Here is a 57671-nt window from a genome sequence, read left to right as displayed (position 1 = left end):
GTCAACCGATTCTACGACCCGAGGGGCAATGCCGATCATTTTCTGGATGCGGGGAGTCTCTATCTGAACGGGCAGGGCATTTACGACATTCAGCCAGTCGCCGGGCAGGTGGTGATCTTTCCGTCTTATCTAAAGCATTCAGCTCTGCCGTATTTCGGAAACAAAGACCGGGTTGTGGTGGCGTTCAATGCGAGAGTCGATTTCGCCTAGTGTCATGAGTGAGAAATTCGTGCTGATTAAACCACTGATGAGCTAAGGACTGTCGGGTGCGTCTACTGGGGGCCGTTAGACCGCAGGGACGCGGTCTCCGAGCTTACAGGGAGGTATTTACAGCGAGCCTCCAGTAGGCGTACCCGACAGTCCGATTGGCACCGCATTAAGAGTAGCCACCAAGTTGTATTTACCTGCGAATTTCTCACTCATGACACCAGGCAGCCACCTTACTTCGGATTCCGCCGTGTCAGGCTGAACAGGTCTTTGCGCCGGTCTTTTAAATTGGTGACCGAGCCTTCGCTGCGCACCAGCTTCAGTTTGTTGAAATCGAGATCCGAGAAGAAAATCATCTCGGTGTTGGGCGTGGTTTCGTTCAGCACCGCATCGTGCGGGAAGGCGAAATCCGACGGGCTGAAGACTGCGCTCTGGGCGTACTGAATATCGAGGTTTTCGATGGAGGGCAGGTTTCCTACGCTGCCACACAACACCACATAGCACTCGTTTTCAATCGCCCGGGCCTGGGAGCAGTGGCGCACGCGCAGGTAGCCGTTTTTAGTATCGGTCCAGAACGGCACGAACAGGATATCCATATCGTCATCAGCCAGTAGCCGGCTTAACTCCGGGAACTCAACGTCGTAACAGACCTGCATGCCAATGCGTCCGGCATCGGTGTCGAACACCGCCAGTTCGTTGCCACCCTCAATGATCCAGTCGCGCCGCTCCTGAGGCGTAATGTGCAGTTTGGCCTGGCGTTCCTGAGTGCCATCGCGGCGGAACAGGTAGGCAATGTTATACAGGTAGCCATCTTCATCGGCCTCAATCATTGAGCCACCGATGATGTTGATGTTGTAGCTGACCGCCATTCGGCTCATTTCGGTCTTAAAGCGTTCGGTAAAGGTACCCAGAAAGCGAATCGCCTCCACCTGATCGGTCTGATCGGTCAGGCCCATCAGCGGGGCATTGAACAGCTCCGGGAAGACGGCAAAATCACTCTGGTAGCCTGACAGCGCGTCCACGAAGTATTCAACTTGCTGCAATACGTCTTCAACCGACGCGAACTCCCGCATTTGCCATTGAACTGCGCCAACACGGGCATGGTTCCTGGTGTTATCGAGCACCCGGTCAGCCGGCTCATAGAGAATGTTGTTCCACTCAAGCAGCGTGGCGAACCCCAGGGATTTCTCGTCTTCCGGCAAATAACGCCGCATCAGGCGTTTCACCTGAAAATCGTTGGCCAGCTGGAACGACAGAATCGGGTCGTGTATTTCCTTGCGGGCGACCTGTTCAATGTATTCAGTCGGCTTCAAGTCGTCGGCGTGTTCGTGGTAATTGGGAATGCGACCACCGGCCAGAATGGCACGCAGGTTCAATTGCCGGCACAGTTCCTTACGCGAGTCGTAAAGCCGACGCCCCAGGCGGTGGCCACGGTAGTCGGGGTCGATCAGCACATCGAGACCGTACATGGCATCGCCACTGGTGTTGTTCAGAATGATCTCGCGCTGACCAATCAGGTCGTCGTATTTGTGCGGGTTGGAGAAGGTGGTGTAGTCCACCAGCACGCTCAGCGCCACGCCGACCAGTTCACCATCGTCGTCAATGGCGATCTGGCCGTCCGGAAAATCCTTGATCAGCCGGTTAATGGTGTCTTCCGGCCAGGCACCGCCAATATCGTCGTATACACGGTCCATCAGTTTCTTGAGTTGGGGGTAGTCACCCACCACCAGATTACGCAGGTGAAGGTGGAGATCGTCAGATTGCATCATCGGCTATGTCCTGAGGGTGTCGCTCGCATTCCGGTGCCAGGGTTGGCCTTTTGCCTTTGGTTCGTGTCGGCAACCGGATTGGCCTATCCGGGGTCGGCATGGACCCATCCATGGGGCCTAGGCTTCGGCATCCATGCCTCAGACTTCCCCGGATAGGTCAATCCGGTCACCGCCACTTGGTATGGTGCCAACGTAGAATGCGAGCCAAAAAAAGAATTGGATGTTCAGTTTATCAGTTTGTCTGGGGGTCTGCAGAGAAGCTGAGGCTTGTAGAATGCAAGTTCAGAATTGGGGACCAGTTGAGTGTCAGGTGCTGGGTTCACTTATCTGGGGTAGTCTGAAGCATGGATGCTTCAGTCTAGGCCCCATGGAAGGGTTTACGCCGACCCCAGATAAGTGAACCCAGTGCCTGACACGGACTCCTCGCACCAGAGCCAACTCGAACTCCGCAGCTGGCACAGTAGAAAAGTTAGCCGAAGGGCGGAACGCCGATTAGCCACTGGTGAGCCCAGAAGGCGAACACGACATAGGCGATGAGGCCGCCGGCCACGGCGAATACATCGCATTTGGCGCTTTTGACCGGGTATTGGGTATTGTTTGCCCGATCTTTACGGCGGGCATGAATGAAATACATCACGCCCCAGGCCAGGAAGCTGCCGAACAGGAGAATATCAGCCAGGGTGCCGTTGGCAATTAGATGGGCAATGGCCCAGGTTTTTACCGACAGTACCATGGGGTGACCGAACCGGGCTTTGATGCGGTTGCCCGGCACATAAGCGGCGGCAAGAAAAACGAAGGCTGGTATCATCAGCAGCGCCGAGAGGTGGCGGGTCCAGCCGGGGGCGAACCAGAGCCAGACCGGCTCGAGCCGGGCCATGCCGTAGCCCCAGATGATCAGGCCAAAGCCTAGCAACGAGAGCAAACTGTACAGACCTTTCCAGGGCATCAGACCCATTTGGCGAATCATCGATTCGCGCCATTGCGGAGCCAGAATGTGGGTGGAATGCATGCCGAGAAAAATAACCAGGCCGATGACCAGTGCGATCATGTTAAATCCTTTTTGACACGGTTTGGGTAGGGAACCGCTACAGATTAGCGGAGCGCAAGCGGGCTGTACACCGGCTGATAGTCACCAAGTTGAACTTCTTCCGGTAGCTGCGGCGGTTTATGGCCTGACCGGAGGGTAGGGCGGTGTTTAGCCCTCGGGGTGGTCCAGCTCGATGATGCGTTCAAGCATGCCCAGCAACCACTCCTTTTCACCCTTGTTCATCACCTGCTCAAAATGCGCTTCATGCGCCAGTACTTTCTTGTGCAGGTTCTCGGTAAACCGCACACCGTCATCCGTTAGAAACAGGGCGTAGGAACGCCGGTCTGAATCCGACTGACGGCGCTCGATCAGCCCCTGCTTTTCAAGTTTATCGACCGCCGACACCATGGCCGAGCGGTCGGTATCAATGGCGTTGGCCACGGCGGTTTGCGTCAGCCCCGGGTTATCCCGCACCACACACAGAATACCAAACAGACCCGGTGTAACGCCCTGTTCGGTGCAGGTGGCCGTGAAATTCTCGAAATAGGCAAGCTGCGCCCGGCGTAACCGGTAACCCACCAGACTGTTCAACAGGGTGGCATCTATTTTTTGGGTGTCCTGGGTCATCGGGGCTCCTGTTGATGTGCCAGTGTTGGGGTAAATTTCGTTCCCGCCGGGGAACAAAGCATCCATATTACCATTTCAAGTTTCACAGTTCATAACGCGGGCTTCACCGAGACTGAATACTGAGTGCTGGTTGCCGGGTATCCCGATCCGGGGAAGTCCACAACATGGATGTTGTGGTCTAGGCCCCATGGATGGGTTAATGCCGACCCCGGATCGGGATACCCGGTGGCCAGCACGGGCGATTGGCACCGTAGCAGACCGAGAAAGAGTAAAACCAGCGTCCGGCAAGAACTCCTGGCACAAGGTTCAACTACCCGTCAGTACCAGCACGATCGCCGGGAAGAAAATGACCAGTGCTACCACCACCAGGTCGGCCACCAAAAAGGTACTGACGCCCTTGAAAATATCGACCAGACTTGCGTATTGGCTGGCGACGCCGCGTATCACAAAGATGTTCATGCCCACGGGCGGAGTGATCATCCCGATCTCCAACAGTTTTACCAGCAGCACGCCAAACCAGATCAGGCTGATGTCGTATTGCTCGAAAATCGGCATCAGAATCGGCAAAGTGACCAGCATAGCGCCGAAGGGTTCCATAAAGAGCCCGAGGAACAGATAGATCAGCACCACCACCAGCATCAGTTGAAGATAGGTCGGGTCCCAGCCCGAGACCGCCTGGGAAATGAACCCCGCTAAACCACTCAGACTGAGGAAAACCGTAAACATACTGGCGCCCACCCCGATGATCAGTAACGACGCTGTAGTCGACAGGGTTTCCAGCAATGACGTCCGAATCAGCCCCCAGCTCAGCTTGCCCAGCACGGCTGAAATGATGATGGCACCGGCCGCACCGATGGCACCGGCTTCAGTCGCTGTGAAAAAGCCACTGAACAGACCGCCGAAGACCATCAACCCCAGCAACAACACCGGCCAGATTTCGCGAATGGCCTGGGCCGGGCTGTAATCGTAAGCGCCTTCGAGCTTGCGCGGCACAATGTCGGGCCGGCGCCAGCTGACCAGCAAAATAACAATGGTGTAACTGAGTGCGGTCAGCAGACCAATGGTGATGCCACCGAGAAAGACCTGAGTAATGGATACTTGCGCAAACACGCCGTAAACGATCATCAGAATGCTCGGCGGAATCAGCGCACCAATAGTGCCACCGGCGGCGATGGTGCCGCAGGCAAAGCTCGGCTTGTAGCCGCTGTTGACCATCTCCGGAATCGCAATACGGCCCATGGCCGCTGCGCAGGCCAGGCTTGAACCCGATACCGCTGCAAACCCCGAGCTGGCAAAAATACTGGAAATCGCCAGGCCACCCGGCAGCCAGCGAAACACCACCTTGGCCGCGTTGAACAGCCCGGCAGTGAGGCCCGCGTGGTAACTGACAAAGCCCATCAGCAAAAACATGGGCACGGCGCTCAACGTCCACTTGGCCACAAAATCATAGGGCGTACCGGCGAGCATGCCGATGGCCACATCCCAGTTAATCATCCAGGTCACACCGCCAAGCGAGACCGCCATTAACGCCAATGCCACTGGCACCCGCAAAGCCAGCAACACCAGCAAAGCAACCAGACCGTAAAAACCGATTTCAACCGACATGGTGAATCCTTACTCCGGAGCGTTGGATGAGGTGGTGGCCGAGAGCGTCGTCACCAGTCGAATCAGGCAGACGAGGCACGCGAGGGCAAACGAGATGGGAATAACGAAATAGGTTGGCCAGACCGGCATCGGGAAATCGAGCGACATAATATAGGCACCGCGTTCAAATTGTTCGACGGCCTTGGTCCAGGTCGCCACCATAAAAATACAATAAATGAGCAATGAAATAACCGCGACCAACACATCCGTCCAGGCTTTGAAGCGGTCACCCAGCATATCGCTGACGGCTTCAACCGCGATCATATTGCGCTGATGTTCCACCCAGGCCAGCGGCAGCAGGGCGAGCGTGATCATGTAGTAGCGGGTGACAATTTCCAGCGTGGCAGGAATGGAATACGACAGGGTGCTGCGCAATATCACATCCGCCGTAACATGGATCAGCATGGCGGCAATGCCCAGGGTGCCCAGCAATGCCAGGGCCCGAGACAACTGATCGGCCAGGCGATTTAATCCGGTGATCGACATCGTGTAAGTCACTCATGTCCTGATAGAAATTGATAAAAAAAGGCGACGACCTGTGGGTGCGCCGCCAACTGCTTAAGTCAACAATAGATCAGGGAATGGTTACTGAACACCATAGGTAGAAAAGTCGACCTTGGCCCAGACTTCTTCATTAACCCGTTCCGCAATGGCTTCCGGGTCGTTGTCGAGTTCGTTGGCAATGGCCGTCCATTTATCAACCAGGGTGGTGAATTGCTCCAGCTTGGCTTCGACGTTATTCAGGTTATAGCGGGATTCGGCATCGGCGATCACCTGAGCCATGTCGTCTACAACAAAGGTGGCCGTCGCATCCAGCAATGCCTGGCTGGGTTCAACAAACTCGATGCCTTCACTGCGGGCCAGTGCTTCGGCTTCGGCAGGCATTTCGTGGGCCCAGCGCTGCGTTGCCAGAGCGCTCGACAGACTGGACGACTCGGCCAGCATCTTGCGATCCGCTTCGCTCAGGCGCGCCCAGCTGTTGCGACCGAAGGCATGGGAAATGGTGGAGTGGTAGGTGCCCAGGCGAATGGTGGTGATGTGGGTGATCACATCGTCGAGCCGGAACGAGATCAGATCGGCCGAGGACGCGATGGTGCCATCGAGAATACCCTGGGAAATGGCTTCGAACGTTTCACCAACCGAGGTGTTGGAAGGTGATGCACCCATGGCGCTGGCCCAGCGAGCATACTGTGGGTTACCCGCACGCAGGCGCAGGCCCTGCATGTCGTCGAGGTCACTGACCGGTTCTGTGGTCAGCAACTGGTAGAGGTCGGAAGCGTGGCTGCTGGTGTACACAATGCCCAGGCTTTTCAGGTTTTCCTGGCAGTCGGCGCAGTTGACGATGTAGTCGGTCATGGCCGCGCCCATCGCCTGGGAGTTGGTGCCCTGGAAAGAGAGGTCACCGACCAGATTGATTTCGGGCAGATCCGACGGGAAATAAGCGGGCAGGAACATGCCGGCATCGGCCAGGCCACTGGTTACGGCATTGCGCATGTTGCCCAGGTTGGCCACTTCGGTGCCCAGAATGTTGCCGGTCATCCGGTTGCCGGTCTTTTCGGCCAGTTGGTCCTGGAAGCTGGTAAACAAGGGGGTGTGGCCCGGGTGAGCCGGTGGCGTGCCCGGAGCCAGGCGCAGGTTTTCGGCGTGAGCGGCCTGAGTGGCAAATGCTAGCGCAGCGGCGCTGAGGGTCAGGGTGGCAAGAAATCCGGTAGTACGCATCTTGGTAACCTCTTTTGTGTCTTGTTGTATTTGTGGGTCGTGCCGGTGTTTCATCGGCGCCGTCAGGCACCGAGCAAAGTCTGTGTTGTTTATGTCATACATTGTTGTGCTTATCAACATAAATAGCGTAAATCTTGGATGGCCTTATGCCCTCTGAGGAGGAGTGTGGACCCGAGTAAATCTAAATTAGAGCCCTCTATAGAGCGATTTTTTCCATAGCCGTTGTTGCTTATCGCGAAATATGATTAAAAATAAATTGTTTACAAGTACAACAATTAATCGGTAGTCTTTGCCTCAATGAATTCATCGGCGGCCTCCGGGTATCAACCTTTACGAACCGGTAGCCACCAACCCGATCAGGATGGGAACCGCAATGACCGACACTGCCCTGGTAACGATGGAGATCAACGATGGCATTGCCCACGTTCGTCTGAATCGCCCTGCCAAACACAATGCCATTAACGACGCCCTGCTGCTTGAACTGGAAGCACTGTTCAACCCGCTGGACGATGCCATTCGCGTGGTCGTGCTGACGGGCTCTGGCGACAACTTCTGCGCCGGGCTCGACCTGGCCGAACATCAGGCCCGGGAGCCGTTTGAAGTGGTACGCCACTCCCAGATGTGGCACCGGGTGTTCGGCAGGATGACCAATGCCGGCATTCCCATTGTGGCGGTGTTAAAAGGCGCCGTGATTGGCGGCGGGCTTGAACTGGCCGCGACCGCCCACGTACGCATTGCTGAAGACTCCACCTTTTTCCGCTTGCCGGAAGGCCGCCACGGCATCTTCGTAGGTGGCGGCGCCTCGGTGCGGGTCGCCGGCGTGATTGGGGCGGGCCGAATGACGGAGATGATGCTGACTGGCCGCACCCTGAGCGCCGATGAAGGCGAACGGGTGGGCCTGGCGCACTACCGTGTGGCTGCAGGCGAAGGCGAGGCCAAAGCCCGTGAACTGGCGGTCAGTATTGCGCAGAATTCGGCGTTATCGAACTGGGCTATGGTCAGTGCCATGAGCCGGATCGACAGCATGTCGATGGACGACGGCTTGTTTACCGAATCGCTGGTCGCCGGCATGACCCAGACCAGCCCCGAGGTTCAGGCCCGCATAGGCCAATTTCTGAACAGGAAGAAATGATCATGAGTAACACATACCAGGCGTCCGAGCGCGATGCGCTCTTATCTGAATACGATGATGTTTATTTGGTCGACGGTCGGCGCACGCCCTTTGCCGACTACTGCGGCGTGATGCGTGAAGTCTCACCGATCGACCTGGGCATCTATGCCGCCCGCGCCACCTTCGAGCACAGCGGTATTCCGGCCAGCGATGTCGATGCCGTCATTGCCGGCAGCGTCGCTCAGGCGAGTTTCGATGCTTTTATGTTGCCGCGTCACATTGGCTTGTACTCCGGCGTGAAACAAACCGCACCGGCACTGTTGGTGCACCGGCTGTGTGCGACTGGCTTTGAAGCCATTCTGACCGCGGCCGACCAGATCAAGCTCGGCAAAGCCAAGCTGGTGCTGTGCACCGGTGCCGAATCGATGTCGCGCAACCCGGTAGCGTCTTACACCCAGCGGGCCGGTTTCAAACTTGGCCAGGTTGAATTTGGTGACTTTCTCTGGGAAGCAATGATCGACACCGCCCCGGATATGGCCATGGGCCACACCGCCGAAGAGCTGGCGAAGCGCTACGACATCAGCCGCGCTGAAGTCGACGACTACGCCGCCCGCAGTTTTGCCACAGCGATCGATGCCTGGGACAGAGGCTTTTACAACGACGAAGTCGTATCCGTCAGCAGCACTGAATTCCCACTGGAAGGCTATAAAACCCGGGGTCTCAAGCTCTCCGACCGGGCTGCCAGCTTTGATCGCGATGGCCACGTTCGCCCTAGCCCGCTGGAGATTTTGAGCAAGCTGCGCCCGGCTTTTGGCGGCGTGCAGACCGGCGGTAATTCCTCGGCCATTGTCGACGGCGCAGCTGCAGTGCTGGTTGCCTCGGGCGACTACGTTCGGGCGCACGGCCTGAAACCGCTGGCCAGAATTGTTGGTGGCTCAGTGGTTGGTGTGCCACCTGAAATCATGGGCATTGGCCCTGCGCCGGCGATCAGTAGCGTGCTCGCCAGCCAGAAGATGAAGCTGGGCGATATCGGTCGCATCGAAATCAACGAAGCCTTTGGCGCCCAATATATAGCTGTTGAGCGCGAGCTTGGCCTCGACCGCGACAAGGTTAACGTCAACGGCGGCGCTATCGCCATCGGCCACCCCCTGGGTGTAACCGGCGTGCGTCTCACCCACACCGTGGCCCGTCAGTTGAAAGAAAGCGGTGAGCAATTCGGCATTTCCTCGGCCTGTGCCGGGGGCGGACAGGGCATCAGTGTGCTGTTGGAAAACGCGGGTTAAGGGGGCGTTATGAAACTGTCTGAACTCAACGTCCTGGTCACCGGTGCCAGTTCCGGCCTCGGCGAAGCCGTGGCGCGCCATCTGGTTGCCGCTGGTGCCCGGGTTACCCTGGCTGATGTAAACGACGAAGCTGGACGCCGGCTTGCCGAAGAGCTCGGCAACAATGCCGTATTTGCCCACACCGACATCACCGATGAAACCAACGTCAGCACCACTCTGGCAGCGCTGCAGGAACGCTGGGGCTCGCTAAATGCCCTGATCAATTGTGCCGGTATTCCCGGTGCTGAACGGGTGCTCGGTCGCAAAGGCGTGCACCGCCTGGAAACCTTTTCCCGTGCCATTCAGGTCAACCTGATCGGTACCTTTAACGTGATTCGACTCGCGGCCGAGGCAATGCAGCACACCCCGCCAAACGATGGGCTGGAGCAGGGCGTTATCATCAATACGGCGTCTGTTGCCGCCTACGATGGCCAGATCGGCCAGGCGGCTTACGCGGCCTCCAAAGGTGGAATCGTCAGCATGACACTGCCACTGGCGCGGGAACTCTCGGCTTTTGGCATTCGGGTGATGACCATCGCCCCCGGGTTGTTTAAAACGCCGATGATGTCGGTTCTGCCCGAAGAGGTGCAGCAATCGCTTGGTGATTCGGTGCCTTTCCCGGCCCGCCTGGGTGAGCCTGATGAATTTGCCGCCCTCGCTGCCCACATTCTGGAAAACCCGATGCTCAACGGCGAAGTCATTCGCCTCGATGGCGCCCTGCGCATGGCGGCGAGGTAATGACATGACGGCCTATCGAGTTCCGGTTGAAGACATCCGTTTCGGGCTGCAGCATCTTATCGGCCGCGAGCGGCTGAAGCAGTTAGCCGCCTGCGAAGCACTCGACGACGAACTGATGAATGCCGTCATCGACGAAGCTGCCCGCTTTGCCGAACAAGTACTGGCACCGTTGAATGCGACTGGCGATCAGCAAGGCTGTCGCCTCGATCAGGGCCGGGTATCAACACCGGATGGCTGGGCCGATGCTTACGCGCAATTTCGCGACGCCGGCTGGACCGGTCTGTGTCTGCCAGAAGCGCTCGGCGGCCAGTCACTGCCCAAGGTGCTGGCGATGGCGGTGACCGAAGGCTGGCAGGGCGCCAACCTGGCATTCAGCCTGATTCAACCGCTGACCGAAGGTGCGGTCGAAGCGCTGCTGGCCAGTGGCGACAGCCAATTGATTGAACAATACGGCGAACGTCTGGTCAGCGGTGACTGGACCGCGACCATGGCGCTGACTGAACCGGCGGCCGGTTCGGACCTGGGGCTGATGAAAACCCGGGCGATCCCCGACGGTCATGGCGGCTATAGGCTGACGGGCGACAAGCTGTACATCACCTACGGCGAGCACGATTTCACCGACCGTAAACTCCATCTGGTGCTGGCTCGCCTTCAGGATGCGCCCGCCGGTAGCAAAGGCATTTCCTTATTTGCCGTGCCGAGCCACATCGAAGATCAGAACGGTCAGCTACAGCCAAACGAAGTAGTCTGCACCGGCATCGAACATAAGCTTGGCCTGCACGGCAGCCCGACCTGTTCACTGAAATTGGGTGGCAACCAGGGCGCCTGGGGTCAGTTAGTTGGCGAACCCAACCGTGGACTGGCGGTCATGTTCGTCATGATGAACGAGGCCCGCTTAAGCGTTGGCTTGCAAGGCGTAGCCGTCGGCGAACGCGCCTACCAGGCCGCACTGGCCTGGGCGCAGGAGCGAAAACAAGGCCGCCATGTCGAAACCGGCAAAGGCCCGGTGGCTCTGGTCGAGCACCCCGACATTCAACGCCTGCTGCTCGGCATGCGCAGCCGACTCTTTGCGGCCCGTATGCTCGGTTTGCACCTGGGCCACCAGGTCGATTGCGCCCGTGAAAAAACGCACCCCGAGTTACAGCAAGCGCAACAGGAACTCGATTTACTGACGCCCATTTTCAAAGCACACGTCACTGAAATGGCCAACCACCTGACTGGCGATGCCATTCAAATTTTCGGCGGCATGGGTTTCATTGAAGAAACCGGCGCTGCCCAGTTCTACCGGGACCTGCGCATCAGCACCATTTATGAAGGCACCACCGGCATTCAGGCTCAGGATTTTCTGTTCAGAAAAATACAACGCGACCATGGCGAAGTTTTTTACGACTGGCTGAACCGGATGAAAATCAGTCTGCAGCCGCTCAGCGAACACCCGGAGTGCTCATCAGACTGGGCACTGCTTACAAGAAAAATCGATGCTCTGCGCAACACGGTTCGAGACCTGTTGGAACACCAGGCCAACAACGCCACCCAGCTCCATGCAGCCTCAGTAGCACTATTGGAAGCCACCGGTATTCTGGCCCTCGGCTGGCAACTGGGCTTATCGGTGCTGGCCGCCGAAGACGACGGCGTAACACCCAAAGAACGAAACAACGTTCAGGCGTTACTGGCGTTCTACTGCGCGCACCATTTACCGGAAATTCGAGTACACCTGGACCGGGTTCAAAGTGCGGATCGGGGGCTTCTTAAGTACCAGTTCGGTTGACTTCGTTGCCAGGCGTTAGTGTTGCCAGCCGGGTTGACCTCTCCAGGGTTGGCCTTGTTGCCTTGAGTTCGCGCCAGCCACCGGGTGTACCTATCCGGGGTCGGCGTAAACCCGTCCATGGGGCCTAGACCGCAGCCGAGGCGTCGGACCGATCCATGCTGCGGACTTCCCCGGATAGGTACACCCGGCAGCTTGCTCTTAGTTTGGTGGCGACGTTTAACCTTCAAATGAAAAATAATTTTTAGATTTTGAAAAATTAGAAGTGGCAATTGATTCAGGGTTGCAGGGGCGCTTCACGCAGTAGCGGGCAGGACGCCCGCGTGCCGCTTGGTGGCACAGGGATGTGCCTGCAAGCGGTACGGAGTGAAGCGGACCTGCAACCCGAACGACAGCCACCCCATAATATTCAACGTTAACCACAGTAACCACGATGGCTCAATACCAAAAAGAGCCGGGTGACTTAAAACAAGAAGGTGAGGACATGGCAACAGGTTACCGCGATATTGAGATTGGTCGGGCGACAGCCCGGTTGACGAAGCGTTCCGATGGCACTCAGTTGCTGGAAACCGAAGAACAGCTGCCAGCCTATCCCGATACGCTGATAGAGCGGTTGGATCACTGGGCCAGTGTGGCGCCCGACCGGGTGTTTGTGGCCGAACGAAATAGTGAGGGTGAATGGGAGCCGGTCAGTTATGGAGAAACGCTGCAGCGGGTTCGGTCGCTGGCGCAGGCGTTGTTGAACAAGGGGCTGACGACTGAGCGGCCGCTTGCGATTTTGAGTGGCAATAGCACCGAGCATCTATTGCTGGCACTGGCGGCCATGTATGTGGGTATTCCCTATGCGCCCCTGTCACCGGCTTACTGTCTGATCAGTAAAGATTTTGGCAAGGCAAAATACATTTGTGACCTGCTGACGCCGGGTGCTTACCTGGTCGACAAAGCCGCTGATTATGGCGATGCACTGAATGCGATTGCCGCCGATGATGCTGAGGTCATTGCCATTGATTCAACGGGCTATTCCGGTGAGGCGCTTACGTTTGACCGTTTGTTGGCGACGCCGGTTACTGATGCTGTCGACAAGGCGCACGCAGCGCTCACGCCCGATACCATTGCCAAGTTCCTGTTTACGTCGGGTTCTACCGGCATGCCCAAGGGGGTGATCAACACCAACCGAATGCTCGCCTCGAATCAGGAAATGCTGGCGGGTGTTATGCCCTTCCTGAAAAAAGAGCCGCCGGTATTGCTCGACTGGTTGCCCTGGAATCACACCTTTGGTGGTAACCACAACGTGGGTATCGTCTTGTACAACGGCGGCACGCTGTACATCGATGATGGCAAGCCGACGCCAGCGTTGTTTGAGCGCACCATTCGTAACCTTCAGGACATTTCGCCAACGGTTTATTTCAATGTGCCCAAGGGGTTTGAGCTGCTGGCCGATCGCCTTGAACAGGACGATGCCTTGCGCGATCGCTTCTTCGGGGACTTGAACCTGATGTTTTTTGCCGGTGCCGGCCTTGCCCAGCATGTGTGGGACAAGCTGGATGACCTGGCGGTGAAATCCATTGGCGCAAAAGTTGGCATGCTGACCGGCCTGGGGGCGACAGAGACGGCGCCTTCGGCGATGTTTGCCTCGCTGGAGGAATCGCAGTCTGGCGTGATCGGTTTGCCGGCGCTGGGCGTGTCGGTGAAGCTGGTGCCGAATGGCGGCAAGCTGGAATGCCGGGTTAAAGGCCCGAATGTGATGCCGGGTTACTGGCGCCAGCCAGAGGTAACCGCCAAGGTTTTCGATGACGAAGGTTTCTATTGCCTGGGCGATGCCGCCAAATTCATCGACCCGGAGAACCCGCAACGCGGCATGAAATTCGATGGCCGTATTTCCGAAGATTTCAAACTCGATACCGGTACCTGGGTCAGTGTCGGGCCGTTACGCGCCCGAATCATCGACGCCGGTGCGCCTGTGGTACAGGACGTCGTGATCGCCGGGCTCGACCGGGCCTTTGTGTCCGCGCTGGTGTTTCCCGAGCGGGAGCAGTGTCGTTTGCTGGCGGGTTTGAGTGCAGACGCCGACATCAACGAAGTGGTGAGACACCCGGCCGTTATTGAGCGCTTTCAACAGTTGCTGCGTGATTTGAAAGCGAGCAGCACGGGCAGTTCAAACCGCGTCGAACGGCTGGTGCTGCTCACAGAATTGCCGCGTCTCGATGCTCATGAAATTACCGACAAAGGCTCGATCAACCAGCGCGCCGTGTTGGAGAACCGCGCTGCCGTGGTTGACGATATGTATCAGTCAACGCCATCCGCCGCTGTCATCAAACTCACCGATTAAGGAACACTCCATGCTCATTAACCGACACACACAAACCATCGAATGGGGTGATTGCGACCCGGCTGGCATCGTGTTTTACCCGCGTTATTTTGCCTACTTCGATGCCTGCACCGGCAAGCTTTTTGCCAAGGCGGGCTTCCCGAAATTCGACATGTTGAAGCAATTTAATATGGTCGGTATTCCCATGGTTGATACGCGTTCGAAATTCTACATTCCGTCGCACTTCGGCGAAGACGTGGTCATTGAATCGACCATTACCGAATTCCGGCGCAGCAGTTTCGATGTGCATCACCGCATTCTGAAAGGCGATACCCTGGCCGTCGAAGGGTTCGAAACCCGCGTCTGGGTTGGTAAAGACCCGGAAGACCCTGACAAGATCAAATCCCAACCCATTCCCCAGGAAGTGATACAGGCGTTCAACCGCTGAGTAATGATCGAATAACACGACTCGACAAAACACGACAACAACAAGAAGGAGATGTTTGTGAAACCTAAAATAACCCTGCTCGCCAGCCTGCTAGCAGCTGGCACCGCACCCGCTTTCGCCGCAGGCCTGGCCTGCACGAATGACAGTATTGCTGCTCTGGAAAGCGCCGATCTGTCCATCAGCCAAATCGAAACCGTTGGCGCTGGTGAAGGCTTTGCCGTCGACCACTGCCGCATTCTGGGGGCTGCCCACGCTCGTACCGGGGCCGATGGCAAAGACTACCAGATCAGCTTTGAACTGCGCTTGCCCAACGACTGGAACCAGCGCTTTGTTCACCAGTTCAATGGTGGCAACGACGGCTCGGTCGTCCCGGCGGTGGGCGAACTCAAAGGCGGCGATGAATCTGATACCGCCCTGAACCGCGGCTATGCCGTGGTGTCCAGTGACGCTGGCCACGCCGGTGATGCTAACCCCGACGCTGGCCTCGCCGGTGGCGCCCGCTTTGGTTTCGACCCGGAAGCCCGTCGCGATTACGGCTACTCCGCCGTCAGCAAACTGCACCCGCTGGCCACCACCCTGGTAGAAACCTATTACGACGACCGCATCGACTACACCTATGGTGTGGGCGGGTCCAACGGCGGACGTCATGCCATGGTCGCGGCCTCGCGCATGCCCGAAGCCTTCGATGGCTTGCTGGTCGGCTACCCCGGCTTCAACCTGCCCCGGGCCGCGGTGCAACACGCCTGGGATATTCAGGCTTTCAAAGCCATTAATGGCGACGTAAGAACCGCCTTTAGCCGTGAGCAATTAAAAGCCGTGGCCGACGGCATAGCTCAGGCCTGTGATTCACTGGACGGGCTCGAAGACGGCTACATCGCCGACACCGATGCCTGCCAGACAACCTTCAACATTGAATCCCTGCAATGCGATGCCGCCATGACCGGCCACTGCCTGAGTAAAGCCCAGGTCGCGGCCCTGACAGCGATTCACAACGGCCCGGTCAACTCCCAGGGTGTGCCGCTGTACAGTGACTGGCCCTGGGACATCGGCATCGGTTCCGGCGACTGGCGTTTCTGGAAACTGGAAACCCCGATTCCGCCCTGGAACAATCAGCCCCTGATCGGCGTAATGGGTTCCGCCTCACTGGCGCAGCTGTTTACCACGCCGCCGATCGAAGTGGCTGGCACCCCCCAGGCGCTTGAGCAGTACCTGCTCGACTTCGACTTCGACAGCGACGCCCCGAAAATCTACGCCACTACCGACCGCTACACAGAATCGGCCATGGACTACATGACCCCACCCGATTCAGAAAACCCCACCCTGGCCGACTTCAACAACCAGGGCGGCAAGATGCTGATCTTCCACGGCGTCAGCGACCCGGTGTTCTCCGTCAACGACACCACAAACTGGTACCGGAAACTCGACGCCAACAACAACGACCAGGCCGAAGCCTTTGCCCGCTACTACCGCGTACCCGGCATGCCACACGGAGCGGGCGGCCCCACGGTGGATGATTTCGACTTCTTCACCGCCCTGGTTGACTGGGTCGAACAGGGTAAGGTGCCTGACGCCGTGGTTGCAGGCGTAATGCCCGGCAATGACGATGCCATGGCGCAACTGGGCCAGGTAGAGCGTAAGCTCTGCCCCTACCCACAAGTAGCGAGATACACAGGTGGTAATGAAGCTTCGGCTGCTAGCTTTGCGTGCGAGAAGTAGTCGACGTATTACTGTTAAGATCCAAGAAGCGGGTTAGGTTTCAATTTGTAACCTCGGGCTCAACCGCCATGGGTTAGAAATACGAGATAACTTAACCTGAGATGATCTAGGACCACCGGGTGCACCTATTGGGGGTCGTTAGACCGCATGGATGCGGTCTCCGAGCCTACATGGATGTAGGCACGGCGTACCTCCAATAGGTGTACCCGGTGGTCCGCCAGCCACCGAAGAAACAGTGACCACTAAGCCAAGTTACCCAGCGAATTTCTAATTCTTGGCGCCACCAGACCAGTCTATTACCTACCCAAACATGGCGTTCTGCAGCCCCTTCCTGTAAGCTGCACCGCCGCTCAAAAACGGGCGCCGCGACCTGCCTGTTAAAAGGATGGGTCACCCATCTTTGTCTTTTAAATAGAGAACCTCCGAACTATGAGCTTTGCCTCTCTCGGCCTGTCATTGCCACTGCAGAAAGCCGTGGCCGACCAAGGCTATGATACACCGTCACCCATTCAGGCCCAGGCGATCCCCGCCGTACTGTCCGGCCGTGATGTGATGGCCGCTGCCCAAACCGGCACCGGCAAAACCGCAGGCTTTACCCTGCCCCTGTTGCAACGCCTTGCTGACGGCGAACGTGCCCGCAGCAACAGCACCCGCGCTCTGATTCTGACCCCAACCCGCGAACTGGCTGCCCAGATTCAGGAAAGCGTCGTCACCTACGGCCGCCACCTGAACCTGAGCTCCACCGTTGTTTTCGGCGGCGTTAAAATTAACCCGCAAATGATGGCCCTGCGCAAAGGCGCAGACATCCTGGTGGCGACACCCGGTCGTCTGCTCGACTTGTTCAACCAGCGTGCGGTGAATTTCAAGCAACTGGAAGTCCTGGTGCTCGACGAAGCCGACCGCATGCTCGACATGGGTTTCATCAACGACATCAAGAAAATTCTGGCCGTGTTGCCCAAAGAACGCCAGAACCTCTTGTTCTCGGCCACCTTCTCTCCGGAAATTCGCACCCTGGCCAAAGGCCTGGTGAACGATCCGGTTGAAATCTCCGTGACACCGCGCAACACCACAGCGGCTACGGTGACACAGGAAGTGCATCCGGTTGATAAAAAGCGTAAGCCTGCCCTGCTGGCCAAGCTGATCCATGATGGCGGTTGGAAACAGGCTCTGGTGTTCACCCGCACCAAGCATGGTGCCAACAAACTGACCGAATTTCTGGAAAAGAACGACATTCGGGCTGCGGCTATTCACGGCAACAAGAGTCAGGGTGCACGTACCAAGGCGCTGGCCAACTTTAAAGCCGGTAAAGTCAGCATTCTGGTCGCCACCGACATTGCTGCCCGGGGTTTGGACATCGACCAGCTGCCGCAGGTCGTGAATTTCGACTTGCCCAACATCGCCGAAGACTACGTACACCGCATCGGCCGTACCGGCCGTGCCGGTGCCTCAGGCAAAGCCATTTCACTGGTCAGTGCTGATGAAGCGGATTTTCTGGCCGGCATCGAAAAGCTGACCAGTCAGCGCATCGAACGCACTGAAGTTGAAGGTTTTGAACCCGATCAACGGGTACCGGAAGGTCGCGCCAGCAGCAAGCGCCCGGCGAGCAGTTCACGCCCAAGCCGGCCGCAATCGCCGCGCAATGGCAACAGCCAGGGCCGTTCGTCCGGTGATCGCAACGACCGCCGTTCAGATTCATCGGCCAACAAGCCAACCGTACGTCGCAAGCCAAGACCTGCACGCCCGCGCAGTTCTGCCTCGGCCTGATGTACTGTCGGGTTACCGGTGCGAGTTACTCGCCCGGTAGCCCGTTTTTTTTTGGTCTTTCCTGATCTACCCGCCAACATCCAGAAGAAACAGTAAATGCCTCCTAGTGTTACATCCCTCGAACCTATTTCAGTTTAGTTTTTGCTCAATGCCAAACGCTGGTCTATACCTACCAACATCGCGCATCCCGATAATCAGGTTGGTTGTCACCCTCTACCCTGATGATCTATTACTCTGCCGACTAAATTAAAAAACAGAACTAAAGGGGCTAATAACCAGGCCGATAGTATGCGTTACAGTGGCAGTTGTAATCAGTGTGCCCGAAGCGTTCCGCCCGGATGCTGTGCCGAATAATCGCGATCTTTACCGCCTTCAGTCTCTGAAACGAGATGGCGATACCGGGATAGGACAGAAGTGTTCGCCTGTTAGCAGGCATTGGAGGAAGTAGTGAGAAATAATCAACCGGTCACCGATAAGGAAATTTCGTTCTCAACAGACGAAAAACTGATTTCGTCCACTGATCTGAAAGGTCGAATAAAACACTGCAACGATGCCTTTGAGCGCGTCAGCGGCTTTACCCGGGAAGAGCTTATCGGCCAGCCCCATAACATCATCCGTCATCCGGACATGCCGTCAGAAGCCTATGAAGTCATGTGGTCGCATCTGAAGGCCAACCAGCCCTGGATGGGCCTGGTTAAGAACCGCTGTAAAAACGGTGATTACTATTGGGTGAATGCTTATGTTACCCCGGTTACCGATAACGGCACCGTCATCGGTTATGAATCGGTTCGTCGTGTCCCCGAGCGTAGCGATGTAGAGCGCGCTGAAAAACTCTATCGCAAAATAAAAAACTCTGGTTTTAAACCTGGCCCGGCGTTGCCGCCCCGGCAAACCATGGCAACTGCCATTATGGTTTTGGTGTCGCTGGCACTCTTTGCGTCAAATCAGCCTGCACTGGCTTATGGCGTCGTATTGTTCTCGCTCATGGCCTTGTCATGCTGGTGGCTGCTGTCCCGTCGTTCGCTGATGGCCGGGCTCAATAAAATGTTGGGCAAATCGTTTAAACACGATCTGGCAGTAAAGAGTTACACCGATGATGCCCGTGATCTGGGCCGGTTGAAAGTTGCCATTATGAGCGAGCAAGCGCATCTGGATACCGTGCTGACCCGCATTCAGGATGCGTCGATACGGGCCAGCCGCGATGCTTCCGATGCACTGAGCATGGCCACGGAAGCCCAGTCTGAAATGCGCAAGCAACAGGACGAATCCGATCAGGTGGCTGCCGCGATGAATCAGATGACAGCCACCATCAACGAAGTATCCAATCACGTTCAGCAAACCGCCCATAAAGCCGAGGAAGCCAGCGGGCTAGCCTCAGAGGGTGCTTCGGTTTCTCGCAAAACCCATCAAGTTATTGAACAATTGAAAACCAAGGTGGATGGCATCAGCAAAGCGGTTGGCGATTTGTCGAAACAAACGGAAACCATCATGGGTGCGGCCCAGATCATTGAACAAATCGCAGAGCAGACTAACCTGTTGGCATTGAACGCCGCCATCGAAGCAGCACGGGCTGGCGAATCGGGCCGTGGCTTTGCGGTTGTAGCCGATGAGGTGCGTCAACTGGCACAACGCACCCAGGGGTCGACACAGGAAATTCATTCAATCATTGCCGAACTGAAAAACCGCGCCAAGCAGGCGATTACCGTGGCGAGTGAAGGACAGAAAGATGCCGAAGAGGGGTTGAAACAGGTCGCGATTTCATCCGATAAACTCGATGGCATTGCCGCCTCAGTCGACGGCATTGCCAGTATGTCTCAGGAAATGGCGGCAGCGGTTGAGGAGCAGGCGCAGGTGTCGGAACAAATCAATCAGCAAATTGTAACCATTTCAAACCTGGCATCGAGCAATACCGATTTATCAACGCACGCGGCTGAGCGAATCGGTCAGGTTCATAGAGTCGCCCAGGACCTGGATGAGCTGGTCAACCGGTTTAAACGATAGCCACTGACACATGAAATTTGAGTATGCATGATACGAATCGACCAGGACACCTTGTTCGAGTCGATAATGGCGGTTTCACCTGACGCCGTTATTATTTCAGACACTCAGGGCAACATCATTCGTGCCAGTCAGTCCGCCGAGCGGTTGTTTCTCTACTCGCCGGGTTATTTAAACGGCACTAACGTCAGGCAGCTGATGCCTCACGCGATGGCCGATCTGCACGATGGGTTCCTGAACCGGTACCAGACGACGGGCCAGCCCGGCATCATCGGGCAGAGCCGAATTGTGACAGCGGTAGACTCCGAAGCACAGGAATTCCCGATCCACTTGACCGTCGCTGAAGCGGCTTTGACCGACGGAACCTGGTATCTCGCCTTTTGCCGTGACCTGAGAGCACAGCAGAAGATCGAACAGGACTTGCACCGGCTCCAACTGGTGCAAAACGCATTGTTCGATGCCGCAGCTGATGGCATTGTGACAATTGATGAAGGCGGGTTGATTCAGGCATTTAATGCCGCGGCCCAATCCTTGTTTGGCTGGTCTTCTGCCGAGGTGGTTGGGCGCAATGTCTCTGTGTTGATGCCGGCCGAATACGGGCACAGGCACGACCAGTACATCAGACATTATCTGGAAGGTGGCCCTGCACGGATCATCGGCATAGGTCGTGAGGTCTCGGGTCTTAGGAAAGACGGAACCACCTTTCCGATGCATCTATCGGTAGGTGAGGCCATGGTCGAAGGAGCCCGTACATTTATTGGCATCTGTCATGACCTCAGTGCCCGGCATAAGCTGATGGATGAGGTTCACGAAGCCCGCCAGGAAGCCGAGTACCTGGAGACACATGATGCACTCACGGGCTTCCTGACCAAAGAAGCCCTGATTAAGCAGTTCCCTGCCTGGATCAATACCCATTCGACCTGTGCGGTCGCGGCTATTTCCTATTCTCGTTTTGGCATTGTTAATCAGCGTTACGGTTATGAAGAAGGTGACCGGATACTGACCTGGTTAGCGCGCCGTCTCGAGTCGGCACTGCCTGTGGACAGTCTCTGCGCGCGAATGAGTGGTAGCCATCTGATTGCTGTTGTACCGGGGTCAGATCATGAGGAAGTGACACGGATCGTGCGCAGTATTGTGGCGTTGATGGAGGAACCGTACGCCATGCACTCCGAAATTGTGCGCCTTTCAGGCCGGGCAGGCATCTGCCTTTGTCCGCAGGACACCGACAAAATATCCGAACTGATTCAGTGGTCCGAAGCAGCAATGATGGAGGCTGGTATCGACATCAACATCGGTTTCTACAACCCGGATAATCACGCCCGCCTGACCAGAAGCATGGACATCGAACAGGCATTGCGGTCAGCCTTGCAAAACGACCAGTTGGAGGTCTACCTGCAACCCAAGGTGGCGCTGAAAACAGGCCAGCGGGTTGGCTTTGAAGCCCTGGTTCGATGGCCTCGGTCGGACAGCAGCTTCGTTTCACCCGCCGAATTTATTCCCATCGCCGAGGCTATCGGGCTGGGTAAAGAACTTGACCGCTTCATGATCAATCAGGTCGTGCATCACCTCGCGCAGCGGAATCAGGAGGGCAAACCGGTGTTGCCAATCGCGGTCAACATCACTGCCGATCATTTCTCTGATGTGTCACTGCTATCGCTGGTTAACCAGAGCCTCGACCTGTGGCAACTGTCACCGGCCGATCTGGTGCTTGAAATCACGGAAGGCAGTCTGGTCAAGCCGGGTGGCGACGTTCTCAATCATTTGCGTCAGTTCAAAGAGCGAGGCGTCAAAATCGACATCGATGATTTTGGGACTGGCTATTCATCGCTCGGCTATCTGAAAAATCTGCCGGTGACCGGTATCAAGATCGATAAAGTATTTGTCGACGAGATACTGACCGACTCCGGCTATCAGATGATTGAGGGAATCATGTCGATTGCCCGTTCATTGTCCCTGTCAGTGATCGCTGAAGGCATTGAACAACCTGAGCAAGTTGAGGCTCTTTTGCGATTGGGATGCGACTATGGTCAGGGCTTTTGGTTTGATCGACCGTTTCCTATGGCCGACCTAATGGGAGGGTTTTCCTAAGCAGACATCACACTGCCGGACTCCTTCACCCACCATGGTAAAGTGGTTTATGTTTCTTCGATTCAAATTATTTGAATGAGAATGATGGCATCAACCCTATCATAAGCTATGCCATCTGCTACGTTTTACTGTCATAAGACTTTTTGTCAGACAAATAGACCGAAGGATGATGGCTATGTTCGATCGCATTACTCAACCTTTTTACAACCTGTCTACCCGAATTAAATTGTTTGGTGGTTTCGGTCTGGTTCTATTTTTGACCGCCGGCATTGCTTTAACCGGCTATCAGAATCTCAATCTCGTGACTGAAGAGTATCAGCGTCTCAGATTGTTTGATGCTATGGGCGAACGTATAGCCAATACCCGCATTGCGGAAAAATCCTATGAGTTGACCCGTGAAGCACAGTATCTTGACGAAGTCGAAGCTCAGCTCGCGGTGTTGCGTACCGACGCGAATGCTTTGATAGAAACAGCAGTGGATCCGCGTACCGCTCCGGTGATGCAAAACGTGCTGGAAGAGCTGGACCAGTACGCAAACAACTTTACCTTGCTGGTCAGTGGTTTTGAGGCTGGCGTAAGTGAAGCACAGATGGAGGAGTATAACGATTCGCTGGTTAGCAGCGCCCTGGCCATGCAGGCGATCATCGATGACTATATCATGAGCAAAGACAGCGAAGTTGATGGAACGGTCGCCCAATCCATTCAAACCATTGTGCTTGTCACTGCTCTGGCGCTGGCGCTGGGTATACTCATCGCGGTCGTCATTACCGCTATGATCAGTCAGCCGTTGTCGCGGCTGGTTGACGTAATGACGAACCTGGCCGAGGGCGATCTCGACCAGGAACTGGTGACTCGGCGCACCGATGAAATGGGCGTGTTGATGAAGGCCACCAACACCATGATTCACAGCTTGCAAGAGTTGATCGGCCGGCTGGGTAACGGCATTACACAACTGGCGTCAGCCAGCGAGCAAATGTCGTCTGTTGCTCAGGAGAGTACCCGGGTTATTACGGAACAAAAGAATGAAACCGACCAGGTTGCGACAGCCATGAATGAGATGACGGCAACGGTGCGGGAAGTTGCGCAAAATGCTGAAGAAGCGTCGAGTTCAGCGCAGGAGTGCGAACGGCTCACCCGTGAAGGGGGTGGTCTGGTGCGCAATAACATCAAACAGACTGAAGAGCTGGCCGACGAAGTGGAAGAAGCAACTCAGACTATTGTGGAACTGAAAGAAGACAGCGATAAGATTGGCACCGTGCTCGATGTCATTGCCGGTATCGCCGAGCAAACCAACCTGCTGGCCTTGAACGCAGCCATTGAAGCAGCACGAGCGGGTGACGCAGGGCGCGGCTTCGCTGTGGTGGCGGATGAAGTGCGCGGCCTGTCGAAGCGCACTCAGGAATCGACCGAAAAAATCGAAGCGCTGATCACCAAGTTGCAGAAGAAAGCCCAGAGCACGGCCGAAAAAATGAAACTCAGCTCCGAGCGGGCCGATGCGACCAAAGGGCCGGCTACTCAGGCCCGGGAAGCGTTCAAGTCGATCACCGAAGCCGTTACCCAAATTCAGGACATGAATCAGCAAATTGCAGCCGCAGTAACCCAGCAGAGTGCCGTCGCGGAAGACATCAGCCGTAATATTCTCAGCATCTCAGAGTCGGCCGATCAGACAGCAACCGCCAGTGAGGAAACGCTGCAATCGAACCAGGAGCTCAGTCGCCTGAGTGTGGAGCTTCAGGAATTGGCTGGCCAGTTCAAGTTGAAGTCGGCGTGATCAGCCGTCAGTCGGTATAAACCACCTGATTGCGTCCGCCGGTTTTGGCCTCGAACAGCGCCCGGTCGGCCCGGGCGAAAACCTTGTCGAACAGAACCTGCGTTGTCTCTGGGTGCGGGCAAGGGCGCATTTGCGCCACTCCGAAGCTGGCACGAATGGCCATGTCTGAGCTCTGCCAGTGAATGTCGAGGTGCTCGAGTTTCTCGCGCATGTTTTCAGCCAGCGCACAGGCGGCATTGCCGTCTGCTGGTAGCCATAGCGCAAACTCTTCACCCCCAAAGCGGGAAAGCGTTGCTCCTTTGGGCAATGCTGAGCTCAGCAAGTTGGCCACGGCCTTCAAAGCGGCATCCCCGGCCTGGTGACCGAGGGTGTCATTGATATGTTTGAAGTCGTCGAGATCAATAATAATCAGTGAACCGAGGTCGGGCGAGGTTAGCAGTGAACGCTCAATGCGTTGAATCAGTGCCCGGCGGTTGTGCAGACCGGTCAGGTGGTCGTGGTTAACTTCCCATTCCAGACGGTCACGTAAGATGCCATTGGTAATCAGTGTTGCAGCAATTTCCAGGGCGGCCACCATACTGTCGGAATAGTCACGGGGTGCGTCGCAATCGTCGAAACCGAGAATGCCCCACCAGGTGCCATCGACCATGATCGGGATGGTGAGCATCGACTGTATGTTCTGGAGTTCAAACTCGAGGCGTAAAAAGGCGCCCACTGAGTTGCGGTGATGCCTGAGGACTTCACCGTTCAGGCGTGATTCATAAAAGGCGCGCCGGTCATCGGTGTTGATGTTCACCCGGTGATGATCGTATCGCGGTTTGTTGATTTCAGAGTATTCGGGCGATGACGCCCACTCATAAACGAACTTGGTGGTGTAGTGGTCAGGCCCCTGATCCACCACCTCGAACATCCAGGCCCGGTTTGATGATGTTGCCCTTCCCAGCGCGGCCAGAAAACTCTCAATCCCGTGTCGCCAACCCCGATCATGGTTCAAATACCCGGCAGCGCGTGAGACGGCCAGAAACAAGCCTGAAGAGTCGGGGTTGGGCTTCAAAGGCCCATTGCAGGGGGTAGACCAGTGTTCAGACATGGGAATAGACACAACACTACAGCAGACAGTGTGTTGGCTAATGTAGCACCGATCGAACCGGGCTGCAGCCGCCCGGTTATGACCTTCTACGCGCGTTACGAGACTCGATAGCTGTCGGTTCCCGGGCAGCTGCACATGAAGTTGCGGTCGCCGTGTACGTTGTCGACCCGGTTAACCGCTGGCCAGAACTTGGCAGCGCGGGTGGCGGCGGTCGGGAACACCGCCTGTTCCCGACTGTAGGGTCTGTCCCAGTCGCCAACCAGGTCTTGCTGGGTGTGGGGCGCCAGGCGTAACGGGCTGTGGTCTTCGCTGTACTGACCGTTTTTAACCGCTTCGATTTCCGCACGAATGCCCTGCATGGCTTCAATGAAGCGGTCCAGCTCGGCCTGAGATTCCGATTCGGTTGGCTCGATCATCAGCGTGCCCGGCACCGGGAAACTCATGGTCGGGGCGTGGAAGCCATAGTCCATCAGGCGTTTGGCGATGTCTTCCTCGGTGATGCCGGTTTCGGCTTTTAACGGCCGAATATCCAGAATGCACTCGTGAGCGACACGACCGTTCCGACCCCGGTACAGCACCGAATAATCGTTTTTCAGTCGTTCGGCAATGTAATTGGCGTTCAGAATGGCAATTTCCGACGACTCGCGCAGACCCTCGCGGCCGAGCATGCGATTATACATCCAGGTGATCGGCAGAATGCCGGCTGAGCCATAGGGCGCGGCGGAGACCGCGCCAGTGCCTTCCGTCGTGCAATGGCCTGGCAGGTAGGGTGCCAGGTGCGCCTTCACGCCGATCGGACCCATGCCCGGGCCACCGCCGCCGTGCGGAATGGCAAACGTCTTGTGCAGGTTCAGGTGCGAGACGTCCGAGCCGATGAAGCCGGGCTGGGTCAGGCCGACCTGAGCGTTCAGGTTGGCGCCATCGAGATACACCTGGCCACCGAACTGGTGAACGATGTCGCACAGCTCGCGTACGCCTTCCTCGTAAACACCATGAGTCGAAGGGTAGGTGATCATACAAGCCGAGAGCCGGTCGCCGGCCGCTTCCGCCTTGGCGCGAAGGTCGGCCAGATCGACATTGCCCTCGTCGTCGCAGTTTACGATCACGACATCCATGCTCATCATCGCCGCCGATGCCGGGTTGGTGCCGTGTGCAGAAGCAGGAATCAGGCAGACCGTGCGCTGGCCCTCGCCCATGGCCTGCTGATAACGACGAATCGCCAGCAAGCCCGCGTATTCGCCCTGAGCACCGGAATTCGGTTGCAGCGACATGGCGTCATAACCGGTTATCTCCGCCAAATCCCGCTCCAGATCGGCCAGCAGTTGAGCATAGCCCCGGGCTTGCTCGACTGGTGCAAAGGGGTGCAGTTTTGCAAACTCCGGCCAGGTCACCGGAATCATCTCGGCGGTGGCGTTCAGCTTCATGGTGCAAGAGCCGAGCGGAATCATGCCGTGCACCAGGGAGTAATCCTTGTTCTCCAGCGAGCGAATGTAGCGCAGCATCTCGGTTTCGCTGTGGTAGCGGTTGAATACCGGGTGGGTCAGTACCGCATCGGTGCGGCGCTGGGCCGGGTCGATGCCCAGCTTGGTGTCAGCCAGCAATTGGGCGTCGAGTTCCGCAATGTTCAGACCGTGGTCGTCACCGAGTAACACCGAGAACAAGTCGAGCAAATCGGCCTCGGTCGTGGTTTCATCCAGGCTGATGCCGATGCGGCCATCGTTGAAACCACGCAGGTTGAGCGATTTGCTGCGGGCACGTTCATGCACGCTGGCATCGAATCCGCTTAGCGTTATGGTATCGAAGAAAGAAGCAGGCACGGTAATGCCGCTCTGCTGCAGCCCCAACGCCAGAATGGCCGTCAGCCGATGCACCCGCTCAGCGATGGTCTTCAGTCCCTCGGGGCCATGGTACACCGCATAAAATGCCGCCAGGTTGGCCAGCAGTGCCTGAGCCGTGCAGATGTTAGACGTCGCCTTTTCACGGCGAATGTGCTGTTCGCGCGTTTGCATGGCCATGCGCAGCGCGGTGTTGCCGCGGCTATCGACCGACACCCCAATGATCCGGCCCGGCACCTGGCGTTTCAGGTCTTCACGGGCGGCAAAGAACGCCGCATGCGGGCCACCGTAACCCATGGGCACACCAAAGCGCTGGGCCGAGCCCAACACGATGTCTGCGCCCAGTTCACCGGGCGATTTCAACACCATCAGCGCCAGCAAATCGCTGGCAACGGCGACCATGGCGCCCTGGGCTTTGGCGCTAGTAATCAAAGCACCCAAATCAGCAATCTGACCATCGGTACCGGGGTATTGGAACAGGGCGCCAAAGGGTGAGTGTTCGCTAATTTGCTCAGCCGGAGCCACCACCAACTCAAACCCAAAATGCTCGGCCCGGGTTGCCAGCACCGCCAAGGTTTGCGGGTGCACATCGTCGGCAACAAAAAAGACGTTACTCTTGCAGCGACGGTTGGCACGCTGGCACAGGGTCATCGCCTCGGCAGCGGCCGTGGCTTCATCGAGCAGAGAGGCATTGGCCAGATCCAGCCCGGTCAAATCCATAATGATTTGCTGAAAGTTAAGCAGCGACTCCAACCGGCCCTGTGAAATTTCCGGCTGGTACGGCGTATAGGCGGTATACCAGGCCGGGTTTTCCAACACGTTCCGCACAATCACCGCTGGCAACTGGGTATCGTAATAGCCCTGGCCAATGTAAGAGCGAAACACCTGGTTCTGACTGGCGATCTGCTTCAGTTCAGCCAGTGCCTCAATTTCACTCAGGCCCGGTTCAACGGCCAGCGGCCGTTGCAGACGAATGGCACCCGGCACCGTCTGGTCGATCAGGTCACTGACGTTAGCCAGCCCCAGGGTAGTCAGCATCGCAGCCTGTTCAGACGCATCCGGCCCGATATGGCGCTGGCTAAAGCTGGCGCCCACCAATTGGGCGAGGGGTTTTTGAGTGAGCGGCAACTTGGCGTTCATGGCGGAGCCTCAAAAGTTGTTTGGCAAAAGGTTGTATTAACACAGTTATTGAAATTGGCGCGACCTAAGTGTCAGGTGCCGGGTATACCGATCCAGGGAAGTCCGCAGCAGGGATGCTGCGGTCTAGGCCCCATGGAAGGGTTGAGTGGGCGGCATCCCGCACGACCCTGGAGCGGTATACCCGGTATCTGAAACGGGCTCATGGCACCCAATAGAACTAAACTGGATTAAGCCTCGGAAGCTGTCGTACTTGCCTGGTATTGATCCGCAGTCAGCAGGGCATCCAGTTCGGTGTCATCACTGGGTGTCAGCGTGAAAATCCAGCCAGCTTCGTAGCAGTCTTCGTTGATGGTCTCGGGTGCATCTTCCAACTGGTCGTTCACGCTGGTGACAGTGCCCGATACCGGGCTGTAGATGTCGCTTGCGGCTTTGACCGATTCAATCACCGCGACTTCGCCACCTGCAGCCAGTTCCTGGCCCACCTCGGGCAACTCAACGAAGACCACATCACCGAGCTGAGTCTGGGCGTGGTCGGTTATGCCCACGGTCAGGGTGCCATCGCCGTTGTCGCGTACCCACTCGTGGCTTTTCGCGTATCGCAGTTCGGAAGGGATGGCGGTCATTGGAGTGTCCTTAAAAGTTGATCTGAAAGTCAGGTTTGGTATGCCCAGAAACACGAAACCGGCGCGGACGCCGGTTCTGGTTGGTAACCCGGGTACAGGTAGTGGGGTTGCCAGTAATCTATGCAGAAAGGGTAGCAATGGCCTTTCACGATGACAACAAATATTTCTTATAGGAAACAAAGGGTGACCATCAGGGAGCGGCCGTTCCCAGTCCGGAATGCCTGTGCGATACTCGGCGCCTTAGCCGAGACTAGCCACACACGCAGCGAGCCCTGAGACGCATGCCAGACGAACCTCTTTTTCTCAAACAGGGAACCGCCCACGAGGGCGAAACCCAGGCCATGCGTGTAGCCCGCAAAAGCGCCACCGAAGCCACCCTGGAGCCGCTGCAACTGGGCCAGCGCGTTCGCGCCATCCGCCTGAGCCAGAACCTGACGCTCGAAGAAGCGAGCAAACGCACCGGGCTTGCCCGTTCCACGCTGTCGAAAATCGAAAACGAGCAAATCTCGCCCACCTTCAGCGCCGTCAACAAACTGGTTCACGGCCTCGGCATCGATATCCCCCAGCTTTTCGCCCGGCCCCGCACTGGCGCCAGCGCCGGCGGCCGTCGCGACATTACCCGCAAAGGCGAGGGCAAACCCCACCCAACGCCCACTTACGAACACGAGCTGCTGGCCACCCAACTGACCCAGAAGAAAATGGTGCCGTTCCGCACCCGGGTCCACACCCGCACCTTCGACGAATTCAGCGACTGGATCCGCCACGAAGGCGAAGAGTTCCTCTATGTCCTCTCAGGCACCCTCCTGTTCTACACCGAATTCTACGAGCCCGTCACCCTCAGCGAAGGCGATTCCGCCTACTACGACTGCACCATGGGGCATGCCCTGGTCTCAACCAGCGAGCAGGATGCCGAGGTTTTGTGGGTTACGGCCTAGCGAGTTTGCCTTGGTGGTTGCCTGGGGAGTGGTTGAATTTTAGCCTGAGGCAGAAGTCGCTGTGGCCACCGGGTACTGGCTTGGCGGGTCGCTGCAAGTACGTCCGTGTAAGCTCGGCGCCCCCCATCCATGGGGAGCGACGCCCCGCCAACCCAGCACCCGGCAGCCAAAGCTGGTCTGAAGTGGTTTAATCCAGTACCTATTAAACCTGGCTGAATAGCTGGACTCAGGTATCGGAGTTCGCACAGTGTGAGTGTCGGGTGCCGGGTGGTCCTATACGGGGAAGTCCGCAGCATGGATGCTGCGGTCTAGGCTCCATGGATGGATCTACGCCGACCCCGTATAGGACCACCCGGTGCCTGACACGGACCATTGACACAGTAGTAGAACTGAACTCCGAACCGCGGCACGACACTGGACCATTCCCCCATGTTTCTTATTGGAAACTCAGTTTTGTTGTTGCATTATGCCGGTCACGCCATTTTTTCAGAGTAGACTTCGGGTCTGCTCACACGCTAACAGGTGACTTATGACTGACAATACAGACTCCCTGAAGACCACGCCGCTGACTGACCTGCATATTGAAATGGGTGCCCGAATGGTTCCGTTTGCCGGGTATTCCATGCCTGTGCAGTACCCGCTTGGGGTGAAGCAAGAGCACCTGCACACCCGGTCTGCGGCCGGGTTGTTTGATGTCTCGCACATGGGTCAGTTGAAATTGCATGGTGAGCAGGCTGCGGCTGAGCTGGAGAAACTGGTGCCGGTCGACATTATCGACTTGCCTGTGGGCAAGCAGCGGTATGCCATTTTTACCAGCGAGACCGGCGGTATTCTGGATGACCTGATGGTCACCCGCTATGAAGATTGTCTGTATCTGGTCGTGAATGCGGCTTGCAAGGAAGCGGATATTGCCCACCTTGAAGCGCATTTGGGAAGCGGGGTAACGCTGGAGCGGCTCGACGACCGGGCGCTGGTAGCGCTGCAGGGGCCGAAGGCGGTGGACGTGCTGGCGCGGTATGAGCCGGCCGTCGCCAGAATGGTGTTTATGGATAACTGGCAGCTAACGCTCGATGGCGTGGAGTGCTATGTCTCGCGCAGTGGCTATACCGGTGAAGACGGCTATGAAATCTCCATTCCGGCGGCCGATGCCGACCGTCTGGTCCGGCGCCTTCTGGACGAGCCTGAAGTCGAACTGATCGGCCTGGGCGCGCGGGATTCATTGCGCCTGGAAAGCGGCCTCTGCTTGTATGGGCATGATATTGATACCACCACCACGCCACTCGAAGGCAGCCTGATCTGGGCGATTAGCAAGCCGCGCCGTGCCGATGGCGACCGTCCGGGCGGTTTCCTGGGGGCTGAGGTAATTCTGGCGCAGATCGCGAACAAAGACTGGCAACGCAAACGGGTTGGCCTGGTCGGAGCAGGGCGGGCGCCGGTTCGCGAAGGCACGGAACTGTTCAGTGCTGAAGGCGATCGTATTGGCGTTGTGACCAGCGGCACCTTTGGGCCGAGTGCCGAAGCGTCTATTGCCATGGGCTACGTGGAAACGCCCTTCAGCGCTCTGGAAACCGAGGTGTTTGCCGAAGTGCGGGGCAAGCGCCTGCCGATGACCGTCAGCCGCATGCCCTTTGTCGAACAGCGCTACTACCGCGGCTGAGCGGGTAAACCGTGTAACTGGCTGCCTGGCAGCCGGTTACCCTCGGCATCGGCGACCACCGCGCAGTTTACAATAACCTCAGTCAGCGTCAGTGCTACCCAGCCTTCTGCCTCCGCATCGAGCAGTTCTGCTTCCGACTTCAGCTCTTGCCGGTGTTCAGGCATCAGCCAGCGTACTTCCATCATCTGCCAGACAGGGCTGTAGGGCCGGTTATTGCTGGTCGGGCCAATCGGTTCGGGGGCGGAGGGGATGATGTTGATCTGCTCGCCGCCCGGAAAGGTGTAGATCCTCTCCAGAATGGTCTTCAGCCCCGGTGGTTTGGGGCGGGGCGGAATGGCATCGCGAAAGCGGGGAGTGAAGTTGGCGCCCTTTGCGATGGCCATGTTTCTGGGCCAGGCATCGGTGGTTACGTAATAATACACCTGACCGTTATACCAACTGGCTACCAATGGCAGCGTAATCGACGGTGTGGAAACCGCCGGTACCATAGACCCCGAAGGTTGCAAGGCGCTGCAACCGGTCAACAGGGTGATCAAAACCAGCGGGATCAGACGAAAACGCATGCGCTCTCCCTTATGAAAGCCGTTCAATCGAAGGTGATTTCACCCCGGGCAATCAGTGCATCATAGGCCGAATTCAAGGCATTGATGACGCGCGGGTCGGTTTCCGGGTTCATCGCCAGGTATAAATCGACGGTTCGAATGCGAAAGGCTTCTTCGACATCCGGGTAGCCGCTTTCTTCCGCAACCTTGTAGCCATTGATATCTGAGGTGATCCAAACATCGATCAGGTCATTGGCCAGCCGTTGGGCGTTGAGTGACTCGTTCGGCAGGGTGGAGACTTCATAGCCCTGCCCCTGCAGAAAGGTCGTCGCCGCGTCACCTTCGTACCCGCCGATTCGCAAACCACGCAGATCGGTGAGGCTGTCTATACTCAGGTTGTTGTCTGATTTGGCCAGTAAAATCCAGCTGTACTGACCGACCGGGCCCACCCATTCAAACAGATCTTCCCGCGATTCCGTGCGCCCGGTGGAAAAAACGCCATAGTTGGGGCGTTCAACCGCGCGTTCATAAGCAACCGACCAGGTGCGCAGGCGCAATTTGAAGTCGATACCGGCCTCGGTGAACAGCTTCTCGACGATCTCGGTGGCTGTGCCGCCGATGTCTTCAATATCGTGTTCGTAGGCAGCGCCGGTCAGGCTGTAATTGAAGGTGCCGTAATTTTCGGTATAGAGATTGATGCGTGGAAAATCTTCGGCAAACAACGTCGCCGGAAGCATACAGGCGCACACTAAGGCGAGCCGTCGAACCAGGGGGTGGGTCTGCATTGAAACGTTAACCTTTTCTGTTTATTGGAGTTAACGACTTCCCGTCCGCTACAGCACATTCCGATCCCTGGTCTCCATTGGGTGCCCGCCTGTAAGGGCAGCGCACTGCTTTGGAGCAGCGACGACGTGAAAGACCTCGTCGCGTGAATGATTGCCTTGTTCGTAGCAATAAACTAGCCAGCCGCGCAGCTTAGTGCAACCGCTATTCGGGATATGGACGCAGTTTGATAGGAATTGACAAAAAAAGCCCCCGGTCTGATCGTGCGATCAAAGCGGGGGCTTAGAACAAGGCTTGTGTTCAGCGAGAGTGGTCGCTCAGGCGATTAGCTCACGCGCAATGCCGGCCGCCAGGCGGGCGTTGTTGAACACCAGTTGAATGTTGCTGGCCAGGCTGTCGCCGCCGGTGAGTTCCGCGACCCGGGCCAACAGGAAAGGCGTTGATTCCTTGCCACTGATGCCCTGTTCGACCGATTCTGCAAGCGCCTGTTCAATGGCCTGCTGAATCTTGGCCGGGTCCATGGCGTAGGCTCCGGGAATCGGGTTCGCAATCACCACACCGCCGTTCAGCTTCATGCCCCATTTGGCTTTCAGGAAGGCCGCAATGTCGGTGTCGCTGTCGAGCCGGTAGTCGACGCTGTGTTCGCTGGTACGGGTGTAGAAGGCGGGCAGCGAATCGGTCTGGTAACCGAGCACCGGCACGCCCTGGGTTTCCAGGTATTCACGGGTTAGCCCTAGGTCGAGAATCGACTTGGCGCCGGCGCAAATTACCGCCACCGACGTATGCGCCAGTTCCTGCAGGTCTGCCGAGATATCAAAGCTCTGCTGGGCGCCGCGATGCACCCCACCAATGCCACCGGTGGCAAACACTCTTATGCCGGCCATATCGGCAATGATCATGGTCGCCGCTACCGTGGTTGCACCATGCTCACCGCGGGCGACGACATAAGGCAGGTCACGACGGGAGCATTTGGCGACGCTTTGCCCGGCTTTCGCCAGCGTATCAATTTCGTCACTGGTCAAACCGGCCTTGAGGCGGCCGTTGATGATGGCGATGGTGGCCGGCACGGCACCGGCATCGCGAATGATTTGTTCCACTTCCTTGGCGGTGGTGGCGTTATCCGGCCAGGGCATGCCGTGAGAAATGATGGTGCTTTCCAGCGCAACAACGGGCAGGCCATTGGCCAGAGCGTCCGCCACTTCGGGTTTGATGTCCAGGTAGCTATTCATCGGTCGAGTATCCATTGATTAACAGTTGTTTCGGTAAGGTGCGGGTGGTTGGCACCGCTCGATTCGAGCGTCAGGCCGGCACAGCCGAGGCTGAACGCCGCTTTGTGTGACAGTTCCCAGTGCGCCCGGTCGGCGTGAATCAGCCCGGCAACGAGGGCATCGCCGGCACCGGTATCGCTGGCGATGTGGGTCGGGTAAATGCCCTGGCGGTGGTGTTGCTGGTTGGTACACAGCATCAGGCCATCGCGACCCAGACTCAGGGCCACGGTATTGACGCCCTGTTCCAGCAACCGGCGCGCCAGGGTTTCCGGCTCGTAGCTGGCTTCGCCCAGCAGAGCCGAGGCTTCAGAGCGGTTAACCTTAAGCACTTTAAGATGCGGCAACAGGGGCTTCAGACGAGGCGCCTTGGCCGTAGAGACAGCATCGGCGTAGAGCCTGCCTTTCAGTGGCAGGGTAGCCAGCCAGGCCAGCGTTGCCTCGGGCACATTGGCTTCAACCACCACCGCATCGGCCGCGACCAGCGTCGAGCGCATCGGCGCCAGAATCTCGGGCGTCAGTGCCTCGGCAATGCCCATATCCGCCAGGGCGCCAATAAGCTGGCCCTGGTGATCGTTCATCGCCAGGTACGTACTGGTGGGCAGGGTGGGGTGGCGCAGCAGACCATCGGTGCGAATACCGGCGGCCGCAATGCACTGGTGCAACCAATCGCCATTGGTGTCGTTACCGAGCAGCGTGATCAGCGTGACATCGTGACCCAGATGCGCCAGGTTTTCGGCAATGTTGCGGCCAACACCACCGGCGCTCTGCGACAGGCTACCTGGGTTGGAATCGCCCGGCCGGTAAGCCGAGTGGCAGCGACCGGTCAGATCCACATTGGCGCCACCGAGCACGACAATCCGGTCCTGATCGGGCAGCAAATACCCCTTGCCCAGAATCACCCCCTGCCGCGTCAGCCGCATAATATGTCCAGCCACCGATTCACGGCTAAGCCCCAACTGATCAGCCAGTTGTTGCTGGGTGGCCATAGGCGTGGCGCGGATAGCGGCTAGAAGTTGCTGTTCAATATCGGTCATGGTCGGCCTGATTAACAAATGTTAATTAAATAACAAGTGTGAATTGTGCCTTCATGCCAAGGGAGATTGCAAGGGTTGGTTTTGCTTGCGGTCACCTGCGGAGTTTTTTGCCAGGGTGAAACACGGCGATAACAGACACAGGAACACAACAATACCGGGGTAGGTACTGAGCGATTTTATAGAAAGGGAGTAACTCACTTCGAATGGTGCGGACGGAGAGACTCGAACTCTCACACCTTACGGCACCAGAACCTAAATCTGGCGTGTCTACCAATTCCACCACGTCCGCAAAACTGACCGGGGAGCCCCAGCCAGGGAGCGGCATGGTAATGAATTCGTCACGGCCGCGCAATAGCTGAGAAGGATTTGAGTGAAGCAGGGCAGCTAACCCAAGCCCAAGTTTTGGAGTTCGCCCGGGAGACTAGTGGCGGCTGCCAGGGGTGTCTCTGTGAGGGAGTCCGCAACATGGACTAAAACGCCGGGAGCGTTTTAGCATGAGCGAAGCGAGCCCGAAGGGTGAATCCCATGGAGGGGATTCATATCATGCGGTCTAGGCCCGAGACCGGGGTGCCGGACCAGACGTACCGCCATGGATGGATTGAGTGGGCGGCATTCCGCCCGACCTCATAGAGACACCCCTGGTGGCCGACGCGGACCACAACCACCAAATAAACCCCGAACTCCGGAACTTGAGCCTACTGACGAGCCATCTGCCGCTGCTCAAACCATTCGATGGCATCGGCCAGGGCGCGTGGCTTGGAATAGACAAAGCCCTGAATGTAATGGCAGCCCAGCTTGGAGACCGCATTGAGTTCTTCCTCGGTCTCGACACCTTCGGCCACCACGCTAATCGACAGCGAATTGCACAGATCGACAATCGCCTTCACCACCGCCAACTGTTTCTCCGAATTCGGCAGATCCCGAATGAAACTCTGGTCGAGCTTGATGATCCGGAACGGCAGATCCGGCAGTTTCGACAGGTTCGCATAGCCGGAGCCAAAATCGTCCAGTGCCAGCACAATGCCGAGGGCATCCAGCGCTTCCAGACGCTGGCGGAAATCATCGTTTTGGTCTGGCAGGTGGTGCTCGGTAATCTCGATTTCCAGATAGCGCAGCGCATCCGGCTTGCGGCCATGCCAGGCTGTCAGATAGCGCAGCGTATCGTCATTAATGCTTTGCACGCTCAGGTTCACACCCAGCACTACCGGGTGAGCACCCTCGTTCAATTGGCGGGAGATCAGCAACAACGCCTGCTCCAGCATCCAGCGGTCCAGTTCCCGAATCGAGCCGTTGTGCTCGGCCAGCTCAATAAAATGCCCCGGGTAAATCAGATCGCCGGTTTCACCCTGCAAGCGCGCCAGGCATTCCAGCGCCAGAATTTCCCCGGTGCGTGAATCGATGCGCGGCTGCAGGTGAACTTCCAGGTCCTGTTGTTTCAACGCATTCTTCAGCATCTGCGCCTTATGCAGCCGGCGCTGGGCCTGGTCTTCATAATCGCTGTGGTACCAGTGCACCTGGTTGCGGCCTTTTTTCTTGGCATTGAACAGCGCGATACCGGCGTTCTGGTGCAGCTCGTTCGCCGTCAGGCCATGGCCGGGTGCGCGTGCCGCGCCGATCGATACGGTAAAGCTGTAGCTGCTCTCGCCAATGGAAAACGGCTGGTTCAATTGCAGGTGCAGGTCTTTCAGGCGCTCGTCACGGTCGTCATCGGAAGGCACCTCGGTGCCGTACCAGAACAACACAAACTCATCCGCACCGACGCGGGCGAGGAAATCCTCCTCGTCGCTGTGGTGTTTCAGGCGCTGCGACAACTGGGTCAGCAACTGATCGCCAGCAGCGTTGCCCATACTGTCGTTCAGCACTTTGAAGTGATCGATATCGACGTGCAGGCACCAGAGATCGTCTATCTCTTCATCGTGTTCATCGATAAAGCGGCGCAGCCCCTGCTGGTTGGCAAACTCGGTCACCGGGTCGATCAGCTGATCGGCCCGCAAGCGCTCATCCGACACCTTGTAACCGGTAATGTCGATGGCAAAGCCCAGAATACCAACAATGGCATCGTTCTCACCGACCAATGGGTGGCGCTCAATCCGGTACCAGCGAGAAGGCTGGCCGGTCAGGTCCATTTTCAGCTCCAGCACCTGGTGGCGGCCGGTGTTCAGCGCCTGTTCGTCCGACGCCATGAATACCTCGGCCAGTTGGGCGTTCAGCACATCAGCATCGGTTTTGCCTTTGGCATCGACGCCATCGCACCAGTGATTGGTCAGGGTGTTGTTCACCACCAGATAGCGCCCAAAGCGGTCTTTCAGCCAGACCGGGAAGGTCAGGTTGTTGTACACGCTCTGCAGCAGCACATGGTCGTCGCGCAGCTGTTTGCTGGTATCGAGCATGTCTTTGGCCTGTATCAGCGCATTTTGCAGATGTTTCTGGTCGTTCTGCGCCAATGAAAGCGAGATGGCCGCATAAACCCGAAACGTAGCCACCAGCAACGCCAGGCTGCCGATGGTGCAAAGCAGCCCCATCATGCCGCTGATCATCGGAATGTTCAGGCTCAGCAACCAGACCGCAATGGCCAGTAACACACCGGAACAGAAGCCAAGGCCGACCAGAAGGCCGAGTTTTTTTGCCAGCGGGGTTTTCTGGCCGGTCAGTGGGCCGGTCTTTGAGCTCATGGTCTTCCTCGTAATGCGGGCGGGACAGGCAGGCAGGCTCAGATCACGGTACGCGACTGAGCCCGGCTTTTATAAGATACGCTTATTTGATGCGTTTGTATTTGATGCGTTTCGGGCCCTGGTTACCGGTCCGCTTATGGTAATCGGCATCGTATTCGGTGAAGTTGCCTTCAAAGAATACCGCTTTGGAATCGCCTTCAAACGCCAGAATGTGGGTCGCCACCCGGTCGAGGAACCAGCGATCGTGCGAAATCACCATCACCGCACCCGGGAAGGCCAGAATGGCTTCTTCCAGTGCGCGCAGGGTTTCAACATCGAGATCGTTGGTCGGTTCGTCAAGCAACAATACGTTGCCGCCCTGCTTCAGCAGCTTGGCCAAAAACAAGCGGTTACGCTCACCGCCCGACAGCTGCTTCACATACTTCTGCTGACTGTTGCCTTTGAAGTTGAAGCGGCCAAGGTAGGCACGCGAGGGAATCTCGTAGCCGTTCACGGAAATCAAATCCTGACCGTCGGAAATTTCTTCCCAGGCCGTCTTGCTGTCATCCAGCTCGCGCATCTGGCCAACAAACGCCAGGTCGACCGTCTCACCGACAGTGATGTCGCCCGAATCCGGTGTTTCCTGCCCGGCGATCATCCGGAACAGGGTCGACTTACCAGCCCCGTTCCCCCCGATGATGCCGACAATGGCACCCGGTGGCACGGTGAAATTGAGGTCTTCATACAGCAGGTTGCCGTTGTATGTTTTGGAAACGCCCTCGACTTCAATCACCTTATCGCCCAGGCGCGGGCCGGGTGGAATGTAGATCTCGTTGGTCTCGTTACGCGACTGGAATTCACGCGAGCTGAGTTCTTCAAACTGACGCAAACGCGCCTTCGACTTGGCCTGGCGTCCCTTGGCGTTCTGGCGCACCCACTCCAGCTCGGATTTAACCGCCTTCTCGTGCGATTGCTGCTGTTTGGATTCCATCTCCAAACGCTTTTCCTTGTTCTCCAGCCACTGGCTGTAGTTGCCTTCGAACGGAATGCCGTGGCCACGGTCGAGCTCGAGAATCCAGCCGGCGACGTTATCGAGGAAGTAACGGTCGTGGGTAATGGCCACCACGGTGCCGGTAAACTCGTGCAGAAAGCGCTCCAGCCAGGCGACGGACTCGGCATCCAGGTGGTTGGTCGGCTCATCGAGCAGCAGCATATCGGGGCTGGAAAGCAACAGGCGGCACAAGGCCACACGGCGACGCTCACCCCCGGAGAGGTTCTTCACCGGCGCATCCCAGGGCGGCAGACGCAGCGCATCGGCCGCGATTTCCAGCCGGTTTTCCAGGTTATGGCCATCGGCCGCCGCCAGAATGTTCTCCAGCTTCTGCTGCTCGGCCGCCAGCTTGTCGAAATCCGCATCCGGCTCGGCATAGGCCGCATACACGGCTTCCAGCTGAACCTGAGCATCCTTCAAATGCGCCAGCGACTCTTCAACGGTTTCACGCACCGTCTTCGACTCGTCCAGCTCAGGCTCCTGCGGCAAATAGCCAATGTTCAAATCTGGCTGAGGCCGCGCCTCGCCCAGATAGTCCTTATCAACCCCGGCCATAATACGCAGCAGGGTCGACTTACCCGAGCCATTCAGACCGAGCACCCCGATCTTCGCCCCCGGGAAAAAAGACAACGAGATGTCTTTCAGAATCTGTTCTTTCGGCGGTACAACCTTGCCGACGCGGTTCATAGTAAAAACGTATTGAGCCACCGGTTCACCTTTTGGGTTCGTTTTCGTCTGTTGCTGTGAGTTCGTGCCAGGCACCGGGTATACCTGTCCGGGGCCGCCGTAAACCCGTCCCTGGGGGCTAGGCTTCGGCATCCATGCCTCAGACTTCCCCGGACAGGTACACCCGGTACCTGGCACTTAGCTGGTTGCCAACACAGCAACGTGAGTATTTTGAGTGTCGCTAGAGTATTGAAAAGGTTGTGCTTTGGAAAGGCCGCAACAAGCGCCTGTGTTTTCCAAAAAGTCTGATCAGATAGACCCTTTAATTGTGGCGCGGATTAGCGGAGGACTGCCGGGTATGCTCATTGGAGGCCGTTAGACCGCATGGATGCGGTCTCCGAGCCTACATGGAGGTATTTACGGCGTGCCTCCAAGGAGCGTACCCGGCAGTCCGACCCGACTGGCAGCCAAACACCGACCAACCACCCAAACAGTCTCGATGACTATCGATACTGTTTCTCTTATCCCTTAAAGCCCTTGCCAACCACATACACTTCCCGAGATCGGGCCCGTGAAGAATCCGGTTTGCGAATCACCACTTTATCGAACGACGTTCGCAGGTCTTTCACGTACTCATCGTAGCCTTCGCCGTGGAAAACCTTCGCCACAAAACTGCCTTTCGGCTTAAGGACCTGACGCGCCATATCCAGCGCCAGCTCGACCAGATACATAGAAGACGCCTGGTCGGCCACATCCACACCACTGATGTTGGGCGCCATGTCGGAGATCACCACATCGGCCAAAGTGCCATCCAACGTAGTCATAATCTCATCGAACACCGCTTCCTCAGTGAAGTCGCCCTGAATGAACTCCACGCCCGCAATCGAATCCATCGGCAAAATGTCCGACGCGATCACCCGGCCCTTGTGCCCCACCAGCTTGGCCGACACCTGCGACCAGCCGCCAGGCGCTGAACCCAGGTCCATGACCAGCATGTTCGGGTGGATCAGTTTGTCCTTGGTGTTGATTTCCAGCAGTTTGTAGCTGGCGCGCGAGCGGTAACCGTCGATCTGCGCCTGTTTCACGAAGGGGTCGTTTACGTGCTCTTCGAGCCATCGACTGCTGCTTTTGGATCGGGCCATAGCCAATTAACCGTGCTGATTCATCGAATAAGCCGCCATTGTACGCTGTGGCCGGGCAGGGCGTAAAACTACAACACTGACACCAGCGGGCACGGTGCGTATAATTCTGTGCTATTCGGTACACAGTGAATCATGCGAGACATTCTCCCGCCGACTCTAGTTCCAGAGTTACCACGATGTGAGCGTCGGCTGCTGGGGGTGCCTCTGCGGGGAAGTTCGCAGCAAGGATGCTGCGATCTAGGCCCCACGGATGGGTTCACGCCGACCCCGCAGAGGCACCCCCAGTAGCCGGCGCGGACCACAGCCACAAAGTAGCCACCATGTCGGGGACACCGACCAGGATTCAGAATGATTCGCCTTAATGAACTTGCCCTACCGCTCGACCACCCGCCCGAAGCCCTGCGCCCGGCCATTGTTGCCCGGCTGAAGCTGACGGATGACGATTTGGTGTCTTTTACCGTGTTCAAGCGCAGCTACGATGCGCGCAAAAAGAACTCGGAAATCAAATTCGTCTACATCGTCGACCTCGAAGTGCGCGACGAGACAGTCGTACTAGAGCGCTTTGCCGACGACCAACACGTTCGCCCGGCACCGGATACGGCTTATTACCCGGTCGCCAAAGCGCCGCGCAGCATTACCGAACGCCCCGTCGTCATCGGTTTCGGCCCCTGCGGCTTGTTTGCCGCCCTGATTCTTGCGCAGATGGGCTTCAAACCCATCGTGCTGGAGCGCGGTAAAGACGTCCGCCGCCGCACCAAAGACACCTGGGCCCTGTGGCGCAAGCATGAGCTGTCGCCGGAATCGAACGTCCAGTTTGGCGAGGGTGGGGCGGGCCTGTTCTCCGATGGCAAATTGTACAGCCAGATCAAAGACCCGAAATTCTATGGCCGCAAAGTCATGCACGAATTCGTGCGAGCCGGCGCACCGGAAGAAATATTGTTCGTCAGCAAGCCCCACATAGGCACCTTCAGGCTGACCGGTGTGGTCGCCAAAATGCGTGAAGAGATCATTGCCCTGGGCGGCGAGATCCGTTTTGAAAGCAAAGTCACCGAAGTAACGCTGGATGATGGCCGGGCAACCGGCGTCACCCTCGAAAACGGCGAACACATCGACAGCCGTTATGTCATCATGGCCCTTGGCCACAGCGCCCGCGATACCTTCCGCATGTTGCACAAACAAGGCGTCTACGTCGAAGCCAAACCTTTCGCCATTGGCTTTCGCATCGAACACCCGCAATCGCTGATCGACAAAGCCCGCCTCGGCAAATACGCCGGCCACCCCGAACTCGGCGCCGCCGACTACAAACTCGTGCACCACGCCAAAAACGGCCGCGCCGTCTACAGCTTCTGCATGTGCCCGGGCGGCACCGTCGTCGCCGCCACATCCGAACCCGGCCGGGTCGTCACCAACGGCATGAGCCAGTATTCGCGCAACGAACGCAACGCCAACTCCGGCATCGTGGTTGGCATCAGCCCCGAAAAGGACTTCCCGGGCGGCCCGCTCGCCGGTGTGGAACTGCAGGAACAACTCGAATCTAAAGCCTATGAACTGGGTGGCAAAGACTATTGCGCCCCGGCCCAACTGGTCGGCGACTTCATTCGCAGTACCCCGTCGAATACGCTGGGCGAAGTGGAACCTTCCTACCAGCCCGGCATCAAACTCGGCGACCTGGCACCCTCGCTACCGGCCTACGCCATCGAGGCCATCCGTGAAGCACTGCCCGCCTTCGGCAAACAGATTCGCGGCTTCGACCGCGACGACGCCATTTTAACCGGCATCGAAACCCGCACCTCATCACCGATCCGCATCAAACGCGACAACGCCACCCTGCAAAGCATCAACACCCGCGGCCTCTACCCGGCGGGCGAGGGCGCAGGCTACGCGGGCGGCATTCTCTCGGCCGGTGTCGACGGCATCAAAGTCGCCGAAGCCCTGGCACTGGCCATGCTGGCTGATGCGGGAGCAGAAACAGGTGTTCCGGCGTGAAACTCGACGACATCAAAAAACTGCACCAGAAAAAATACCGAAACCAGTTCGGCCACTATCTGGTGGAAGGCGAACACCTGGTGCTCGAACTGCAACGCGCTGGCGAACACCAACCGGCCCTGCGCCAGGCCGAACTGCTGGTCACGGAAGCGTACGAAAACTGGCAAAGCCCGCTGCGCACCCAACTGATCAGCAGCAAAAAAATGGCGCAGATCAGCGATACCAAAACGCCCCAGGGCATCGTGGCCGTGGTGCCCATTACCCCAGCACCACCCTCACCAGACGCCGCCAAAACCGACATCGCCATCTATCTCCACGAAATTCAGGACCCGGGCAACCTGGGCACCATACTGCGCACCCTGGCCTGGTTCGGTGGCTTCCGCTGCCTACTCAGCCCCGGCAGCGTCGACCCCTACAACCCCAAAGTCGTGCGCGCCAGCATGGGCGCGATTTTTCATGTACCGATGGAGTTGGATGTACCTTTGGACAGTTTAGCCGGGCGTTACTCAAGCATTGCCAGCCTGGATATGAGCGGCGAACCACTCACAAGCCCCAGCTTTAAATCAGTGAGCTGCTATGTCTTCGGTAACGAAGCCAGAGGCGTTCCCCGGGAAGCCTTAACCGACCTGAACGCCACCGCCTTCACAATCCCAGGCTCCGGTGCCATAGAATCGTTGAATCTTGCGTCCGCAGTTAATCTTTGTGTGTACGAACGGATTCGCTAATAGAAAGGTTGGCAGGGAACATCCCAAGTGTCATGAGTCAGAAATTCGCGTAGATGAAACCACAGATGATCGAAGGACTGCCGGGTGCGTCTACTGGGGGCCGTTAGACAACATGGATGTTGTCTCCGAGTCTACATGGATGTATTTACGACGTGCCCCCAGTAGACACACCCGGCAGTCCGCCTGCCACCAAACCAAAAGCAACCACCATACCCAATTACCCACCGAATTTCTGACTCATGACACGACCAACCACCAAGCTGGATTCTCAACTGAGGATTAGCCAAACTGGAGACTCAACACAGGAGCCCGCCGGTGGAGCACAGCCTCAAGCACTTTTACATCCCTGAAGAGCAAAGCATCTATTTGCTCTCGCATCAGGACGCCGCCAAGCTCAAAGCCTGGATCAAGCTCTGCATGCGTCAGCTGGAACGGCTGGGGTATCAGGATATCGAACTGATCGGCAAGGGCGCCTTCGGCTTCGTGTTTGGCGGCAAAACCCGCACCGGGGTTGATTTGGTGTTCAAATTCTCACGCATCAACCTGCCCCAGCACGTGCAAGACCGGCTTGAAGAAGAGAGCGACCTGCAATCTTTGCTCGACCACCCGCAAATCCCCCAGGTCAAAGACTTCGTGCGCGTCGGCAAACAAGCCATACTGGTGATGACCCGCGCCCCGGGGCTCGACCTCGACGACTACGGCCTCAAAGCCGGGCGGCTGCCTCCGCAACTGATCCTGAACATCGCCGCTCAACTATCCGACCTGCTGCGCTACCTGCGCACCCGAACCGACGCCCAGGGCCAGTGGCGACCCATCGTTCACGGCGACATCAAACCCAGCAACCTCGTCTTCGACCCGGCCACCGAGCAGGTGCAACTGATCGACTGGGGCTCATCGGTCTTCTCCCAGCTCGACGCCGACCACCAGTTCATCTCCAACAGCGTCATGGACTTAATGTCGTCCGACCTGCAACACACCAACGCCAAACTCGGCGACGTGTACTTCATTGGCGATGAACAACTGAACGGCGGCCTCTCATCCCCCCGGTTCGACGAACAAGGCACCGCCGCCACCCTGTATGCACTTGCCTCGGGCCAGGGCTGCCGCTTCGGCCGCAAAGTCATCACACCCCAGGCGCTCGGCCTGCCCATCGAATTCGCCCGCGTGCTGGCGGCGATGATGGACGACGACACCGGCCAGCGCCAACAGGCCGGCAACTACTTCCTCGGCCACATGACCCGCATGCGACACATCGTCGCCATGGCCCCGGCCGACGACCTGGCACCGATGATTCCGGTCTGGGTCAGCGAGCGCCTCCGCGAAGTCGACACCGCCGTCTACAGCTCGCGCAAATCTTTCCTGCGCCAGGAAAACCCCGACGACACCCTGATGGACGTCGAAGACGAACAACTCGACAAATACTACAAAAACTACCTGCAAGGCATGGGCGAAACCGAAAAAGCCTTCGTCGCCGCCGTTAGCCGCCTCGGCCGCTACCCCATCGTCGGCGGCTTGGCGGTCAAATGGCATGCCGACGGCGTGCGCATCGAATCCGCCTTCAGCCTGCACAACCCGGAACTGCGCCGTTCGTTCCACCAATCGGTCAACAACATGGTCAACCTCGCGCGCGGCGTCTACCGCCAGGGCACGTTCAAGGCGGTGATGTACAACGCCCGCGACACCCTGCACCTAGACCGCCGCCGTGAAACCGATGCCTTCATCCCCCCAAAAAGTCTGCGCATCCCCTACTTGGTGACGCCAGCGCCCCAGGGCGAAGACACAGAACGCATGCACTCCTACTTCGAGGACGGCCGCGACCCCGACGAATACTTGACCCTGCCGCCCTCGATCATGGACGAGATCGAAGCGCTCGACCGCATTCACCACACCGGCTGCATCATCTTCGAAGTGTTGCCGCGCAACCTGAAAATCCACAACTACTACCGCCTGCTCGACGCCAGCCAGGAAGACACCTTCCGCAACCACCTGAACCGAATGCTCGCCGCCGTCAAAGACATCCAGGGCCTCGGCCTGCGCGGCTTCATGAAACTCCCCTACAAAGACCCCCGCACCTTCGACCACATTGACCAACTACCGGCTCGGTATGCTCCCCGAAACCCCAGGGACACCCAGTTGGTCTCCTGAGGCTTGGGTTTTCTTCAGTGGTTGCCTTTGCATAGCTGCCTGGGAGGTTGGGTGGACCACCGGGTATGCTCGTTGGAGGCACGCCGTGAACCCATCCATGGGGGCTCGGAGACAACATCCCTGTTGTCTAACGGCCTCCAATGAGCATACCCGGCAGTCCTCCGCAGCAACGTAGCCATCGTCCCAAATGAACTGGTTGTAGCTTTCGGTAAATTTCAATCGAAACCACACTCAAGCGACCAGCACCCTTCATGGCCCTGGTGGGCGTCGGTCCCCATGGATGGGGACCGCCGAGCTTACAGGGAAGTACTTGCAGCGTCCCTCCAGGGCCATGAAGGGTGATGGTCGCGAACGCCTGCCTCGGATCGAATTCAACAAGGAGCCACAGAACCCTGTTTTGCCCAAGGTAGAACAGTTCATTGCGTAATTGGCGCCTCGTAAGGCCGAAACGCTGTGGTATCATCCGCGCGCCACCCATTTCATTGGTACCAAGAGTCTGAGCATGAGCAAAAATTCGCTGGATAAAAGCAAGATTCGCATCCTGTTGCTGGAAGGTGTGCACCAAAGCGCCCTGGATACCCTGACCAAAGCCGGATACACCAACATCGAATACCACAAGGGTTCGCTGCCCGAAGCCGAACTGATCGAAAAGGTCAAAGACGCCCACTTCATCGGCATTCGCTCCCGCACCCAGCTCACCGCCGAGATCTTCGAGGCCGCCGACAAACTGGTCGCCGTTGGCTGCTTCTGCATTGGTACCAACCAGGTAGACCTCGACGCCGCCGCCCTCCATGGCGTCGCCGTCTTCAACGCCCCCTTCTCCAACACCCGCTCCGTCGCCGAACTGGTGCTGGCCGAAGCCATCCTGCTGCTGCGCGGCATTCCCGAAAAGAACGCCGCCTGCCATCGCGGCGGCTGGCTGAAGAGCGCCGCCGACAGTTTTGAGATCCGTGGCAAGAAACTCGGTATTGTCGGTTACGGCAGCATCGGCACCCAGCTGGGTGTGCTGGCCGAAGGCCTGGGCATGAATGTCCAGTTCTACGACATTGTCACCAAGCTACCCATGGGCAACGCCAGCCAGGTTGGCTCGATGAACGAACTGCTCGAAACCAGCGACGTCGTCACCCTGCACGTACCCGAAACCGCGTCCACCAAGTGGATGATGGGCCCGGAACAGTTCGCTCGCATGAAGCCGGGCTCGGTCTTTATTAACGCCGCCCGCGGCACCGTGGTCGACATCGACGCCCTGGCTGGCGCCCTGAAAGAGAAAAAACTCCTCGGCGCCGCCATCGACGTCTTCCCGGTCGAGCCCCGCAGCAACGACGACGAATTCCTGTCGCCGCTGCGTGAATTCGACAACGTACTGCTCACGCCGCACGTTGGCGGTTCCACCCAGGAAGCCCAGTTCAACATCGGTATTGAAGTCGCGGAAAAACTGGCACTGTATTCCGACAACGGCACCTCAATCTCCGCCGTCAACTTCCCGGAAGTAGCCCTGCCCGCACACCCAAGCGCCCACCGGCTGTTGCACATTCACCAGAACATCCCTGGTGTGATGTCCGAAATTAACCGGATCTTCTCCGAGAACGACATCAACATCATCGGCCAGTACCTGCAAACGCGGGATAAGATTGGCTACGTGGTGATCGATGTGGCGCAGGACTGCTCGCTGAAAGCGCTCGATAAAGTTCGGGAAGTGAAAGGAACGATGCGCGCTCGTATATTGTTCTGACCTGGTAGTCGGAACTCGCGTTTCAGTCTGATGTGCAGACAGTAATGCGCACGAATGTCGCTCCTGGCGCTGTACATCCCAGCCCTCTCTCCACCTCCGGGGGAGAGAGTTAGAGAGAGGGGGAGGCGCCGCCGTTCGTGCAGTGGTTTCGATTGGAATGCTAGAAAGACCAGACTTGACCCCTCTCCCCAACCCTCTCCCGTGAGACGGGCGAGGGAGCCATTCGATGGTGTAATTGAACCTGTGCCCATCGATAGTGGCACCGCACACTACAGTCCTCTCCCCACTAGCGTTTCAAACGACAGCTGGCATACTGGCCATACCTCTTTTTTCTTATCCCAACGCTAAGGGAAACGTAGTTCATGGCCGATTCAGATCATCGCAATCAGTTTGCCCGGTTTACTCTGAAAACCGGTGCGACGATCCTCCTCGTAGTCGGCCTGTCCGCCTGCATGTCGCGTGGCATGCAACAGGAACTGACCACCTGCACCTTCCCCGACACCACCCGAACACCTGCACCATCCTTTATTTGCGACCAGCAGGTCGATGGCTACCCCATAACCCGGTTAACCTCCGCCCCCTCGTCAGCCGACGTTGAAACCAACGTCAGCATCGAACGCGCCCGCCTGGAAGTTCAGCACGCCATGGCACTGGAATGGCTCGTCACCTGGTTTGCCGACGTTGACGACGACCAGAAAACTGAAGCCAAGCAGGTGATTCTATCCTGGCTAAACGAAGAGCTTCGCGTCGTCCGAACCCGTGAAAGCTCAACCGGCACCATGTGGTTACTGCTCGGCATTGCCCATTCCGAAGTGGATACACAAGTACAGCTACGTAATCGCTTCACTGCGGCTGGTATAGAAACCACTGACCGATAATCTGTTGTTTCCCTAGTTTCTATTGCGCTGGAGCGACAAGCAGCGGTTGCCGGAGGTGTTCCCGTGGGGAAGTCCGCAGCATGGATGCTGCGGCCTAGGCTCCATGGACGGGTTGAGTGGGCGGCATTCCGCCCGACCCCACGGGAACACCTCCGGTAGCCGCTGCGGACCAGTGCCACTTAGCCAACCCAGCCTCCGAACTTTAGTATTCAACCCGAACATCGATTGATCCCCATTAATTGCGGAATCTGCCTCACTCCACCCCCCAAAGGGGGTTGGACTGGGTGGATTTTTGCCAATGGACGAAAAACCCGCCTGTGTTTGGCCCTGCCAACCCGATATTTTTGCCCGCGTTCCGGTTGAAAGCACACCGACGTGCACTGCCGCACGCGACAACAAAAAAAGACACAGGAAGGAAGCACGGCAATGATGAAAAAAACACTGATTCTGGCCATGTCTGTGGCCGCCATGACCACCGCAGGCTCTGCTCTGGCTCTCGAAGAAGGCGAACTGCTGGTCTGGATTAACGCCGACAAAGGCTACAACGGCCTGCAAGCCGTGGGCGACCGCCTCGAAGCCGAACTGGGCATACCGGTCACCGTTGAAACACCGGATGCCGTGACCGAAAAATTCCAGAAAGAAGCCGCCATCGGCCAGGGGCCAGACATCTTCATCTGGGCCCACGACCGCATTGGCGACTGGGCCAAATCCGGCCTGCTCGCGCCCGTTGAACCCGGCCGCGACGTCCGCAACGCACTGGACGACTCCTTCTGGGGCGCCGTCACCTACAACGGCACCACTTACGGCTACCCCATGGCCGTTGAAGGCCCCACCCAAATCTGCAACGCCGACATTGTTGATGCGCCCTACGCCTCCTGGGAAGACGTGCGCGCTGCCGCCCCCGGCCTGGCTGAAGACGGCATTGCGCCGCTGCTGTACTGGTACAACAACGCCTACTTCAACTACGGCGTTATGACCGTAAAAGGCGGCTACGCCTTCGAACAGATTAACGGCCAGTACAACGCCAAGAAAACTGGCATCAACCAGCCCGGTTCCATTGAAGCCATGGGCATGATCCGCGATCTGATTGAAGACGACGTCATGCCCGAAGGCGTCGACTACGGCGTATTCGATGCCGCCTTCAAAAACGGCGAAGTCGCCTGCGTCATCAACGGCCCCTGGGCCTGGGGTGAGTACGAACAAGCCGGCATCGACATTCTGGTCGGCCCCTACCCAACGCTCGACGGCGAAGCAGGCCAGGGTTTCACCGGCGTACTCTCCGCCACCATAAACGCCGCCTCCCCGAATAAAGACCTGGCAATCGAATTCATCGAAAACTACCTGCTAACTCAGGAAGGCCTTGAAACCGTAAACAACGACCGCGCCCTGGGTGCCGTTACCCACAAAGCCTTCATGGCCGAACTGTCGCAGGATAACCAGACCCTGGCCGATGCCTACGCCATCTGGCAAGCCGGTGAACCGATGCCGAACATTCCCGAAATGGGCGCCTTCTGGAGCAACACCGAAGCCGCACTGACCGCCATTGTTCAAGGGCGCCAGGAAGCCGGCCCGGCGTTGAACGATGCGGCGGCTCGTATTGTTCAGTAATTTAATAGGCAGCAAGTTTCGGAGTTCACTATAGGTTAGCGACGGGTGGTAGGGCTACTTATGCGGGGGTATCTGAGGCATGGATGCCGAAGTTAAGCCTACATGGATGTATTCACGGCGCCCCCGCAGAAGTAGCCCTGCCATCCGTCGCGGGCTCATGGCGATGCAGTTAATTTGAACTCCGGAACTTGAGTTATTAAGCGTTTTAGAGCTTATCGCCAATGTAGGGATAAGCTCTTTTTTTGAACCAAATCCCGACACGAACTCAACGACGAGGCCGTACCCCCCATGGCAAACCCCAACGCCATCCCCATGGTTCCGCAGTCCGCCGCCCAGGGTGGCTGGAAACTCTGGCTGCAGCGCGGCATCGTTAGCGCCATTTCCCTGTTTTTTATGTACATCGTGCTGGTGATGTACAGCCAGGGCGAGCCCCTGTTTGCCGTGGTCACCCTGCTGTTCACCACGGCCTTCGCCTACATATTTTTGTTCGACCGCGCCTACGTGTGGCGCTACGTATTCTCCGGCCTGGCCGGCATGATGCTGTTTATTATCTTCCCGATTCTCTACACCCTGGGCATCGGCTTCACCAATTATTCGAACCTGCATTTAATCAGCTTTGAACAAGCCCAGTCCTACTTCCTGAACCAGACCTATGCCGCCGAAGACGGCGCGAATTACGACTTGGTTCTCTATGAAGACGGCGCCGAATACCGCATCACCGTCGAAAACGAAGACACCGGCGACACCTATGTGGCGACCCAATCGGTCCCGATGACGCACACGGAACAAATCACCCTGGCACTCGAAGCCAGCGGGCCATTGGACTCAACCCTGGCCAACCTGCAACCCGCCCCGCGCAACGCCGCCATTCTGCTGCGCAGCGAACTCGACCGGGTCATGCTGGTGTTGCCCGATGGCACCGAGCTGATGAAATCCCGCCTCACTCAGTTCTCCACCACCTACCCGCTGTATGAGTTAGCCGACAACGGCAACCTCATCAACCAGCAAGCCGGCAGCGTCATTAGCCCCAACTTCGAAGCCGGTTATTTTGAAGACGAAAACGGCCAGCGCCTGAACCCCGGCTTCACCGTGAACGTGGGCTTCGACAACATCAAACGCGTCCTCACCGACAAAGGCATGTTCGACCCCTTCGTGCAGATCTTCACCTGGACGATGCTGTTCTCCGCCTTCACCGTGGTCGCCACCTTTATCATCGGCGTAACGCTGGCCTCCCTGGTGCAATGGGAACCCATACGCGGCCGGGCTCTGTACCAACTGTTGCTGATTCTGCCCTATGCACTGCCCAGCTTTATCTCGATCATGATTTTCAAGGCCCTGTTCAACCAGAACTTCGGGGAGATCAACTTTATTCTGAAAAGCCTGTTCGGCATTGCCCCGAACTGGAATTCCAACCCCAACACCACCCGCGCGATGATTCTGTTTGTGAACACCTGGCTCGGTTACCCCTACATGTTCATTCTGTGCCTGGGCATGCTGCAGTCGATCCCGAAAGACTTGTACGAAGCCTCCGGCCTTGAAGGCTCCGGCATGTTCAACAACTTTTTCCGTATCACATTGCCGCTGATTCTGAAGCCGCTGTTGCCGTTGCTGATCGCCTCCTTCGCGTTCAACTTCAACAACTTCGTGCTGATTGAACTGCTCACCAAGGGCGGGCCCATCATCATCGGCTCCAACCCCCAGGCCGGTGAGACCGACCTGCTGGTGAACTACGCCTACCGCCTCGCGTTCCGGGGCGACACGCAAGACTTCGCACTGGCCTCGACCATCTCGACCTTCATTTTCATGATCGTCGCGGTCATCGCCTTCCTGTATTTAAGAGTCGCCAAAGTCGAAGTCGGCGTTAAAAAACACTGAGGAGAGCCGCATGATTAAAACCCGCGAACACAAGGCACGCGTCATCGGCGCTCACCTGGTGCTGATCGTCTTTCTCGCCTTCGTGATTTACCCCCTGGCGTACCTGGTCTCGGTCTCGTTCCGCACCGGCCATACCCTGGTCGATACCATCATCCCCAGCAACCCGACGCTGGAGCACTGGTACCTGGCGTTCGAACAACCCTACGTAGGCATGAACCCGCAGAAGAAAGACCTCGATGGCGTTGACGCCGTGACCTTCAACAACGCCCTCGGCGACGTAACCTTCAGCGCCGATGGTCGTTGGACACTCACCGCCAACCCCAGGGTAGAAGCCGAGTACTTCCCGCTGCGCTCCTACCTGAGCATCGGCTTTCTCGACCGGGTAGGGCGCGTGGTATCGAGCACCGAGCCGGTCCACCTGGTGCTGGATACCGCCGACCGGGCCGACCGCTACAGCGACGACGTGGTGTTCATCGCCGCCGACGGCCAGGCCAGCGGCCAGCTCATCATCCCCGACACTCCGGCAGGCGCCGAGCGAACCACCGTGCAATACGGCAACGCCTACGTCTCCAAACCGACCTTCCCAGTGCTGAGCTGGCTGATGAACACCATTAAGGTAGCGGGCATCAGCGCCATGCTGATATTGCTGCTTTCGACCACCAGCGCCTACGCCTTCGGCCGGCTGCCGTTCAAGGGCAAGGGGCCCATGCTCAAATCCCTGCTGGTGATTCAGATGTTCCCCAACACCCTGTTCCTGGTTGCGTTGTACCTGCTGTTCGACAAACTGGGCGGCTTTGTCGACTTCCTGGCACTGAACACCCATTCCGCGCTGATCATCGGCTATATGGGTGGCCTGGCGCTGAACATCTTCATGGTGATTGGCTATTTCGACACCATCGACCCGGCCATGGAGGAGTCGGCCGCCATCGACGGCGCCACGCCGTTCCAGACCTTCTACAAGATACTGCTGCCCTTGAGCGTGCCGATACTGGCGGTGGTGTTCATTCTGGCGTTCATCGGCTTCGTGAACGAATTCCCGCTCGCCTCAGTGATCATCAGCGACCTCGATAAAATGACCCTGGCCGTCGGCGCCCAGCAATACATTCAGGACCAAAGCCAGCTCTGGGGCGACTTTGCCGCCGCAGCTGTGCTCTCCGGCGTACCGATCACCATCGTGTTCCTGATTGCCCAGCGCTTCCTGGTGGGCGGGCTGACCTCCGGCGGGGTGAAGGGTTAGTAACCCGCCGGATTTCCCGCTAAAGTAGAGACAACCTAAAACCGACAACCGGGAGCAGTCTCTATGTATCAACACCAGTGGGTATCCGGCGAATCGATCCAATTGCCCATGGGCAAAGCCGTATGCGTGGGCCGCAACTACGCCGAACACGCCAAAGAACTCGGCAATGCCGTGCCTGAATCCCCCCTCTTGTTCATCAAGCCCGCCAGCGCCTGCGTGACCCTGGGCGAGCACATCAGCCTGCCACGCCCCGAGCTGCATTTCGAAACCGAACTGGCCCTGCTGATTGGCGCGCAACTCTCCGCCGAGCACTCCGAAAACCCCATGGCCGCCGTAACCGCCGTCACCCTGGCGCTGGACTTGACCGACCGCACCCAGCAAGACGAGCTGAAGAAAAAAGGCCACCCCTGGGAGCGGGCTAAAGCGTTCGATGGTGCCTTGCCGTTGGGTAACTGGCTGCCGGTGAACCAGATGCCGGAAGACCTGAGTGACTGGGGCTACACTTTGGAGCTGAATGGCAAACCGCAGCAGCATGGCCGTGTTGAGAACATGCTGTTTAGTATTCCGGATTTGCTGGCTGAGATTGTGAAAGACTTCCGGTTGGAGCCCGGTGATGTGGTGCTGACCGGTACGCCGGCTGGTGTGGGTAAGTTGAAAGCTGGTGATCGGCTTGAGTTTGCGATTGAGGGGACTGAGTGGGGGCAGAGTAGTTTGGTGGAGTGAGGGCATCGTAGCCCCTACACTCCGAAAGCAACCGCAATGCTCTGACAACTAACCGCTCCCTCTCCCATCCCATGGGAGAGGGCTGGGGAGAGGGTTCTCTTCCTCGAACTTGAATCGATTACAGCGCTGAAACCCGGCGCCTGAGCTCCGAACCCCATTCCAAACCCAGGGCGGACACATCCGATACCCCTGAAAGAAAAATTCTTGCCAACTGAATCACAGAGTGCCATGGTGTTTAGACAACTTATTTTTGCCTTGGTGTGCCCTGTAACCGGCCGGGCGGTAGCGAGTCCATTCGATTCTTATCCAGTGGTTTGCTTTGAATGCCAGTCACACTACCCCTTCTGATTGGTTTGGTTGGTTGTGCACTTGTGCTTGCTGGCTGACCCACAGGAGAAATGTGGAAAAGCACTATCAGGTGGCAAAAGTGCAACCTATCCAGGGTATCACCGTGGATATGTGACAAAAGTGTTGAACTATTCTGGATAGTTAACAGATTTGTTGGTTTTTACGGGTGATATTCTCGTGGTCGGAACAGCTGGGATTTGGATTCAAGGTTACATAGCAGGGGTTTTAGTCGGTTGATTTGAAAGACAGTGCTTGTATTGACCCTGGATCATGTACACTTTTTGATATGAATAATGGTATGGACTCTCTCCTATACTGTCCACGTCACCAATTGACGCCAGGGCAAACGGGAGGTGGGTATGAAAGGTCTAGCATCATATTGCGGTATCGATATTGCCAAGCAGGTAATATCGATTCACATTGAAAACAGTGACCATCAAGTTATTTGTCGTAAGAACCTGACCCGATCTAAAGTATTGACGTTCTTCAGTAACTTGCCTGCATGCCTAATAGGCATCGAATCATGTGGAGGCAGTCAATATTGGGCGAGAGAGCTGATGAAGCTAAGTCATGATGTTCGCTTGATGAATGCTAGATTTATTGTGCCGTACCGACGCAAGGGCAAGAATGACGCAAACGATGCAGAAGCAATTTGTGAGGCTGTGACCAGGCCGCATATGAGATTTGTAGCCATAAAGTCTGAACAGCAACAGTCTATATTAATGATGCACCGCTTAAGAGAACAATGTGTCTCGCAACATAGAGCACTAATTAATCAGATGCACGGCTTCTTATTAGAGTTCGGTGTCTCGCTACCAAAAGGAGCAAAAGCGGTTCACAGAAACATGCAGACTATTTTGGATGAAGAAAGACTGCCAAGCCTTGCTGTAGAGATGTTGCATAACCAACTGGTAGCGCTTGCCCAAGTTGAAGAACGGGAATCAGTTCTCACGAAAAGGATCACACTGTGGGCTGAGAGCAACGAACAAGCCAAGGCCTTGTTAGCACTGGAAGGTATAGGGCCACTGACAGCATCTGCCATTGTAGCGACGGCTGGCAGTGCCAAGCCATTTAAGAACGGTCGACAGTTTGCCGCCTGGTTAGGCCTTGTGCCAAGGCAGCGATCTAGTGGAGGTAAGGCCAAGTTGGGTGGTATTACCAAAACAGGAGATGGTTATCTTCGCAAACTCCTGGTACAGAGTGCTAGAACGGTACTATTAATGGCCAACCGAGGGCGGGGCAAAAACAAGGAATGGGTAGACCAGTTAGTGGAGCGCCGACCCACGAATGTAGTCGCCATTGCGATGGCGGCGAAGCAAGCACGTATGGCTTGGGCTGTTATGGCCGGTAAAGTGGTGTAGCAGTTACAAGGAACGAAGAGGAAGCTCAATGATTTGCTGAAAATTAGATGAATGTCAGCCTGACTGACTGCGCGAAAGCCTGATAACAGCTTTGATACTCGATAGCGATTGAATAATGAGGATCGCGTAGGCAACTACCATCTTGGTCACTCAATGAGTGAAACCGAATAGATAAATGCAGTCACAAGACGTTACTCTGATTTTCGTGCAAAGCGGGGAGAGTCCATAGATAAACTGTTAGGGCTCAAAATGACAATCGATGAACTTGCGAATGAAATCAGAGCGGTTTCCGATGAGCAGCTTATTCAAGATCTCGCAAGGTACATGGAAGAATGGAAAGAGGATGACCGCAATGCCGAGGCACTCAAAACAATGGTCGATAGATTTCTTGGCAATGTATGGATTCCGGAAGAGAAAGATCATTCGAAGGCATACCACCTTTGGTCCTCGTTCAGAGATGATGCCATTCATGGCATTGGCGGAATGAGCATGAACGAGAGGCTTTATGTTTTTAGCCTATTCGAGCGCTTCGACTCATGTGAGTCCGAAGAAGAGACACTTATGATTTATGAGAAATTGCATGCAAAGCCCTAACCAGGGGCTGCAACCGACCGGTTTTCCGCTGCCACTCCAAACCGGCGGTTGAGCCCAGGCGTTATGACTTAGAAGAGAAAACAAGACCTTGAAATTTATCGAAAGAGAAAAGAATTTACTTGATCTGCGTATAGCTGAGCTGGAGGCCAGGAGAACAACATGGTCATCCTCCACGAAGCAGTTAATTCAGGATGTATTCAGCGAAGCAGTAAACGAGGCATCCTCAGTACAACACCCGTTTCGACTTTCTAGTCGCATAAATGATGATGACAAGAATGAAGAGACCGTCCAGCTTACCGCGGGAGTAAATAAAACCGGTGTTATAGTCGAAGAGGATAGAGAGATAAATGGCTCTATTCACAAAGTCAAAAGGCATATAGGAGAGAAAGGTTGCTCACTGGTTGCCTCGTTTGGTATCGACGGTAGCGTGTTTTTCATGATCTTTCCATATAGATCAGATAGGCACTCATGGGAGGAGGATTGTATTATCGTAAAGTCCATGGTTGATCCAAACGATGTATCAAAGAAGAAACTGGAGAAAATAATCTCTCAATTCTTCTTCTATGCAAGATTTAGCAGTATCAAAGGTGCAAGACTTAAAAGGCTTGATATGGAAATTTTTCGATACTATTACTTGCTGCTATTGGATATAAGAAATCGAAAGAAAGTCACTGCTACAGCTCTATCGGTAGCTTATGATTGGTCAAAGATTATAGCTGCTGGAGCCATTGGGTATTTTGTAGCAGTTGCTGTTCAGTCGTCATAATAAGCTGTTAGTACATTAAGGATGAGCATGATCGAACCTTATAAAAAGAACTATAAAGCACGCTGTTATGAGATTTTTAATGAGCTTGATGGTTGGTTTGGAAGTGAAGAAATTAATTCTGACTATGCGAACCAGCTAAGCGATGATAGTACGTTCGTGGCAATAGTTGATGGTAGAGTGGAGGGTGTAATATCAATTGATTGGCACTTCGAAACTACTGCTGAAATTTATTCAATGGCAATTAGTCAAAAGAATCATCACAAAGGTATAGGCAAGCAACTCATGGTTGCAGCTGAAAAGCTCGCTAAAGAGAAAAAGTGTGAGTTTCTACATGTAAAAACTTTAGGAGACGAAGTACCACACCCTGGTTATAAGAAAACAAGGCCTTTTACGAAGCTTTTGGCTTCAAGAGATTATTTCAGACAAAAGACCTTTGGGACGGCTTGCCAACTATGCTATATGTTAAATCAATCTAATACTAACAATTATAGGCACGGCGACTCGTAAACTAGCGCGTGCTAAAGGCGTTATGCATGGAGAGTAGATGTTAACTGAGAGTTTAAAAAGGGACTATATCCCACTGAAGGGGGAAATGTACCAGCTTTGTTTAAGCTTATACAGCTATCGTGAAAAGCTTGATAATCTCGGTGATCGGTTTCCAGAAGGCTCAAGGTTCTATCTTCTGGAAGAGATCACAGCGATTCGTGCTATTTCAAGTGAGGTCATTATGCACTTCTGTAAGCTTGACGAAGACAAGTCTAAGGTGTCTTTCCATGCAGCAAAAAAAGATATTAACAAACTTTCTGTGTCTGACAGTGACAAGAAATTATTGAATGAAGGCTTAAAAGACTTTCGGAAATCTATAAATTCAATCAAGACAAAGCATAGGAATCGATATATCGCACATTTAACAGAAGATGGATACCCAGATCCTTTCGATCTACCTAACTTCGAAACAGAGTTTCAAGAATTGATTAGGGAGGCTTATAAAGTATTCGTTCTCATCTGGGGTGCTGAAGTCAAATTCGGATTCAAAGTGGGCTCACAAGAAAGGTTTTTAGATTTCAACGAAGAGTTCTTATTAAATGCATAACAAGCGCATGTTGTCGGACTGTGAACTTCACCCACTTTAGTGGACACCTCTAGATAACACATCTAGAGGTGGTTATGGCAAAGTACACTAATCCACGTAAAACGTGGCAGTATTCAACTGAGTTCAAAGTCCGGGCTGTCAAAATGAGCTACCAACCTGAC

Annotated in this window: 44 protein-coding genes and 1 tRNA gene (1 of these 45 running past the window's edge); 28 read left to right on the top strand and 17 right to left on the bottom strand. The window is 56.6% G+C overall.

From position 1 onward, the window contains the following. Positions 1-210, top strand: the 3' end of a protein-coding gene (locus tag ABJT94_RS20555; protein ID WP_348476624.1) for a putative 2OG-Fe(II) oxygenase. The gene continues 489 nt to the left of window position 1, outside the view; only the last 210 of its 699 coding nucleotides appear in the window; the start codon falls outside the window, past its left edge; the stop codon is at positions 208-210. A gap of 230 nt (positions 211-440) precedes the next feature. Here the strand turns inward: ABJT94_RS20555 and ABJT94_RS20550 are convergent, their stop codons facing one another. From ABJT94_RS20550 to ABJT94_RS20525, 6 genes are all read right to left on the bottom strand, one after another. Then, the gene (locus ABJT94_RS20550) at positions 441-1973 is read right to left on the bottom strand and encodes a bifunctional GNAT family N-acetyltransferase/carbon-nitrogen hydrolase family protein (protein ID WP_348476718.1); all 1533 of its coding nucleotides are present in this window, start codon (positions 1971-1973) and stop codon (positions 441-443) included. A gap of 472 nt (positions 1974-2445) precedes the next feature. Next, a complete protein-coding gene (locus ABJT94_RS20545; RefSeq protein WP_348476622.1) occupies positions 2446-3024 on the bottom strand; it encodes an NnrU family protein in 579 nt (192 codons plus the stop codon). Between the two features lie 147 nt (positions 3025-3171). Continuing rightward, complete coding sequence (locus tag ABJT94_RS20540) at positions 3172-3630, bottom strand: MarR family transcriptional regulator (RefSeq protein ID WP_348476621.1); 459 nt, start codon at positions 3628-3630, stop codon at positions 3172-3174. A gap of 306 nt (positions 3631-3936) precedes the next feature. Continuing rightward, positions 3937-5235, bottom strand: coding sequence for a TRAP transporter large permease subunit (locus tag ABJT94_RS20535; RefSeq protein ID WP_348476619.1), 1299 nt, complete (start codon positions 5233-5235; stop codon positions 3937-3939). Positions 5236-5244: 9 nt separating this feature from the next. After that, positions 5245-5772, bottom strand: a complete 528-nt coding sequence (locus ABJT94_RS20530) for a TRAP transporter small permease (RefSeq protein ID WP_348476618.1) — start codon at positions 5770-5772, stop codon at positions 5245-5247. An 87-nt stretch (positions 5773-5859) separates the two neighbouring features. Continuing rightward, entirely contained in the window at positions 5860-6993 is a 1134-nt protein-coding gene (locus ABJT94_RS20525; RefSeq protein WP_348476616.1) for a C4-dicarboxylate TRAP transporter substrate-binding protein, read from the bottom strand. A gap of 373 nt (positions 6994-7366) precedes the next feature. Between ABJT94_RS20525 and ABJT94_RS20520 the strand changes: the two genes are divergently transcribed. From ABJT94_RS20520 to ABJT94_RS20470, 11 genes are all read left to right on the top strand, one after another. After that, positions 7367-8125 (top strand): crotonase/enoyl-CoA hydratase family protein, encoded by a 759-nt coding sequence (locus ABJT94_RS20520; protein ID WP_348476615.1) that lies wholly within the window; start codon positions 7367-7369, stop codon positions 8123-8125. A gap of 2 nt (positions 8126-8127) precedes the next feature. Further along, complete coding sequence (locus ABJT94_RS20515) at positions 8128-9387, top strand: thiolase family protein (protein WP_348476614.1); 1260 nt, start codon at positions 8128-8130, stop codon at positions 9385-9387. A gap of 9 nt (positions 9388-9396) precedes the next feature. Next, complete coding sequence (locus ABJT94_RS20510) at positions 9397-10164, top strand: 3-hydroxyacyl-CoA dehydrogenase (protein WP_348476612.1); 768 nt, start codon at positions 9397-9399, stop codon at positions 10162-10164. A 4-nt stretch (positions 10165-10168) separates the two neighbouring features. Next, positions 10169-11932, top strand: a complete 1764-nt coding sequence (locus ABJT94_RS20505) for an acyl-CoA dehydrogenase (protein WP_348476611.1) — start codon at positions 10169-10171, stop codon at positions 11930-11932. Positions 11933-12413: 481 nt separating this feature from the next. Further along, the gene (locus ABJT94_RS20500; protein ID WP_348476609.1) at positions 12414-14258 is read left to right on the top strand and encodes a feruloyl-CoA synthase; all 1845 of its coding nucleotides are present in this window, start codon (positions 12414-12416) and stop codon (positions 14256-14258) included. Between the two features lie 10 nt (positions 14259-14268). Beyond that, entirely contained in the window at positions 14269-14685 is a 417-nt protein-coding gene (locus ABJT94_RS20495) for a thioesterase family protein (RefSeq protein WP_348476608.1), read from the top strand. Positions 14686-14742: 57 nt separating this feature from the next. Continuing rightward, on the top strand, positions 14743-16401 hold the full coding sequence (locus ABJT94_RS20490; RefSeq protein WP_348476606.1) for a tannase/feruloyl esterase family alpha/beta hydrolase: 1659 nt from the start codon (positions 14743-14745) through the stop codon (positions 16399-16401). 429 nt (positions 16402-16830) lie between these two features. Next, positions 16831-18165 carry a DEAD/DEAH box helicase gene (locus ABJT94_RS20485; protein ID WP_348476605.1) on the top strand — a complete coding sequence of 445 codons (1335 nt, stop codon included), beginning with the start codon at positions 16831-16833 and terminating at the stop codon, positions 18163-18165. Positions 18166-18612: 447 nt separating this feature from the next. After that, entirely contained in the window at positions 18613-20166 is a 1554-nt protein-coding gene (locus tag ABJT94_RS20480) for a PAS domain-containing methyl-accepting chemotaxis protein (RefSeq protein ID WP_348476604.1), read from the top strand. A gap of 27 nt (positions 20167-20193) precedes the next feature. Continuing rightward, positions 20194-22251 (top strand): EAL domain-containing protein, encoded by a 2058-nt coding sequence (locus tag ABJT94_RS20475; protein ID WP_348476603.1) that lies wholly within the window; start codon positions 20194-20196, stop codon positions 22249-22251. A gap of 175 nt (positions 22252-22426) precedes the next feature. Further along, positions 22427-24022, top strand: a complete 1596-nt coding sequence (locus ABJT94_RS20470; protein ID WP_348476602.1) for a methyl-accepting chemotaxis protein — start codon at positions 22427-22429, stop codon at positions 24020-24022. A 7-nt stretch (positions 24023-24029) separates the two neighbouring features. On the opposite strand, the gene ABJT94_RS20465 is transcribed toward ABJT94_RS20470, so the two are convergent. From ABJT94_RS20465 to gcvH, 3 genes are all read right to left on the bottom strand, one after another. Then, positions 24030-25112 carry a sensor domain-containing diguanylate cyclase gene (locus tag ABJT94_RS20465; RefSeq protein WP_348476601.1) on the bottom strand — a complete coding sequence of 361 codons (1083 nt, stop codon included), beginning with the start codon at positions 25110-25112 and terminating at the stop codon, positions 24030-24032. Positions 25113-25207: 95 nt separating this feature from the next. Beyond that, entirely contained in the window at positions 25208-28087 is a 2880-nt protein-coding gene (gcvP, locus tag ABJT94_RS20460; protein ID WP_348476600.1) for an aminomethyl-transferring glycine dehydrogenase, read from the bottom strand. 227 nt (positions 28088-28314) lie between these two features. After that, complete coding sequence (gene gcvH, locus ABJT94_RS20455; RefSeq protein ID WP_348476599.1) at positions 28315-28710, bottom strand: glycine cleavage system protein GcvH; 396 nt, start codon at positions 28708-28710, stop codon at positions 28315-28317. A 341-nt stretch (positions 28711-29051) separates the two neighbouring features. Between gcvH and ABJT94_RS20450 the strand changes: the two genes are divergently transcribed. Together ABJT94_RS20450 and gcvT are read left to right on the top strand one after the other, a co-directional pair. Next, entirely contained in the window at positions 29052-29645 is a 594-nt protein-coding gene (locus ABJT94_RS20450; RefSeq protein WP_348476717.1) for an XRE family transcriptional regulator, read from the top strand. Positions 29646-30174: 529 nt separating this feature from the next. Next, complete coding sequence (gene gcvT / locus ABJT94_RS20445; protein ID WP_348476598.1) at positions 30175-31302, top strand: glycine cleavage system aminomethyltransferase GcvT; 1128 nt, start codon at positions 30175-30177, stop codon at positions 31300-31302. Here the strand turns inward: gcvT and ABJT94_RS20440 are convergent. The 8 genes from ABJT94_RS20440 to rlmE all read right to left on the bottom strand — a co-directional run bounded on the left by ABJT94_RS20440 (position 31290) and on the right by rlmE (position 40439). Next, positions 31290-31865 carry a hypothetical protein gene (locus tag ABJT94_RS20440; RefSeq protein ID WP_348476597.1) on the bottom strand — a complete coding sequence of 192 codons (576 nt, stop codon included), beginning with the start codon at positions 31863-31865 and terminating at the stop codon, positions 31290-31292. The genes gcvT and ABJT94_RS20440 overlap by 13 nt on opposite strands. 23 nt (positions 31866-31888) lie before the next feature. Next, positions 31889-32581, bottom strand: coding sequence for an ABC transporter substrate-binding protein (locus ABJT94_RS20435; protein ID WP_348476596.1), 693 nt, complete (start codon positions 32579-32581; stop codon positions 31889-31891). A 363-nt stretch (positions 32582-32944) separates the two neighbouring features. Further along, the gene (locus ABJT94_RS20430; protein WP_348476595.1) at positions 32945-33856 is read right to left on the bottom strand and encodes a pseudouridine-5'-phosphate glycosidase; all 912 of its coding nucleotides are present in this window, start codon (positions 33854-33856) and stop codon (positions 32945-32947) included. After that, entirely contained in the window at positions 33853-34929 is a 1077-nt protein-coding gene (locus ABJT94_RS20425; RefSeq protein WP_348476594.1) for a PfkB family carbohydrate kinase, read from the bottom strand. The genes ABJT94_RS20430 and ABJT94_RS20425 overlap by 4 nt, the downstream gene beginning before the upstream one ends. Positions 34930-35133: 204 nt before the next feature. Further along, positions 35134-35218 (bottom strand) — tRNA-Leu (locus tag ABJT94_RS20420). A gap of 406 nt (positions 35219-35624) precedes the next feature. Next, positions 35625-37601 (bottom strand): EAL domain-containing protein, encoded by a 1977-nt coding sequence (locus ABJT94_RS20415; RefSeq protein WP_348476593.1) that lies wholly within the window; start codon positions 37599-37601, stop codon positions 35625-35627. Between the two features lie 82 nt (positions 37602-37683). Then, positions 37684-39339, bottom strand: a complete 1656-nt coding sequence (ettA, locus tag ABJT94_RS20410; protein WP_348476592.1) for an energy-dependent translational throttle protein EttA — start codon at positions 39337-39339, stop codon at positions 37684-37686. Between the two features lie 479 nt (positions 39340-39818). Further along, positions 39819-40439: a 23S rRNA (uridine(2552)-2'-O)-methyltransferase RlmE gene (rlmE, locus tag ABJT94_RS20405; RefSeq protein ID WP_348476591.1), complete on the bottom strand. Its 621-nt coding sequence runs from the start codon at positions 40437-40439 to the stop codon at positions 39819-39821. A gap of 348 nt (positions 40440-40787) precedes the next feature. Between rlmE and ABJT94_RS20400 the strand changes: the two genes are divergently transcribed. The 14 genes from ABJT94_RS20400 (at position 40788) to ABJT94_RS20335 (ending at position 57510) form a co-directional block, all read left to right on the top strand. Then, positions 40788-42425: an NAD(P)/FAD-dependent oxidoreductase gene (locus tag ABJT94_RS20400; RefSeq protein WP_348476590.1), complete on the top strand. Its 1638-nt coding sequence runs from the start codon at positions 40788-40790 to the stop codon at positions 42423-42425. Further along, the gene (locus ABJT94_RS20395) at positions 42422-43150 is read left to right on the top strand and encodes an RNA methyltransferase (RefSeq protein ID WP_348476589.1); all 729 of its coding nucleotides are present in this window, start codon (positions 42422-42424) and stop codon (positions 43148-43150) included. The genes ABJT94_RS20400 and ABJT94_RS20395 overlap by 4 nt, the downstream gene beginning before the upstream one ends. Positions 43151-43465: 315 nt before the next feature. After that, complete coding sequence (locus ABJT94_RS20390; RefSeq protein ID WP_348476588.1) at positions 43466-45295, top strand: protein kinase; 1830 nt, start codon at positions 43466-43468, stop codon at positions 45293-45295. A 502-nt stretch (positions 45296-45797) separates the two neighbouring features. Further along, the gene (gene serA, locus ABJT94_RS20385) at positions 45798-47027 is read left to right on the top strand and encodes a phosphoglycerate dehydrogenase (protein ID WP_348476587.1); all 1230 of its coding nucleotides are present in this window, start codon (positions 45798-45800) and stop codon (positions 47025-47027) included. A gap of 362 nt (positions 47028-47389) precedes the next feature. Beyond that, the gene (locus tag ABJT94_RS20380; RefSeq protein ID WP_348476586.1) at positions 47390-47905 is read left to right on the top strand and encodes a hypothetical protein; all 516 of its coding nucleotides are present in this window, start codon (positions 47390-47392) and stop codon (positions 47903-47905) included. A 426-nt stretch (positions 47906-48331) separates the two neighbouring features. Continuing rightward, positions 48332-49513: a maltose/maltodextrin ABC transporter substrate-binding protein MalE gene (malE, locus tag ABJT94_RS20375; protein ID WP_348476585.1), complete on the top strand. Its 1182-nt coding sequence runs from the start codon at positions 48332-48334 to the stop codon at positions 49511-49513. 288 nt (positions 49514-49801) lie between these two features. Then, the gene (gene malF, locus ABJT94_RS20370) at positions 49802-51388 is read left to right on the top strand and encodes a maltose ABC transporter permease MalF (protein ID WP_348476584.1); all 1587 of its coding nucleotides are present in this window, start codon (positions 49802-49804) and stop codon (positions 51386-51388) included. Between the two features lie 10 nt (positions 51389-51398). Then, positions 51399-52625 carry a maltose ABC transporter permease MalG gene (gene malG, locus ABJT94_RS20365; protein ID WP_348476583.1) on the top strand — a complete coding sequence of 409 codons (1227 nt, stop codon included), beginning with the start codon at positions 51399-51401 and terminating at the stop codon, positions 52623-52625. 63 nt (positions 52626-52688) lie between these two features. Next, the gene (locus ABJT94_RS20360) at positions 52689-53348 is read left to right on the top strand and encodes a fumarylacetoacetate hydrolase family protein (protein WP_348476582.1); all 660 of its coding nucleotides are present in this window, start codon (positions 52689-52691) and stop codon (positions 53346-53348) included. Between the two features lie 707 nt (positions 53349-54055). Next, positions 54056-55057 carry an IS110 family transposase gene (locus ABJT94_RS20355; protein WP_348476580.1) on the top strand — a complete coding sequence of 334 codons (1002 nt, stop codon included), beginning with the start codon at positions 54056-54058 and terminating at the stop codon, positions 55055-55057. Between the two features lie 249 nt (positions 55058-55306). Further along, positions 55307-55651 carry a hypothetical protein gene (locus ABJT94_RS20350; RefSeq protein ID WP_348476579.1) on the top strand — a complete coding sequence of 115 codons (345 nt, stop codon included), beginning with the start codon at positions 55307-55309 and terminating at the stop codon, positions 55649-55651. Between the two features lie 88 nt (positions 55652-55739). Then, complete coding sequence (locus ABJT94_RS20345; RefSeq protein WP_348476578.1) at positions 55740-56417, top strand: hypothetical protein; 678 nt, start codon at positions 55740-55742, stop codon at positions 56415-56417. 27 nt (positions 56418-56444) lie between these two features. Next, the gene (locus ABJT94_RS20340) at positions 56445-56924 is read left to right on the top strand and encodes a GNAT family N-acetyltransferase (protein WP_348476577.1); all 480 of its coding nucleotides are present in this window, start codon (positions 56445-56447) and stop codon (positions 56922-56924) included. Positions 56925-56961: 37 nt separating this feature from the next. Continuing rightward, positions 56962-57510 (top strand): hypothetical protein, encoded by a 549-nt coding sequence (locus tag ABJT94_RS20335; RefSeq protein ID WP_348476576.1) that lies wholly within the window; start codon positions 56962-56964, stop codon positions 57508-57510. Positions 57511-57671: the final 161 nt, after the last annotated feature.

Origin of the sequence: Saccharospirillum sp. (assembly GCF_039982735.1) — a bacterium.
GTDB lineage: Bacteria > Pseudomonadota > Gammaproteobacteria > Pseudomonadales > Natronospirillaceae > Saccharospirillum.
Note: the sequence above shows the minus strand (reverse complement) of the source record. Positions and strands in the feature narration are given on the sequence as shown.

Excerpts from the sequence above, each read along its gene's own strand:
- malE (WP_348476585.1), top strand. The coding sequence starts at position 48,332 with ATGATGAAAAAAACACTGATTCTGGCCATGTCTGTGGCCGCCATGACC.
- malF (WP_348476584.1), top strand. The coding sequence starts at position 49,802 with ATGGCAAACCCCAACGCCATCCCCATGGTTCCGCAGTCCGCCGCCCAG.
- serA (WP_348476587.1), top strand. The coding sequence starts at position 45,798 with ATGAGCAAAAATTCGCTGGATAAAAGCAAGATTCGCATCCTGTTGCTG.
- ABJT94_RS20380 (WP_348476586.1), top strand. The coding sequence starts at position 47,390 with ATGGCCGATTCAGATCATCGCAATCAGTTTGCCCGGTTTACTCTGAAA.
- ABJT94_RS20525 (WP_348476616.1), bottom strand. The coding sequence starts at position 6,993 with ATGCGTACTACCGGATTTCTTGCCACCCTGACCCTCAGCGCCGCTGCG.
- ABJT94_RS20435 (WP_348476596.1), bottom strand. The coding sequence starts at position 32,581 with ATGCTTCCGGCGACGTTGTTTGCCGAAGATTTTCCACGCATCAATCTC.
- ABJT94_RS20540 (WP_348476621.1), bottom strand. The coding sequence starts at position 3,630 with ATGACCCAGGACACCCAAAAAATAGATGCCACCCTGTTGAACAGTCTG.
- rlmE (WP_348476591.1), bottom strand. The coding sequence starts at position 40,439 with ATGGCCCGATCCAAAAGCAGCAGTCGATGGCTCGAAGAGCACGTAAAC.
- ABJT94_RS20485 (WP_348476605.1), top strand. The coding sequence starts at position 16,831 with ATGAGCTTTGCCTCTCTCGGCCTGTCATTGCCACTGCAGAAAGCCGTG.
- ABJT94_RS20335 (WP_348476576.1), top strand. The coding sequence starts at position 56,962 with ATGTTAACTGAGAGTTTAAAAAGGGACTATATCCCACTGAAGGGGGAA.
- ABJT94_RS20515 (WP_348476614.1), top strand. The coding sequence starts at position 8,128 with ATGAGTAACACATACCAGGCGTCCGAGCGCGATGCGCTCTTATCTGAA.
- ABJT94_RS20360 (WP_348476582.1), top strand. The coding sequence starts at position 52,689 with ATGTATCAACACCAGTGGGTATCCGGCGAATCGATCCAATTGCCCATG.
- ABJT94_RS20425 (WP_348476594.1), bottom strand. The coding sequence starts at position 34,929 with ATGACCGATATTGAACAGCAACTTCTAGCCGCTATCCGCGCCACGCCT.
- ABJT94_RS20470 (WP_348476602.1), top strand. The coding sequence starts at position 22,427 with ATGTTCGATCGCATTACTCAACCTTTTTACAACCTGTCTACCCGAATT.
- ABJT94_RS20535 (WP_348476619.1), bottom strand. The coding sequence starts at position 5,235 with ATGTCGGTTGAAATCGGTTTTTACGGTCTGGTTGCTTTGCTGGTGTTG.
- ABJT94_RS20440 (WP_348476597.1), bottom strand. The coding sequence starts at position 31,865 with ATGCGTTTTCGTCTGATCCCGCTGGTTTTGATCACCCTGTTGACCGGT.
- ABJT94_RS20495 (WP_348476608.1), top strand. The coding sequence starts at position 14,269 with ATGCTCATTAACCGACACACACAAACCATCGAATGGGGTGATTGCGAC.
- ABJT94_RS20520 (WP_348476615.1), top strand. The coding sequence starts at position 7,367 with ATGACCGACACTGCCCTGGTAACGATGGAGATCAACGATGGCATTGCC.
- ABJT94_RS20350 (WP_348476579.1), top strand. The coding sequence starts at position 55,307 with ATGACAATCGATGAACTTGCGAATGAAATCAGAGCGGTTTCCGATGAG.
- gcvT (WP_348476598.1), top strand. The coding sequence starts at position 30,175 with ATGACTGACAATACAGACTCCCTGAAGACCACGCCGCTGACTGACCTG.
- ABJT94_RS20400 (WP_348476590.1), top strand. The coding sequence starts at position 40,788 with ATGATTCGCCTTAATGAACTTGCCCTACCGCTCGACCACCCGCCCGAA.
- ABJT94_RS20355 (WP_348476580.1), top strand. The coding sequence starts at position 54,056 with ATGAAAGGTCTAGCATCATATTGCGGTATCGATATTGCCAAGCAGGTA.
- ABJT94_RS20505 (WP_348476611.1), top strand. The coding sequence starts at position 10,169 with ATGACGGCCTATCGAGTTCCGGTTGAAGACATCCGTTTCGGGCTGCAG.
- ABJT94_RS20475 (WP_348476603.1), top strand. The coding sequence starts at position 20,194 with ATGATACGAATCGACCAGGACACCTTGTTCGAGTCGATAATGGCGGTT.
- ABJT94_RS20545 (WP_348476622.1), bottom strand. The coding sequence starts at position 3,024 with ATGATCGCACTGGTCATCGGCCTGGTTATTTTTCTCGGCATGCATTCC.
- ABJT94_RS20510 (WP_348476612.1), top strand. The coding sequence starts at position 9,397 with ATGAAACTGTCTGAACTCAACGTCCTGGTCACCGGTGCCAGTTCCGGC.
- ABJT94_RS20340 (WP_348476577.1), top strand. The coding sequence starts at position 56,445 with ATGATCGAACCTTATAAAAAGAACTATAAAGCACGCTGTTATGAGATT.
- ABJT94_RS20465 (WP_348476601.1), bottom strand. The coding sequence starts at position 25,112 with ATGTCTGAACACTGGTCTACCCCCTGCAATGGGCCTTTGAAGCCCAAC.
- gcvP (WP_348476600.1), bottom strand. The coding sequence starts at position 28,087 with ATGAACGCCAAGTTGCCGCTCACTCAAAAACCCCTCGCCCAATTGGTG.
- ABJT94_RS20550 (WP_348476718.1), bottom strand. The coding sequence starts at position 1,973 with ATGCAATCTGACGATCTCCACCTTCACCTGCGTAATCTGGTGGTGGGT.
- gcvH (WP_348476599.1), bottom strand. The coding sequence starts at position 28,710 with ATGACCGCCATCCCTTCCGAACTGCGATACGCGAAAAGCCACGAGTGG.
- ABJT94_RS20450 (WP_348476717.1), top strand. The coding sequence starts at position 29,052 with ATGCGTGTAGCCCGCAAAAGCGCCACCGAAGCCACCCTGGAGCCGCTG.
- malG (WP_348476583.1), top strand. The coding sequence starts at position 51,399 with ATGATTAAAACCCGCGAACACAAGGCACGCGTCATCGGCGCTCACCTG.
- ABJT94_RS20430 (WP_348476595.1), bottom strand. The coding sequence starts at position 33,856 with ATGAATAGCTACCTGGACATCAAACCCGAAGTGGCGGACGCTCTGGCC.
- ABJT94_RS20500 (WP_348476609.1), top strand. The coding sequence starts at position 12,414 with ATGGCAACAGGTTACCGCGATATTGAGATTGGTCGGGCGACAGCCCGG.
- ABJT94_RS20415 (WP_348476593.1), bottom strand. The coding sequence starts at position 37,601 with ATGAGCTCAAAGACCGGCCCACTGACCGGCCAGAAAACCCCGCTGGCA.